This window comes from Parabacteroides sp. (assembly GCF_977054455.1).
Genome location: NZ_CDRTCT010000030.1, coordinates 1 through 57,671, shown reverse-complemented (window position 1 = coordinate 57,671; position 57,671 = coordinate 1). Strand labels below are relative to the sequence as shown.

At 48.5% G+C, this 57,671-nt stretch carries 43 protein-coding genes (1 of these 43 running past the window's edge); 21 read left to right on the top strand and 22 right to left on the bottom strand.

The features are described 5' to 3' along the window. From porQ to pfkA, 4 genes are all read left to right on the top strand, one after another. Positions 1-792, top strand: partial view of a type IX secretion system protein PorQ gene (gene porQ / locus ACW6QF_RS15045; protein ID WP_456088419.1) — the 3' portion only. It extends 201 nt beyond the left edge of the window; 792 of the gene's 993 nt are visible here — the last part of the coding sequence; its start codon lies off the left edge, out of view; it ends in the stop codon at positions 790-792. 962 nt (positions 793-1,754) lie between these two features. Further along, positions 1,755-2,453: a (d)CMP kinase gene (gene cmk, locus ACW6QF_RS15040; protein WP_298549657.1), complete on the top strand. Its 699-nt coding sequence runs from the start codon at positions 1,755-1,757 to the stop codon at positions 2,451-2,453. Then, positions 2,450-3,322 carry a 4-hydroxy-3-methylbut-2-enyl diphosphate reductase gene (locus ACW6QF_RS15035; RefSeq protein WP_456088418.1) on the top strand — a complete coding sequence of 291 codons (873 nt, stop codon included), beginning with the start codon at positions 2,450-2,452 and terminating at the stop codon, positions 3,320-3,322. Before cmk ends, ACW6QF_RS15035 begins: the two co-directional genes overlap by 4 nt. A gap of 96 nt (positions 3,323-3,418) precedes the next feature. Continuing rightward, positions 3,419-4,399, top strand: a complete 981-nt coding sequence (gene pfkA / locus ACW6QF_RS15030; protein ID WP_298549655.1) for a 6-phosphofructokinase — start codon at positions 3,419-3,421, stop codon at positions 4,397-4,399. A 69-nt stretch (positions 4,400-4,468) separates the two neighbouring features. On the opposite strand, the gene ACW6QF_RS15025 is transcribed toward pfkA, so the two are convergent. The 4 genes from ACW6QF_RS15025 to ACW6QF_RS15010 all read right to left on the bottom strand — a co-directional run bounded on the left by ACW6QF_RS15025 (position 4,469) and on the right by ACW6QF_RS15010 (position 9,601). Beyond that, complete coding sequence (locus ACW6QF_RS15025; protein ID WP_456088417.1) at positions 4,469-6,880, bottom strand: outer membrane protein assembly factor BamB family protein; 2,412 nt, start codon at positions 6,878-6,880, stop codon at positions 4,469-4,471. A gap of 85 nt (positions 6,881-6,965) precedes the next feature. Beyond that, complete coding sequence (gene meaB / locus ACW6QF_RS15020) at positions 6,966-8,066, bottom strand: methylmalonyl Co-A mutase-associated GTPase MeaB (RefSeq protein WP_456088431.1); 1,101 nt, start codon at positions 8,064-8,066, stop codon at positions 6,966-6,968. A gap of 16 nt (positions 8,067-8,082) precedes the next feature. Next, positions 8,083-9,198 carry a DUF1573 domain-containing protein gene (locus tag ACW6QF_RS15015; protein WP_456088416.1) on the bottom strand — a complete coding sequence of 372 codons (1,116 nt, stop codon included), beginning with the start codon at positions 9,196-9,198 and terminating at the stop codon, positions 8,083-8,085. Between the two features lie 25 nt (positions 9,199-9,223). Beyond that, positions 9,224-9,601 carry a DUF1573 domain-containing protein gene (locus ACW6QF_RS15010; protein ID WP_298549651.1) on the bottom strand — a complete coding sequence of 126 codons (378 nt, stop codon included), beginning with the start codon at positions 9,599-9,601 and terminating at the stop codon, positions 9,224-9,226. A gap of 114 nt (positions 9,602-9,715) precedes the next feature. Here ACW6QF_RS15010 and ACW6QF_RS15005 point away from each other — a divergent pair, with 114 nt between their 5' ends. Then, positions 9,716-9,952, top strand: a complete 237-nt coding sequence (locus ACW6QF_RS15005) for a hypothetical protein (RefSeq protein WP_456088415.1) — start codon at positions 9,716-9,718, stop codon at positions 9,950-9,952. Here ACW6QF_RS15005 and ACW6QF_RS15000 read toward each other — a convergent pair. The 3 genes from ACW6QF_RS15000 to ACW6QF_RS14990 form a co-directional block, all read right to left on the bottom strand. After that, positions 9,949-15,633: an alpha-2-macroglobulin family protein gene (locus ACW6QF_RS15000; RefSeq protein ID WP_456088414.1), complete on the bottom strand. Its 5,685-nt coding sequence runs from the start codon at positions 15,631-15,633 to the stop codon at positions 9,949-9,951. The genes ACW6QF_RS15005 and ACW6QF_RS15000 overlap by 4 nt on opposite strands. Before the next feature lie 140 nt (positions 15,634-15,773). Continuing rightward, on the bottom strand, positions 15,774-16,271 hold the full coding sequence (locus tag ACW6QF_RS14995) for a dihydrofolate reductase (RefSeq protein ID WP_298549646.1): 498 nt from the start codon (positions 16,269-16,271) through the stop codon (positions 15,774-15,776). A 48-nt stretch (positions 16,272-16,319) separates the two neighbouring features. Continuing rightward, positions 16,320-17,114, bottom strand: coding sequence for a thymidylate synthase (locus ACW6QF_RS14990; RefSeq protein WP_298549644.1), 795 nt, complete (start codon positions 17,112-17,114; stop codon positions 16,320-16,322). 137 nt (positions 17,115-17,251) lie between these two features. Between ACW6QF_RS14990 and ACW6QF_RS14985 the strand changes: the two genes are divergently transcribed. Both ACW6QF_RS14985 and ACW6QF_RS14980 read left to right on the top strand, forming a co-directional pair. After that, the gene (locus tag ACW6QF_RS14985) at positions 17,252-18,388 is read left to right on the top strand and encodes an aldose epimerase family protein (RefSeq protein ID WP_298549642.1); all 1,137 of its coding nucleotides are present in this window, start codon (positions 17,252-17,254) and stop codon (positions 18,386-18,388) included. 464 nt (positions 18,389-18,852) lie between these two features. After that, complete coding sequence (locus tag ACW6QF_RS14980) at positions 18,853-19,218, top strand: hypothetical protein (protein WP_298549640.1); 366 nt, start codon at positions 18,853-18,855, stop codon at positions 19,216-19,218. 207 nt (positions 19,219-19,425) lie between these two features. Here the strand turns inward: ACW6QF_RS14980 and ACW6QF_RS14975 are convergent, their stop codons facing one another. From ACW6QF_RS14975 to hemW, 4 genes are all read right to left on the bottom strand, one after another. Beyond that, entirely contained in the window at positions 19,426-21,672 is a 2,247-nt protein-coding gene (locus ACW6QF_RS14975; RefSeq protein WP_456088413.1) for an ATP-binding cassette domain-containing protein, read from the bottom strand. A gap of 125 nt (positions 21,673-21,797) precedes the next feature. Then, on the bottom strand, positions 21,798-21,968 hold the full coding sequence (locus tag ACW6QF_RS14970; protein WP_005637232.1) for a hypothetical protein: 171 nt from the start codon (positions 21,966-21,968) through the stop codon (positions 21,798-21,800). Then, positions 21,961-22,536, bottom strand: a complete 576-nt coding sequence (locus ACW6QF_RS14965) for a zeta toxin family protein (protein WP_008154394.1) — start codon at positions 22,534-22,536, stop codon at positions 21,961-21,963. Before ACW6QF_RS14965 ends, ACW6QF_RS14970 begins: the two co-directional genes overlap by 8 nt. A gap of 173 nt (positions 22,537-22,709) precedes the next feature. Continuing rightward, a complete protein-coding gene (hemW, locus tag ACW6QF_RS14960; RefSeq protein ID WP_456088412.1) occupies positions 22,710-23,837 on the bottom strand; it encodes a radical SAM family heme chaperone HemW in 1,128 nt (375 codons plus the stop codon). Positions 23,838-24,050: 213 nt separating this feature from the next. On the opposite strand from hemW, the gene ACW6QF_RS14955 reads away from it, so the two are divergent. Then, complete coding sequence (locus ACW6QF_RS14955; RefSeq protein WP_456088411.1) at positions 24,051-26,207, top strand: elongation factor G; 2,157 nt, start codon at positions 24,051-24,053, stop codon at positions 26,205-26,207. 106 nt (positions 26,208-26,313) lie between these two features. On the opposite strand, the gene ACW6QF_RS14950 is transcribed toward ACW6QF_RS14955, so the two are convergent. The 10 genes from ACW6QF_RS14950 to purT form a co-directional block, all read right to left on the bottom strand. Continuing rightward, positions 26,314-27,597, bottom strand: a complete 1,284-nt coding sequence (locus tag ACW6QF_RS14950) for an O-acetylhomoserine aminocarboxypropyltransferase/cysteine synthase family protein (RefSeq protein ID WP_456088410.1) — start codon at positions 27,595-27,597, stop codon at positions 26,314-26,316. Between the two features lie 63 nt (positions 27,598-27,660). Continuing rightward, entirely contained in the window at positions 27,661-28,989 is a 1,329-nt protein-coding gene (locus tag ACW6QF_RS14945) for an MATE family efflux transporter (protein ID WP_456088409.1), read from the bottom strand. Positions 28,990-29,077: 88 nt separating this feature from the next. Continuing rightward, positions 29,078-30,820, bottom strand: a complete 1,743-nt coding sequence (locus tag ACW6QF_RS14940) for a TonB-dependent receptor (RefSeq protein WP_298549683.1) — start codon at positions 30,818-30,820, stop codon at positions 29,078-29,080. A 9-nt stretch (positions 30,821-30,829) separates the two neighbouring features. Next, positions 30,830-33,829: a tetratricopeptide repeat protein gene (locus ACW6QF_RS14935; protein ID WP_456088408.1), complete on the bottom strand. Its 3,000-nt coding sequence runs from the start codon at positions 33,827-33,829 to the stop codon at positions 30,830-30,832. 80 nt (positions 33,830-33,909) lie between these two features. Then, positions 33,910-34,425, bottom strand: a complete 516-nt coding sequence (locus ACW6QF_RS14930; protein WP_456088407.1) for an NUDIX domain-containing protein — start codon at positions 34,423-34,425, stop codon at positions 33,910-33,912. Between the two features lie 103 nt (positions 34,426-34,528). Continuing rightward, positions 34,529-35,491, bottom strand: coding sequence for an ROK family protein (locus ACW6QF_RS14925; protein ID WP_298549622.1), 963 nt, complete (start codon positions 35,489-35,491; stop codon positions 34,529-34,531). A gap of 119 nt (positions 35,492-35,610) precedes the next feature. Further along, positions 35,611-35,988: a VOC family protein gene (locus ACW6QF_RS14920; protein ID WP_298549621.1), complete on the bottom strand. Its 378-nt coding sequence runs from the start codon at positions 35,986-35,988 to the stop codon at positions 35,611-35,613. Positions 35,989-36,029: 41 nt separating this feature from the next. Continuing rightward, positions 36,030-36,752 carry an MBL fold metallo-hydrolase gene (locus ACW6QF_RS14915; protein ID WP_456088406.1) on the bottom strand — a complete coding sequence of 241 codons (723 nt, stop codon included), beginning with the start codon at positions 36,750-36,752 and terminating at the stop codon, positions 36,030-36,032. Between the two features lie 79 nt (positions 36,753-36,831). Continuing rightward, positions 36,832-37,230, bottom strand: coding sequence for a helix-turn-helix domain-containing protein (locus ACW6QF_RS14910; protein WP_456088405.1), 399 nt, complete (start codon positions 37,228-37,230; stop codon positions 36,832-36,834). Between the two features lie 182 nt (positions 37,231-37,412). Continuing rightward, positions 37,413-38,594, bottom strand: coding sequence for a formate-dependent phosphoribosylglycinamide formyltransferase (gene purT, locus ACW6QF_RS14905; RefSeq protein ID WP_298549616.1), 1,182 nt, complete (start codon positions 38,592-38,594; stop codon positions 37,413-37,415). Positions 38,595-39,015: 421 nt separating this feature from the next. On the opposite strand from purT, the gene ACW6QF_RS14900 reads away from it, so the two are divergent. The 7 genes from ACW6QF_RS14900 (at position 39,016) to ACW6QF_RS14870 (ending at position 48,160) form a co-directional block, all read left to right on the top strand. Continuing rightward, positions 39,016-39,699: an ABC transporter ATP-binding protein gene (locus tag ACW6QF_RS14900; RefSeq protein ID WP_298549681.1), complete on the top strand. Its 684-nt coding sequence runs from the start codon at positions 39,016-39,018 to the stop codon at positions 39,697-39,699. Beyond that, positions 39,692-40,957 carry an ABC transporter permease gene (locus tag ACW6QF_RS14895; RefSeq protein WP_298549614.1) on the top strand — a complete coding sequence of 422 codons (1,266 nt, stop codon included), beginning with the start codon at positions 39,692-39,694 and terminating at the stop codon, positions 40,955-40,957. Before ACW6QF_RS14900 ends, ACW6QF_RS14895 begins: the two co-directional genes overlap by 8 nt. Before the next feature lie 111 nt (positions 40,958-41,068). Continuing rightward, positions 41,069-42,331, top strand: a complete 1,263-nt coding sequence (locus ACW6QF_RS14890; protein ID WP_456088404.1) for an ABC transporter permease — start codon at positions 41,069-41,071, stop codon at positions 42,329-42,331. Between the two features lie 46 nt (positions 42,332-42,377). Next, the gene (locus tag ACW6QF_RS14885; RefSeq protein ID WP_456088403.1) at positions 42,378-43,499 is read left to right on the top strand and encodes an efflux RND transporter periplasmic adaptor subunit; all 1,122 of its coding nucleotides are present in this window, start codon (positions 42,378-42,380) and stop codon (positions 43,497-43,499) included. 14 nt (positions 43,500-43,513) lie between these two features. Then, positions 43,514-44,866, top strand: a complete 1,353-nt coding sequence (locus tag ACW6QF_RS14880; RefSeq protein WP_456088402.1) for a TolC family protein — start codon at positions 43,514-43,516, stop codon at positions 44,864-44,866. A 167-nt stretch (positions 44,867-45,033) separates the two neighbouring features. After that, positions 45,034-47,028 carry a glycoside hydrolase family 97 catalytic domain-containing protein gene (locus tag ACW6QF_RS14875; protein ID WP_456088401.1) on the top strand — a complete coding sequence of 665 codons (1,995 nt, stop codon included), beginning with the start codon at positions 45,034-45,036 and terminating at the stop codon, positions 47,026-47,028. Continuing rightward, a complete protein-coding gene (locus tag ACW6QF_RS14870; protein WP_456088400.1) occupies positions 46,967-48,160 on the top strand; it encodes a glycoside hydrolase family 97 catalytic domain-containing protein in 1,194 nt (397 codons plus the stop codon). Before ACW6QF_RS14875 ends, ACW6QF_RS14870 begins: the two co-directional genes overlap by 62 nt. Before the next feature lie 58 nt (positions 48,161-48,218). On the opposite strand, the gene ACW6QF_RS14865 is transcribed toward ACW6QF_RS14870, so the two are convergent. Next, the gene (locus ACW6QF_RS14865; protein WP_456088399.1) at positions 48,219-49,112 is read right to left on the bottom strand and encodes an AraC family transcriptional regulator; all 894 of its coding nucleotides are present in this window, start codon (positions 49,110-49,112) and stop codon (positions 48,219-48,221) included. 95 nt (positions 49,113-49,207) lie between these two features. Here ACW6QF_RS14865 and ACW6QF_RS14860 point away from each other — a divergent pair, with 95 nt between their 5' ends. The 6 genes from ACW6QF_RS14860 to ACW6QF_RS14835 all read left to right on the top strand — a co-directional run bounded on the left by ACW6QF_RS14860 (position 49,208) and on the right by ACW6QF_RS14835 (position 57,562). Beyond that, positions 49,208-50,953 carry a class I mannose-6-phosphate isomerase gene (locus ACW6QF_RS14860; RefSeq protein WP_456088398.1) on the top strand — a complete coding sequence of 582 codons (1,746 nt, stop codon included), beginning with the start codon at positions 49,208-49,210 and terminating at the stop codon, positions 50,951-50,953. A gap of 7 nt (positions 50,954-50,960) precedes the next feature. After that, a complete protein-coding gene (locus ACW6QF_RS14855; RefSeq protein ID WP_456088397.1) occupies positions 50,961-52,061 on the top strand; it encodes an ROK family protein in 1,101 nt (366 codons plus the stop codon). 12 nt (positions 52,062-52,073) lie between these two features. Then, positions 52,074-53,216: an MFS transporter gene (locus ACW6QF_RS14850; protein ID WP_456088396.1), complete on the top strand. Its 1,143-nt coding sequence runs from the start codon at positions 52,074-52,076 to the stop codon at positions 53,214-53,216. Between the two features lie 189 nt (positions 53,217-53,405). Then, positions 53,406-53,867 (top strand): HU family DNA-binding protein, encoded by a 462-nt coding sequence (locus tag ACW6QF_RS14845; RefSeq protein ID WP_456088395.1) that lies wholly within the window; start codon positions 53,406-53,408, stop codon positions 53,865-53,867. Between the two features lie 172 nt (positions 53,868-54,039). Continuing rightward, positions 54,040-57,078 (top strand): SusC/RagA family TonB-linked outer membrane protein, encoded by a 3,039-nt coding sequence (locus ACW6QF_RS14840; RefSeq protein WP_456088394.1) that lies wholly within the window; start codon positions 54,040-54,042, stop codon positions 57,076-57,078. Positions 57,079-57,103: 25 nt separating this feature from the next. Beyond that, positions 57,104-57,562 carry a hypothetical protein gene (locus ACW6QF_RS14835; protein ID WP_456088393.1) on the top strand — a complete coding sequence of 153 codons (459 nt, stop codon included), beginning with the start codon at positions 57,104-57,106 and terminating at the stop codon, positions 57,560-57,562. Positions 57,563-57,671 lie beyond the last annotated feature (109 nt).

The following is a 57,671-nucleotide window of genomic DNA, read 5'->3' as shown; positions in this document are numbered from 1 at the left end:
AAGATGGTCAATCTGAATTACCTGAATTACATATCGGATATCAATGTCGGCAGTGCCCTCTTTACCAAGGCATACAAAGAAAAAGGCGCCTGGGGTGTGGGAGCTTCGTTTTTCAGCCAGGGAAAGATACGGGGAATGTCGGAGGAAGGCCTTCCGACGGGAGATTTTACGGCAAAGGACATCAGTGTGAACGGTTTCTTCTCGTATGACCTTTCCGAGCGATGGCGGGGCGGGGCTTCGTTGAAGTTTCTGTATTCGGGTATCGGCGATTATACCTCGATCGGCCTGGCTGTCGATGCCGGCTTGAGCTATTATGATTCTGAGAAAGGATTTTCTTTCGGCTTTGCTTTCAAGAATATCGGGGCGCAATTGAAGGCCTACGAGGACGAACGCCAGAAAATGCCATGGGATATCCAGATGGGGATCACCAAACAGATGGCGCATGCGCCGATCCGCTTGTCGCTTACTGCGCAGTACCTGACGAAGTGGAAGGTCGACTATGTGGACGATTACGACAAGGAATATACGGGGGATAATTTTTTCAAATCCTTTGTAAAGCATCTGGTGATCGGTGTCGATTATGTCCCTTCCGACAACTTTTGGTTGGGCATAGGATATAATCCTAAAACGGCATTGGACATGAAATTGCAGGGGGGGAACGCCCTTGCCGGTTTCTCGGGTGGAGCCGGTGTGCGGATCAAGATGTTCGATGTAGGCGTTTCCGTAGCCAAATATCATCCATCGGCTCTTTCCATGATGCTGAGCATTTCCACTACGATCAGCGATTTCTGAATAAATCCGGCTTTTTGACCTTACGTTTTTCCCATTCCATCTGTCACTGTGTCACTTATTCCTCTTTACCTGTTGATATTCAGCTTGTTCTGTTAGTGATACATGCCTGTTTTCTCTATCACTACAGTGTCACTACCCTATCACAGGTAATTGGGTGGGGAAACATATATTTTGTTTGTAAATACTTGTATATGAGTGTATTGTAAATAACACAAACAACAAGCGCCCTATTCTCACTCCTGCAAATCATTCGATTATTATATGTAAAAACGACTATAAAATATGTAAAACCAAGTAGTTCTCATGGCCCGGAAAGGTGCTTTAGTTGCCGGACATCCCCCTGTTGCCCCTTTTTACACCCGGGTGTAGAGAGCCGGCACACCCGGGTGTAAAGGGTGGCGACATGGGGGTGTTTACGGGATTATGTGCTTGTCCTTTGCTAAAAAAGAGATGGCTTTTGTGGAATGAAGAACCGTATTCAGCCAATTTAACACCTATTGTATTCGTTTTTACATTTGTTTATTTGATTATTTGATATGCTTTTTCAAAAGCGAAAGAGGACAATGTGCTGTTTTTCAATTATATGATAGAAATACCATGTTTTAGGAGTGATAGATGAGTGATAGATGAAAACGTCATGTATCATTGCTACTAACGTTTGAATATCAACGGATACAATCTTCATAGTGATAGAGTGACAGATGATTTGCAGAAAACTTCGTATGAAGATCACAGCCTTGGAAAATTTTGATGCGGTTACTCTTGTTATAATTTATTGGATTATATCGAACTCACCTTACATTAGCATCTTTGCCATAACTTATAGATCGTTCGCCGGCAAGCGGACGGTTAATGAATTATGTGGAAAACAATAAAATATAAGGATGAATAGGATAATTTATAAAGGGAAGGAAAATAATCTGTTGTATATTTGCAACTCCTTTACATTAATATATATGGCAATGAAAAAGATTATTATAGCGATAGACGGTGTCTCTTCTACCGGGAAGAGCACGATGGCAAAAGATTTGGCAAAGGAGTTGGGATATACTTATATTGATACGGGAGCGATGTATCGGGCGGTTACGTTGTACAGCCTGCAACATGGATTCTTTGCGGACGGGGGAATCGATGAAAAGAAGTTGCAGGATTCGATGGGCGACATCGATATCTCTTTTCGTTTTAACCCGGAAACCGGACGTCCCGATACCTATCTGAACGGTGTGAAAGTGGAAAAAGAGATCCGGGGCATGGAAGTCGCCAACCGGGTAAGCCCGATTGCCGCTTTAGGTTTTGTACGCCGTGCGATGGTTGCCAAGCAGCAGGAGATGGGAAAAGCGAAGGGGATCGTGATGGACGGCCGGGATATCGGTACGGTTGTGTTCCCGGATGCAGAACTGAAGATTTACGTGACAGCCAGTCCGGAAGTGCGTGCCCAACGCCGTCTGGACGAACTGAAAGCCAAAGGGGAGGCGGCTTCTTTTGAAGAAGTCCTCGAAAATGTCAAGACGCGTGACCATATCGATATGACGCGTGCCGAAAGCCCGCTCCGTAAGGCGGACGATGCGCTGGAGCTGGATAACTCGCATCTGACGATTGCCGAACAGAAGGCCTGGCTGTTGGAACAGTATGAAAAAGTAGTGGAGACGGATTCATTATGATAGAAGTCGAGATAGATAAAGGTTCCGGCTTTTGCTTCGGGGTGGTGACGGCTATCGAAAGCGCCGAACGTGAACTGAAAAATACGGACCGGTTGTATTGCCTCGGAGATATCGTGCACAACAGCCTGGAAGTGGAACGGTTGGAGGAGTCAGGGCTGCGGACGATCGAGCACGATGAGTTTACCCGCCTGAAAGGTGAAAAGGTGTTGCTTCGGGCGCATGGAGAACCGCCGTCGACTTACGAGATTGCCCGGCGGAACAATATAACGATCGTAGATGCGACCTGTCCGGTGGTGCTTCAATTGCAGCGTAAGATACATAAATGTTATGTGGCTACGCGCGACACCCATACGCAGGTTGTGATCTATGGAAAGAAAGGGCATGCCGAGGTAAACGGCCTGGTCGGACAGACGGAAGGTACTGCTGTCGTTATCGAGAAGGTGGAGGATCTCGACCGGCTGGATTTTAACCGGAATATCTGCCTCTTCTCACAGACGACCAAGTCGCTGGACGGGTTCCGTGAAGTGGTGGCCGAGATCCGGCGCCGTATTGCGGAGGGAGTTCGGTTCGAGTATTTCGATACGATCTGCCGCCAGGTGGCGAACCGGTTGCCGAACATCAAGACGTTTGCTTCCAGGCATGATTGGGTGTATTTTGTTGCCGGAAAGAAAAGTTCCAATGGCAAGATGCTGTTGGAAGAATGCAGGAAGGCGAACCCGAACACGGTCTTTATCTCCGAAGCGAAGGAAATTACCGAGCCGTTGCCGGAAGGTGTGAACAGCGTGGGGGTGTGCGGAGCCACGTCTACCCCGAAATGGTTGATGGAAGAAGTAGCTGTGCGCATCCGTGAGTTGAATGCCAACCGCTGACCTTTCGGGTTAAGATTTGATGAAGTTTTGGAAAATAGACAGCTTTTTGGCAAATAATTATTACTTTTGCCGCGAACATATAAAATATAAGACGCTATGTCTGCAGTTAAGTGTATTGGCATTTTAACGTCCGGAGGTGATGCTCCCGGAATGAACGCTGCTATTCGTGCAGTGACACGTTCCGCTATTTACAACGGAATGTCCGTTAAAGGTATCTATCGTGGATACAAGGGCTTGATAACCGACGAAATTGAAAATTTCAAGACTCAGAATGTAAGTAATATTATTCAGCGCGGCGGTACTATCCTGAAGACGGCCCGTTGTGCAGAGTTCAAGACACCGGAAGGCCGTAAGCAGGCTTACGACAAACTGATGGAGCACGGCATCGATGCTTTGGTTGCCATCGGGGGGGACGGGACGTTGACCGGCGCCCGCATCTTTGCACAGGAATTTAATTATCCGATTGTCGGCCTGCCCGGTACGATCGATAATGACCTGTATGGTACGGATATCACGATCGGCTATGATACGGCTTTGAATACAATCATGGAATGTGTCGATAAAATCCGTGACACGGCAACTTCCCATGACCGTCTGTTCTTTATCGAAGTGATGGGGCGTGATGCCGGATTCCTGGCTTTGAACGGTGCGATTGCGTCGGGTGCGGAAGCGGCTATCATTCCGGAGATATCGGTGGAGAAAGACCAGTTGGCCGAGATGATCGAAACCGGTTTCCGTAAGTCGAAGAACAGCAGTATCGTTCTTGTTGCGGAAAGTGAAGTGACCGGTGGTGCTATGGGCGTTGCCGAACGTGTGAAGAAGGAATATCCGCAGTTCGACGTGCGCGTTTCGATTTTGGGACACTTGCAACGTGGTGGTTCGCCGACAGCGCAGGACCGTATTTTGGCTACCCGCATGGGAGTTGCCGCAGTCGATGCATTGCTGGACGACCAGCGTAATGTGATGATGGGAATTCAAAACGATGAAATCGTGTATGTTCCTTTCTCGAAAGCAATCAAGAATGACAAACCGATCAATCGTGATCTGTTGAATACGTTGCGTATTTCTTCCATTTGATTTGTTCTTGACAAGGATATAAAAAGCCCTGCGGAAGAGTTTCGCGGGGCTTTTTATATCCTTGTCCGACTATAATGATCCGTTACACCTGAATGCATAAACATTGCCTCCGAAGTCGGTAGCGAAGATCATGCGTCCGTCTGTTGCCAATGTCGAGAACAGAGGTGCGCCCGTTTTGTGTTTCCAGACCGTTTGCCCGTTTTCCGGATTGACTCCATAGATAATGCCGTCGGATGCACCGAAATAAACCGTTCCTCCGACAAACAGGGGACTTGTTTCGATCGTAGCGGCGGGATGGCGGGAGTAAGGAGCAGTATAAACCAGGGCCGGTGAAGTTTGAGCTTTCCATTTGACTTCAAATGTTTCACGATCGAGTGCTACCAGACCGTCCGTTTGTGTACCGAACATAATCAGGTTGTCCGTTACTAACGGAGTGGAGTTGACCTGTACATTGAATGGCAACTCTTTGCGGACCACCACTTTCCCCGAACGGCTGTCGATGATAAATAAAGACTGGCGCGAAGCGACATAAAGCAGGTTGCCGACATAGGCCGGTGTTGCGCCTCTGTCCGTGATCCCGTCTTTATCGAGTTTCCAAAGCAGTTCTCCCGTTTGTGCATCGTTGCCGTAGAAGCCTCGCCAGTTTGCACCTGAAACAACAACTCCGTTTATCAGCAGGGGAGTCGATGTCGTGGCTTCTCCTTGCGGCCAGCCTTTGTTCAGCCAGACAGCTTCGCCCGTTTTCCCGTTATAGGCCCCGAATGCCTTTCCGCTTCCGACATAGACGATGCCATTGGCGGCTGTCAGTCCGTCTACAAGGACAGGGAGGCCGGCGACATTCATCTTTATATCCCATTTCAGTTTGCCCGTCTGTGCGTCGATGGCGTATAAGTAACCTTCCGCATCTTGTGCGAAGACGGTCCCTTCGTCAACGGCAATCGTGTTTTTGATGGAGTTGCGTACCGGATACTTCCATTGTAATTCACCAGTCTTTGCATCCAGAGCAAATATCGCGCCTTCTCCCTTCAAATCCTCATCGAGAGAAGCGACATACACGTTGCCACCGGCAACGACCGGAGATGAAAAGTAAAGGTTGGCATTTACATTCCGGATCCACGCCAGTTGAGGAGTTTCGCCAATCTCTTCCGGCTGGTACAAAAATGAGGAACAGCTGACTGTTATTTCTCCATTGTCGAACAACGCTTTTGCTGTTATGAAAACCCGTTTGCCTTTACAATCTGCCGGGAGATTGGCCTTTCCGGACCAGTTCCAATCTGTATTTTGAGTAAGCTGTGTTTCCGGCTGGACAATCTTGCCGTCCACGGCACAACTATAAGTGACACGCACGGCAGGAGCAACCGCATTGTATGTGTTGACCGATACGGGAACCTTTCCGTCTGCCGTCATTGCACATGCCTCATTCGCGATCGAGGCGATTTCAATGGACTTATTTATATATGTATAGCGAAGGGAGGTCCGGATATCTCCTTTCCGGTCTACGTCCACCACGCGGAAGGCGGAAGTCGAGTGGTCGATTCCTCCTTTGTCAAGCGTTGCTGTCGATATCGTTAATACTTCTCCTTGTTTGCGAACGAAATGGTTATGCCAATGCCCGTATAACCAGGCTTTCAGGTTATGTTCGTTCAGGTTGATCTGTTCGTTTCCGTCGATACCGAAAACAAACTCGTTCCCGGAAGTCAGCAAATCGTGATTAAACACCATGATTGGTTTTCCGGCCGGAACCTGTGCCAGGTCGTTCTTCAGCCAGCGGTAAACGTCTTCTTTTGTATAGCCGGGCTGATGATCGCCTCCTGCCATCGGGGTAACGACATAGTGGACATTTCCGAAGTCGAAGGAGTAATAGACCGGGCCGTAAACATTTTCAAAAACTTCTTCCCCGTATTTCCCTTTTACAAGATCATGATTGCCGATACAGTAGAACATCGGGCAATCCATGTTCGACGTGTTCATCAGATGGATATGATTCTTCAATCCGTTTTCATAGCAGATATCGCCGGTATGGATGATAAATGCGATGTTCTCATTGGCTGCATAATCCCGGACGTTATTCGCCCAGTCTTCCTGGTTCTCCGTGTTGAATATCTCGGTGTCGGAAATATGGATGAACTTGTGGCTGCCATCCGGCCTGATGCGTCCTTTCCAGGTTTGCAGGCCGAAATCGTATGTTTGCCCTGTGCCGTTGATCCGCCGGTAATATTGATTGTCTGTCCTGTAGCCGGAAGGAGTGGTGATGATGATAAACCGTTCCCGTTCGTGTCCGGGAAGTGTGTAAAGACCTTCGGCATTCGTTTTGACAACGTTTAATCCGTCGGAAACCCGGATGTCTTTTAAGACTTTCTCTCCTTTGTCGTAGATTCCGTTCCGGTTGGAGTCTACATACACGCGGCCTTGGTAGGCTGCATGAGCCTCCGTGATTACCGCACAACTTAGCAATAGCAGTATAAGTTTTTTCTTTTCCATGATAATTCAGATAAAAAACGAGTGCCTCAAAATGAGCCTTTGAGACACTCGTGAACCGGATAAGACCGGTATTGTGTGTTTATATTTATTTCTTTGCAGACAGATTCTCCAAGAACAGATCCATCATCCGTTTGGCGGCAACGAATGAGCTGATCTCGTTATTCAATACCTGTTGCTCCGTGAAGTTCAACATGTTTTCTACCGCCGGATTGTGGTAGAACGTTTCGCGGAGCGTGTCGTTGATACTTTCGTACATCCAATACTTGGCCTGTTCGTTGCGCTTGTAATCGAAGTAATCGTTCTTTCGGGTGAATTCCATATATTCTCCGACCATGTCCCAGATTTCTTTAATCCCCAGGTTGTAGTAACCCGAATAGGTCAATACTTTCGGGAACCAGCCTGATTCGGGAGCCGGGAAGAGATGCAAGGCGTTACGGAACTGCGCGGCTGCCAGTTTCGCTTTTTCCAGGTTGTCGCCATCCGCCTTGTTGATGATGATCCCGTCCGCCATCTCCATGATGCCGCGCTTGATGCCTTGCAGTTCGTCTCCGGTACCGGCAAGCTGGATCAACAGGAAGAAATCGACCATCGAGTGGACAGCCGTTTCGCTTTGTCCGACACCGACTGTCTCGACAAATACCGTGTCGAACCCGGCGGCTTCGCAGAGCACGATCGTTTCGCGTGTTTTACGGGCAACGCCACCTAAAGAACCCGCCGATGGCGAAGGGCGGATGAAAGCGTTCTTTTCACGGGACAAGGCTTCCATTCGGGTTTTATCGCCGAGGATGCTGCCTTTCGAGCGCTCGCTGCTGGGGTCGATCGCCAGCACGGCCAGTTTACGTCCTTCCCCTATCAGATGCATACCGAACGCATCGATCGAGGTACTTTTACCGGCGCCCGGCACGCCGGTGATACCGATGCGGACCGACTTTCCTGCATGTGGCAAGCATTTTTCGATAATCTCTTGTGCTACTTGCTGGTGTTCGTATTTGGAGCTTTCCACCAGCGTCACTGCCTGGCTGAGGATCGTAATGTTCCCCTTCAGTATGCCTTCCACAAATTCGGCGGGCGTATATTCTTTACGTTGAATCCTTCTTTTCAGATAAGGATTTACCGTCGGCACATCGGCTACGCCTTTGTTCACCTTTAATCCTCTGTACAGATCGTCGTTTTCGGGATGTTCCATCATTTTAGACAATTGGTTATTTATTGGCGGTTACCTTCACAAGCCGTACCGGACCGTTCGGGTCGTTGCATACGAAATTGATGAGGGCTTCCAGTTTTGTTTTTATCTCTTTCGGGCGTACTGTCACTTTGAAAGTGGCTGTCGTGCCCGGTTTGATTTCTCTTTTGCCGCCGGAAACAGCGACACGTTCGTCATCGCAGGTCGCGCTATAGATGACAAGCGGCGATTTCCCGGAGTTGGTGATTTCGATCGTCCCGCTCACCCTTCCGCCGACCAACGGGATAAAGCTGCTTTTATCGGGCAGTTTGCCGAAGTCGAGCAAGGTGCCCGATAGCTGGGCTACCGGAGCTTTCGCCTTCTCAGAGGCAGTCAGTTTGCTGAAGTCGTCTATGATATTGGCTGCAACATGCAGTTTGCCTTCTGTTCCTTTCTTCTGACCGATACTTTCGACCGTTACCGGAATTTCGGCTGTCATGCGGCCTTTTCGTTTTGCCTCTTTCGCATTCATGAGGATGGATATTTCGCCTGTTTCACCCGGAGCCAGTTTTGTAGGATTGGCTACGACGTTCAGATAATGAGGCGTTTTTCCTAAATGGATGTTCAGGGATGTTTTTCCTTCATTGATCAGGTTGATCTTTTCTCCCAATGTTTCTTCGGGGCGGATCGTGCTGTAAAGAATATTTTTTGTTTGCAGTTTCAGGTCGCCGATGCTATACGGATAAATCAGTATGGGTTGAGCTTCTTTAGGGGTTACGTTTCCTTTGATACCTAAGGAGAAACTGCCTTTTTTTCCGTTACTGTAGATCGCTATAGTTTTGTAAAAAGGGCCGGGACGTCCTTTCGGGTTGTAGGTTACTTTTACTTCTCCGGTCTTTCCCGGAGCGATGGGCTCTTTGGTCCATTCGGGCTGCGTACAGCCGCAGGATGCCGTGATCCGCGTGATGACAAGCGGGCCGTTACCTGTGTTTTTGATCGTAAATACGTGACTTGCCAATCCATCGGATTCCCCTATCGTTCCGAAGTTATGGATCAGCTCGTCTGCACTGATTTGGGCGTTATTTTGTGCCGATATACTGTTTATTGCAAACAGTATACCGGCGAGAATAAAGACCAGTTTGTTTCTGTTCAACATTCTTTATCGTTCAGTTTTCCTGTTATTATTCTACTTCTCCCCGGATTGTCAGGATAAAACTACCGGTTTTACCGTTGCTGTATACGGAAATAGTCTTGACAAAAGGGCCGGGACGGTCTTTCGGGTTGTAAGTGATTTTAATATCGCCTGTTTTACCCGGGGCAATCGGTTCTTTGGTCCATTCCGGTGTCGTGCAGCCGCAAGAGGCGATGACACGTGTCAGGACCAACGGTGCTTCGCCTGTATTCTTTATTTTAAAAGTGTGCGACACATTGCCGTTCGCTTCCTTGATCGTTCCGAAATCGAAAGAGGTTTCATCTGCCGAGATTACAGCCTTGTTCTGAGCTGATGCCATTCCTGTTGCCAACAGGATCGCCATGAAAATAAAAATAATCTGTTTCATCTTCTCTTTTTATTTAGCTATTGTTTAGAATGCAAAGATAATGTTTACTACTGAATTAGTTTCTTTAAAAAATAAAATTCTGCTTCCGCCGCGAGCCGGGGAGGCCGGATTCACGTGCAGCTACCGTCGCCGGGAGCCGGCAGAGCCGGATTCACATGCAGCTGGTTCTGCCGGGAGCCGGCGGAGGCAGATTCACGTGCAGCCGGCTTTACCGGGAGCCAGCGGAGGCAGATTCACATGCAGCCGGCTTTGCCGAGAGCCAGCAGGACCGGATTCACGTGCAGCTATCTTCGCCGGGAGCCGGCGGGGCTGGCTGCACATGCGTTGTCTTCTGCCGGGAGCTTCGCTTAATCCACCTTGACGATGTTTCCTTCCGTATGCGAGACGAATTCCGGTGCATAGAGGCATTGGATCGTACTGATACCGCCTGCATATTCACCGGTGCGTGACACGTATACGGCATATTCCAGTACAAAAGTCCCCTGGGGCAGGCGGTCGAAGAAGAAATTCTCCGAAACATCTGTCGGCGACTGGTAATACCCGACTCCGTCCCTGTAGACAGAACCGGAAAGTTGGGCCGCCGGTTCAAAGCAACCGGCACGGAGGTCTTTCAGAAAGACATAGTCCATTTCGCGATCGGTGCGGACCACAAGGCGGACGATCACTTTGTCGCCGATACGAAGCGGTTCATCCGGGGTGACGGGACGAAGTTGTTGTTCCGTTCCGTTATTCGTTTCTACGAATAGCTTCTTTTCTACGTTCAGGATACCTTTCTGCTTTTTCACATCGTTGATATTCTGGAAATATTGCTCGTAGACAGCTCCCCACGCAGGCGCCGCTCCTTCCTTCCGGATGGAGATGGTATTTCCTTCGGATGCAATCCTTTTTTCATCCGATACGGTTACTTTCAGGTAGCCGGTGGCCGATTCTCCGGTTGTGGTGCTGTATGTTTGCTTGCCCCACTTGGCGGTACAGGTGTTGTTGGCGTCCAGCCAGTCGCTACCTGTCAGGAGTAAAGCATAAATTGCGTTGACCGTAGCCGGGACGGATTCCCAGTTCTGTGTCTGTTTCTGGCTGAGCAACCATTGTTTCATCCGGTCCGTTTTTTGTTTGTCGGGCGAAACTTCATTAAAGAGAGCCATCAGCAGGCAATGGGTGTCGATCGGGGAGACAAAGAAGTTTTCCCCTCTCCGGTTGTTTGCCCAGTACATGCCTTTGTCTGCTGAAGTGGATGCTGTTTTACGCAACCAGACAAGGATGTCACCGGCGGTTTCTTTCTTCCCGTTGCGCCACATGAGCCACGCTATTTCTCCTTTCCCATAGATGGATTGTTTGCTCCATTGTTTTTCTGCCAGGTTCGTGTAGTAGCGGATCGCTTCACGTGCCGAACCTAACTCAGGGATGTCGCGGTACTGGCTGCGGACAAACAGGTATTCGATTTCCAATGGAGAAATTTCATTTTTCTGCCAGTTCTTGATCTTTTGTAATGCCTCATAATCGGACTGGATTTGTTTGTCCACGAATGTCAGGGCTTTTATCTGCATCTCTTTTTCCTGCTGGTTATATTCGACAGCATTCAACTCGGTCAGTTGGTTCATCCCTTTCAAAATATAAAGCGTGATCTCCTGGCTCGGATACATGCCTTTGAACCATCCCCAGCCTCCATCCGGCGTTTGCAGGTCGAGAAGATGGCGGAGGGCGATCTCCCGTTGTCCGGCTGCCCGGTTCAGATCGAAAAGGAGCGACAAACGCTGTTTTTGTTCCGTTTCATTGTCCGCTTCCAATACCCAGGGTGTTTCCTGTAGAAGGATGTTTTTCAGTTCTGCATTCTTTTCCAGGTTGGAATAGAGCGTAGAGGCGTTTCCGCCTTGTGCTTTCCATTGGCTGATGACCTGCTGGATGCGGGGGTGGGCGGTGGCGATGTAGCTTGCCAACGTATTGCTGTAATAAGAGGCGAACCAGGAAATGACGTTGTCGTTTTCCGGTTGGGTGAGAGTCGGCAGCGCCTGTACGGCATACCAGATCGGGTTGGCGGTCAGCTCCAGTGTCGTGCGGAACGGACGGATACCTTTGTTGTCTTTCAGGCGGATCACTTCTTCGCTCTTGTCGAACAGGTAGAACGGGGTGCTTTCCGTCACTAATATCTCGTTCGAAAGAACCGGGATTAAATGCTGTTCGCCGTCACTTCCTTTATCCGAATCGGCCACGATACGGCAACCGATGACACCCGCCGCAGAGGCCGGAACCTTGAATGACCAACTGACAGTCGTGGTGCTGTCGGCCCCCAAGGTGAAAGGTTTCTGCGATTTGGTGAGGCAGATCACCGGCTGGTCGTTGTCCGGATCGAATAGTTCCAGGCTGGCGCGTCCGTTCATAGTGGCGGAGGATTGGTTGCTGATTTGCGTCGTGATGGTCACTTCATCGCCCTGACGCAGGAAACGCGGTAGGTTGGGAGTTACCATCAACGGCTTATTGGTGATGATCTCGCGGGACAGGTAGCCGTATTTCAGGTCTTCCGTCTGTGCTAACAGTTGCAGTTTCCAGGTCGTGTTGCTTTCGGGCATTGTGAAGCTGAACGCTACATCGCCTGCTTCGTCGGTCACTAATGCCGGATAGAAGAAGGCGGTTTCGGCGAAGTTTTCACGAAGTTCGACCGAGTTATTCGGGAAGAAAGGTTTTCCGCTTTCTTCCACCTCTTCTTCTGCAATGATATTAGCGACACCTTGGTCCGCTTTTATTGCCGATTCTTCCAACGGCGCACTGTCGTCGGTGATGCTGAGAACTTCGGCTACAGCCGGGGCGGCTGCCGATTTCATGACGGCTCCGGTTGCAAAGACCTGGTTGCTGCGTCCGTAGCGATATCCCAACGACAAAACGCCTTGCCAGTCGAGGCGGTCGTATTGGTATTGCGGGACGTTCAATCCTTTCCGGTCTCCTGTTTCGTACCGGCTACTGTTTGTGAATGCGGTTCCTTCCGAGAAGCGCGGTGCATGTAGGTAAATATCTCTTTTAGGAGAAAACGACCACTTGAAAGGCAACAGCTTATCCAATGAGGCATCGTACATGCTCGCCAATACCTCTGCTGAGACGGAGGCTGAATCTGCATCCGTAATACGGAATTTCCAGTTTTCCTTGCTCCCCGGCAATAAATGATCGCGGAATGTCTCGGTTTGGATCGTCAATCTCCGGTCCGGCTGGCGGCGGTAGACCGGGACTTGCGTCACATACGCCTTGCCGTCTTTGACAAAAGTGAAGGATACTGTGAAACCTTCCCCGTCCGTTTCCTTGAACGGAATGCGGAATGTCCGGTTTTCATCGCTCAACCGGATCTGTTTACGCTCTATACATTTGTTGGTAGCTGAATATACTTCATATACTATATGGGTGTCTTTGTCGGAGGTGCCGAATATGAACGCAGCCTCTTCTCCCGGAGCGCAGGTAGTCTTTTCCTCGATCAGCCAGGTGTGCATAAATACGGGCGGCCGTTTGTCCCGTCGGTTGTACAGGATGAAGTCTTGATTGGCGGAAACTTCTTTCCCGTTGGAGTCGGTCGATTTCACTTCCAGACGATAGCGTCCGGCGGGAAGTTCGCGGAATACGGCAGGTGATATTTCGTCTCCCGTTATGAAAGTTCCCACAGCTACCAGTTTATTGATTTTGTACCGGTCTGTACCGAACATATCCTTTTCCGGCTTTTCGTCCGACAGTGAATAGATCGTGTAACTTCCTTCCGCAGATGCTTTCTGCCTGTTCACCGTATAGGCCGTTATCACTGCTTTGGCGGAATCGCTTTCCATTTCCTGTCCGGGCATTTGGATATCCAATAGGATACCTGTATCGCCGACGGAGAATGTATAGCTTGCTTCTTGTGTCTCTCCTTTGCTGTCGGTCAGGGTTGCCGTTACTTCGTAGCTCTGGAAGGCAGGGCGCATATCCGAAGTTCCCGGCCGTTCGGGTACGAAGGAAATCGTGAAATTGCCTTTGTTGTCAATCTTTGCCGTTCCGTTAGCCACTTGTTTGTATGTGAAGTCGAACGGGTCCGGCATATAAAAACGTGCCCAGAACGGCCGGCGGGTGATTGTCCAGTTTACCTCGCCGGTCTGGAGGTCGATACCGGAGAAAGTCTGCGCTTCACCTGTGATCTTCACAGGATGGCCGAAGGAGACTTCTTCCTGGATTGGCAGGAAGCTGACTTTGAAAGTCGGGCGTTTATATTCTTCTACCCGGATGTTTGTGCGGGTCCGCTCCGAAACAAGCGTGAAGTTTCCGCTCAAGGTCTGTGCCGGGATGGTAAATTCTCCGTTGAAGGAACCGAACCGGTCTGTCTTGAATTCTTTGCTGGCCACTTCTTTGTAGTTGGCATCCCGCAAGGTGACGGTATAGGTTCGTCCGGCCACCACATGCGGGTTGTCCGTATCTTTTACATAAGCGATTCCTTTGAAGAATACGTTTTGTCCCGGCCGGTAGATGCCCCGGTCGGTGAAGAGCGACAAATCGACTCTTTCTTTTTTCTGGTCGGAGCGGGAAGTTCCGTACGGATATATATTTGTGATGATGGAAGAGGTGTCTTCGCGGAATACCGGACGTATGTGTTCGATCTTCTTTTGGGCGGGAAGGACGGCGATCCCTAACCGGTCTGTCTTGACTTCTCCTTGACGCTGGATTGTTCCGTTCATCATATTGGTTTTGTAATAGATGACGGTCGCCCCTTCGATCGGTTTGCCGCTTTCGAGGTCGGTGACAAGTACTTCCGAATTGTTTGTCTGGCTACGGGTAAGGGCTGCCAGACGGCTGACGCTGAAACGGTTGGAAACGGACAGTTGTCTACCGGGAACCGTAATCACATATTCGTACAATCCCAATTGGTCCATCGGAATGGTCAGCGTGGAATCGGCTTCGGTGTATGAATTGGCGAGATCCATCTTGAATGTGACCTCTTTTACCAGCTTTCCCCGCATGCTTTTACTGTTCTTGTAGTAATTCCGCCAGGCATCTTCCGGCTGGCGAAGGCTTTTGTAGATGCGCACAACTAATTGAGGCGTGTTGACATACTTGATTTGCAACGTGAGATCCTTGCCCGGATACACATTGTTGTCGGATTGGATATTCAAGACCGGCGTTTCCATTTCGTTCAGTTGGTTCTTGAAAATGTTGATCCGGTCATATTGGGGATATTGTGCAATGCTTTCTTTGCAAAGCGTATAAATGAGCGCCTGGATGGAATCCTGATGAGCCTTGTTGCCTTGATAGCGTTCCCGTTGGAGGAGATTCATACTGGCGATCCGTATTTCGGCGGCAAACGGTTCTTTTTCATATACCTTATATAGGCTGTCCAACGCGTTTCGGTAGTCGGTCGTATTTGCTGCCTGGTTGTCGTATTTATATTGCCAGTAGTCCAGTTCGTCCAGTAATAACGCTTTCTTATCCGGTTGTGTCCGACGGAAAGCAATCAGATCCTTGTACCATATTGCAGACGGTTGTATGTCGATCGCCCGGAAAGCAAGGAAATCATATAGGGTAGGACGAAGTTGAGGCATGTCTTTTCCTTTCTTCAGGATCAGGTTATACTGGCTGACCGGTGTTTGTTGCAGTAACTGCGCCGGTTGGAGAGATAGTCTCAGTTCCTGTTTGATCTTTTCCTTGAAGAGGTTGGAAGTCCATTCCCGGATATCATCGGGGACATAGCCTGCCAGTTCGGTCCGCTGGTTGATGTTCCAACGGTTTTGCATATAATAGTTGTTATACATCTCCGCAATCATGGAGTGGAGTACGGCCACGGATGCGGAGTCGGGGCATGTGCCGGCATAAGTCTCGATCTCTTTGATCAGTTCGGGGAATGTGTCGGCGTCTTTCTCCAGTTGGTTTTTCATCCGGGTGATAAGCGACTGGATCAATGCCGGGGTATTTTTTGTCTGGATGGCTTCTATGATAGCCTTTTCGTTGGTGGATACCCGATTTGCCTTCACGTAGGAGATAGCAGATACTATTCCGCATGCGATCAGGGTTAAAACAATAATTGCTCTTATCTTCATATCTTTCAGATTTATGATTCCAGATTTATGATTTATGAAGTAGGACTGGTAAGTCGAAAATCATAAATCCGAACCCGTTTCTTATATAGATACAAAGAAAGAGCAAAAAGTTGCAAAATTACCGTTAATTAGGAGTAATTTTATTTTTTACGAACGTAAGTCAGGAATGTGTAGGGGTACGGATTTTTCTCGTCGGCAGGAAATTCCTGTCGTTCCACCTCTTCCCACAGATCCCAGTTGACAACAGGGAAAAATGCATCTGCATCCGGAAACTCTCCATGAATGCGGGTCAGGTACATCTTGTCGGCAATCCCTAATCCTTGTCTGTAAACCAGAGAACCTCCGATGATGAAGATGTTTTCTTCTTTTTCACAGATATCCAGTGCGTCATGCATGGATTCGCAGGCAAAGCAATTGATGAAACCTGCTTCCGGCATGGTCGTCAGCACGACATTTTTACGGTTGGGCAATGGGCCTTTTGGTAAAGACTCGAAAGTTTTACGTCCCATTATTACGGCGTGGCCTGTTGTCAGGTCTTTAAAACGCTTCATGTCTGCCGGCATGTGCCAGAGCAGACCCAGATTCTTCCCAATCGCATTATTGTCGGAAATAGCTGCTACAATTGAAATAGTACTCATTGCCATTTATGATTTATAATTTATGATTTATCATTTATCATAGATCTCTTATACGGCCACTTCACCTTTGATATGAGGATGAGGGTCGTATCCCGTCAGGTTGAAATCTTCGTACCGGAAACCGAATATGTCTTTCACTTCCGGGTTGATTTCCATCCGGGGAAGAGGGCGCGGATCACGCGTCAATTGCAACTTCACCTGTTCAAGATGGTTGGTATAAACATGTGCATCGCCAAGCGTATGGACAAAATCTCCGGCTTTCAGTCCGGTTACCTGTGCCATCATTTGTAATAACAATGCATACGAGGCAATGTTAAAAGGTACACCCAAGAAAATATCGGCACTGCGCTGGTACATTTGCAGGCTCAGGCGGCCGTTTGCCACATAAAACTGGAAGAAAGCGTGGCAGGGAGGCAGATTCATATTGTCCAGATCCCCCACATTCCAAGCGCTGACGATGATACGGCGTGAATCCGGATTATGCTTGATTGTCTCTACCGCCTCACTGATCTGATCGATGCTTCCGCCTTTATAGTCCGGCCATGAACGCCATTGGAAACCGTAGATATGTCCTAAATTGCCATCAGGGTCGGCCCATTCGTTCCAGATCCTCACTCCATGTTCCTGCAAGTATTTTGCATTTGTATCGCCTTGAAGAAACCAAAGTAATTCATATATAATGGATTTCAAATGCAGTTTCTTTGTTGTGAGCAGGGGAAAGCCGTCTTCAAGATTGAAGCGCATCTGATGTCCGAATACACTGTATGTACCGGTTCCTGTCCGATCTTCTTTCTTAACTCCTTCACGGAGGACACGATCGAGTAATTCTAAATACTGTTTCATTTTTCTTTATTATGACAGACAAAAGTACGAAAGTGATTTGTATTAAACAACATTATCCTACAGCATCGTTTGTTTTTGACAATAATAGCGTATATTTGCTGCCTATCTAACAAACATTTAATTTATTAGTATCGAAAATGAAGAGACTATGTATGGCTGTCATGGCAATGTGTGTTTTGTTGTCATGTACTGAGAAAAAAGAGGAAGCCACTCTTTCTGGACTGATGAAATCAGATTTCGTATCAGAAGTGCAGGGGAAACCGACTGCATTATATGTGTTGAAGAACCAGAATGGTGCGGAAGCCTGTGTGACGAACTGGGGCGGGCGCCTGGTGTCGGTCATGGTTCCCGACAAGGATGGCAAAATGACGGATGTCGTCTTGGGATACGATAATGTCCAACAGTATGTGGACAATCCGAACAATAACTACGGCGGGTTGATCGGTCGTTACGGAAACCGTATCGCAAATGGCAAGTTCTCGTTGGACGGTGCCGAATACCAGCTACCGCAGAATAACAACGGACACTGCCTGCATGGTGGTCCGGAAGGTTATCATACGGTTGTTTGGGATGCCAAACAGGTAAATGACCAGAGTGTGGAACTGACGTATCTCTCCAAAGACGGTGAAGCCGGTTTCCCCGGAAATCTGAACCTCAAGGTTACATATACATTAACAAACGACAATGCCGTCGATATCAAATACGAGGCTACAACGGACAAACCGACTGTCGTGAACCTGACGAACCATAGCTATTTCAACCTTTCCGGTGTCCCGGGTTCGCAGATACTGGATCATTCGATTATGATTGCGGCAGACACCTATGTCCCGGTTGATGAAACGTTGATCCCGACCGGTACGCTTGATCCGGTAGAAGGAACTCCGATGGATTTGCGTACGGCTGTTGCCGTAGGCGCACATATCGATGATCCGTTCGATCAGCTGGTGAGAGGCAAAGGCTACGATCATAACTGGGTGTTGAATAACAATTGCGACATCAATGTCCTGGCTGCAAAAGTTGTTTCTGCAAAAAGCGGTATCGGTCTCGAAGTGTACACAAACGAGCCGGGTATCCAGTTCTATGCCGGAAATGCAATGACGAAGGATGGCGATAAAGGAAAGTTAGGCGTGATCTATCCGCATCGCGGTGCTTTGTGCCTTGAAACACAGCATTATCCCGATTCTCCCAACCAGCCGGGCTTCCCAAGCGTAGTGCTGCGTCCGGGCGAAAAGTATTTCAGCGAGTGTCTTTATAAATTCACGGTTGAAAAGTAAGATACGTATTATTTTTAGGGGGACTTTCCGACAATCGGAATGATGGGAAGGGGCGGCTGTAAGAGGCCGCCCTTTTTATTGTCAAAAATCTTTGATTTATATCTGTTAATGTTTCTTTGTAAACAATATAGTTTGCCGTTTTTGTATATCTTTGCGATTGACATAGGGTTGCCGGAACTTTGACTTTTCGGCTGTCCTGTCGATGGATAACGTTAAGCGTTTAAGATATTATCTTTGGAACTGAAAATCGCCAACTTTCAAGTCGGACAAAGATAATAGACAACTGGACGCTCACGCTTGTTATATATACCCGTGTATATAGAATAGAGCGTGGGCTGTTGTTTATTATTTGTCCGATGGGTGTTTGGCGATACCTCAGTTTCAAATAGTAAATTAACAGTTCCCACGCTTTTTATTATATAGATGCCAAACATCGGGGAGCAGGGCGGCACCATAATTTGAGTATGAGCTCAGGAGAATCGGAAAGAATTGCAATCTGTTGTGTATTATTGGATATAGTGGAAGCTATGGGTACAAGTGCCGATATAAAGAGCTGCCGCCACTATCAATCGTTGAGAGATAAAACGGATATTACCGATTCTGACTTTGAAGGGGCACGTTCCGTGTCTGTATTGTCCAGTCTGGTAACTTTGAAGGGAATGCATTACAACAAAAAGATGTTGCTGGCATTGACCGTATGTGATCTTTATTCCGGGCACACGCCTGTCTCCCTTAGTTTAAGGATTGCATTCGAAACATTGATGAATGCCATCGAATGGCCGATCTCGTTTTCCGAAATATTGACGATCAGCCGGACGGAGCAAAGGTGATTTAATTACAATTTGTTAGTATGAAAAGACTCTGTGCATCCGGGTGTAGCCGTCCCGAACATCCGGATGTAGGAAGCGGCAACATCCGGGTGTAGGAAGCCGGAAGATGGGCGTGTTTCTGAACATTTCTGCTTGCTTTCCGCTCTTTTCCTGCTTGCTTTCTTCCACTTTGGGAACTTAAACCTCGTTTGTCTTAGGGAACATCGGTTAAGGCAATTCTTTCTTTAGATATTCCGCCGTAACGGACTGTCCGCATACAAGCATGTCTGCCGGAGTTCCGGAAAAGAGCAGTTCGCCACCCATTTGTCCACCGCCCGGACCCAGTTCGATCACATAATCGGCCGCTTTCAGAACATCCAGGTTATGCTCTATCAGGAAGACGGAGTTGCCCTGGTCTACCATCGAATCGAAAAGATGGATGATTTGATGTATGTCTTTGACATGAAGCCCGTCGGTCGGTTCGTCCAAGATAAAGATTTTACCCTTGTTGTCGAGGTAGGAGGCCAGTTTGACGCGTTGCAGTTCGCCACCGGAAAGGGTGGAAAGAGCCTGGTTGAGGTGCAGGTAACCCAATCCGACTTTCATCAGGGGCTGCAACTTCTTTTCTATCTCTGTTCCGGCAAAACGGAGCGATGCTTTCCGTACGGTCAGGTCCATCACTTCTGCGATATTCAGTCCGTCGACGGTATATTGCAGCGCTTCTTGTGAATAGCGTAATCCGCCGCAGGCTTCACAGACGGTTTCGATCGAATCCATAAAGGCCATGTCCGACACGATCACGCCTTTTCCACCGCATACCGGGCAGCCGCCTTTTCCGTTAAAGGTGAACATGCTCAATCCGGCTTTGCTATTCCGGGCAAAGAGTTTGCGTATATCGTCCGCTACCCCGATATAAGTGGCGGGGGTGGAGCGCAGGCTGATACCGATATTTTTCTGGCTGATGTAAATCACATCTTCTCCACAGGCTTGACGGAAGCATTCCATCAAGGAGCTTTTTCCCGAACCGGCAACTCCCGCGATCACCGTAAACAGGCCGAGCGGAAAGCGGACTGTCAGATCCTTCAGGTTATGCTCCCTCGCATGTTCGAGTGTAAACCAGTCGGACGCCCTACGGATTTCCGTTTTCAGTGGCGATTTCTCTGCGATCATCGATCCGGTTTGCGTGCCGCTTTCCAATAACCCCTTATAGCAGCCTTCATACAGGATATTGCCGCCGTTCATGCCGGAGCCGGGACCCATGTCGACGATATGGTCTGCGATCTGGATCATTTCCTTGTGATGCTCCACTAAGAGAACCGTGTTGCCGTGGTCGCGCAACTTCCGTACGGATGCTTTGAGCAGGCGGATGTCGTGGCTGTGCAGCCCGACACTGGGCTCATCGAGCACATACAGCATGTCGGACAGGGCTGAATTAATATATTTGGCAATCTTGCAACGTTGCGCTTCGCCTCCGGAAAGCGTTCCCATATTACGGTCGAGTGTCAGGTATCCCAACCCGATCTCTTCGAGGGCGGACAGGCGGTTTCCGATAGCCTGCTTCAGGTCATCCGCCAAAGGATCGTCGATATCCTGCAGCCAGTCAAGGATATCGGGAATGGCGAGGCGGGTGACTTCGGCAATGTTTTTCCCTCCGATCCGGCAGGAAAGGACGGTCCGGTTGAGTCGCGAGCCTCCGCAATCGGGACAAACGCCCATCGTTACCATCGGTTCCAGTAACTTCTGATGCAATTTCCCCTCTTCCGAATTGATGATGCTGCGGTACATACGGGTTACCAATCCTTCGTACTTGGCGGTCCGGGGCCAGTCGGCCGGCGGGTTCTTGAGCCGTATCTGGGGGGAATAGAGAAATAGCTCCAACTCTTCCGGCGTATAGTCTTTAATCTTTTTGTCCAGATCGAACAGACCGCTGCAAGCATACCGTATCCATCGCCATCCGCCCCGGTGGAAAGCGACGTAATGGATCGTGTCTTCATCATTCAATGATTTGTTGAAGTCGACCAGTTTGTGGACATCCAATTCGCGCACTTCTCCCAATCCGTCGCAGCGAGGGCATCTTCCTTGCGGATGGTTGAAAGAGAATGTGTCGGAATAGCCGACAAAGGGTTGCCCGACACGTGAGAACAGTAGCCGGAGCAGGGAATAGATGTCCGTGTAGGTTCCCACGGTAGAGCGGGCGTTGGGCGCCGGTTTCTTTTGGTCTATCACGATGGCAACCGGGAGATGCTCGATCTTGTCTACATGCGGGCGACCGTATTTCGGCAGATATTGTTGGACGAAACTGGGAAAAGTCTCATTCAGTTCACGCCGGGAACTGGCGGCGATGGTGTCCAGCACCAGAGACGATTTACCGGAACCGGAAACTCCGGTGAAGATAGTGATCCGTTTCTTGGGAATCTCCAGTGAGATATGCTTGAGGTTATTCTCGTAAGCACCTGTTACTTTGATATTTTCCATATTTCTAATTCTTCCTTTTGGGCAGAGTCAAAAGTAATCATATAATTCGGAAGGGGAAACGTCCGGATACAAAAAAGGCTGATGAATCTGATTCACCAGCCCCTTTCGTATATCCAATATGATAGTTAAAACATTCCTTTTTCTAAATCAGCAGCTTTTACGCGGAAGATGTATCCGTTGCGCGAGAAGACTAATTCACCGTCTTCTTTCTTTTTCTGGTTGACTAATCGCTGGAAAGCGATATTGGCACCTTTAACTATATTCTCTTCAAATTCTCTAACTTCTTGTTCACTCATGATGCTCAAGTTTTGTATAAATATCCGAATTATATATCTCTTTTTTATCACTCCTGAAGCCTTTGGCGATTACTTCCATCGGCGACATAGAGTTGTCTGCAATCATCCAATAATCACAAATGGGGATATATAGTTCAAAGAGATTGTGAATACCTGCCTCGTAACGACGGCGGATAGTACTTTCCGGAATGTTATGTCCTCCGGCGGCCACTCTCATCTTAACTCGTTCCACTGCCAAATCCGGTGTATTCAACCAAAAATATAACAATGTCACATAATATCCTTCCCTTTGTGCTTCCCGGATCAGGTTTGCACCTGAACGGGTGGCCAGTGTAGTCTCCATTGCGAACGTTTCGCCCGAAGCGATCAGCTCTTTGATGCGTTTATACATAATACGACTGGCTTCAACGGCTACCGCGATACTATCAGAATTAAAAGGGGAAAGCCCCTTAGCAATCTCGTCGGAATTAACAAACTCTTTACATTTCAACATCTCTGGAAGAATTGTAAAGGAAGCTGTCGTTTTCCCTGCCCCGTTGCATCCCGATATTATGTATAGATATGGCACTACTTACTGTCTTTTGTTGGGGCAAATATAGAGAATAGTTTAATACGTTGGTTAATTTTATTCTCAAAAATAGTAAAAATGTGCAGAAAATGTACGGATAACCCCTCGGTTCGTTGTGAAAACAGGCTGTTTGGTGTAATTTAATGGCTTTGTCAAACGTCTGCAACATACCTTTATATCCATAAAAGGTCGCTCATTATGCCGTCGGAGATGAAAATGCCTTCCTTCGAGAGCCTTAAAGTGTCGTTTTCACGGATAAGCAACCCTTGATGTAGATAAGCGGCGGCCTGCCGTTCGAGATAGGCTTGCTTTTCTTCTCCGAACCGCTCCCGGATGTCGGTTGTCCGGATTCCCCACATCGTGCGTAGTCCGGTGATAATAAAGTCGTTGTATTTTGTGTTGATATCCAATTCTTCTCTCTCTATATCGGGAATGCCAGCCCTGATCCCTTGTAAGTAGCGGGGAAGGGAAGAAATGTTCCATTGCCGGCTCTCTCCATCATAAGAATGGGCGGAAGGTCCGATGCCCAGATATTTCTTACCGGTCCAATAGGAACTGTTGTGCCGGGATAGGTGGCCGGGGCGGGCGAAATTGGAAATCTCGTAATGGAGATATCCGGCTTCGTTCAGCTTATAGATTAATGTAGAGAAAAGGGCGACGCTCAACTCTTCTTCAACAGGTGTGACTTTTCCGGTTTCCATCAATTTATATAGGGTTGTCCCTTCTTCATATATCAAATGGTAGGCGGAGATATGGGGAATATCCAGGCGGATCGCGTCATCCAGATTCTCTTGCCACTCTTCCAAGGTCTGTCCGGGCAACCCGTATATCAAGTCGATGCTGATGTCTTGGATGCCGTTTTCTTTGCAAAGCCCGACTGCACGCAAAGCCTGTTTGCGGTCATGGCGCCGGTTCAGGAAACGGAGGTCTTTTTCTTTGAAGCTTTGTACCCCCATGCTGACCCGGTTGAAAGGCAGGTTGCGGAGGGAGGCTACATATTCCGGCGTCATATCGTCGGGATTGGCCTCGAGCGTGATCTCCCTGCAGTCACTTGTGTCGAATAAACGGTTTGCCGCCTCGAATATCCGTTCGAAGTCCCCGGCTTGTAATTGCGAAGGTGTGCCGCCTCCGAAGTAGATCGTTTTGACCGGCTCCTTTCCTATATATTCCTGTCGCAATTCCATTTCCCGGATAATCGCATTGATATACGGCTCCTTGAACTTCATCTCCGTATTGGAAAAGAAGTCGCAATACAGGCACCGTTTGGCGCAAAAGGGGATGTGGATGTATAAGCCTGCCACTTTGTTCTGCTTTTTATGGAGACAAAGATAGCAACATTTTATCTCTATCTCTCTTTCTTTCCGCTCTTTATCTTTGAACTGTTAAATAACATAGTTCTCAAACACTGGGCTTGAAATTGCTTTTCTCCTTTACAATCTCTAATTTGCGGTCCCGTGAATAAAGGGTTTGCGGGGCGATCTTTATTGTTAAACACAAATTAATACCTTGATATCATGAAAGTATACCAAACAAACGAAATCAAGAACATCTCTATCTTGGGAAGTTCGGGCTCTGGGAAAACCACTCTCGCTGAAGCGATGCTTTACGAGGGTGGAGTTATAAAACGTCGCGGAAGTGTGGAATCCGGAAACACTGTGAGCGATTATTTCCCGGTTGAGAAGGAGTATGGTTACTCGGTATTCTCGACCGTTTTCAGTGTAGAATGGCAGGACAGAAAGTTGAATTTCATTGATTGCCCGGGTTCAGACGATTTTATTGGCGGGGCGGTTTCTGCTCTGAACGTGACAGACACGGCGCTGATGGTACTGAATGCGCAGTATGGCGTGGAAGTCGGTACGATCAACCAGTTCCGGTATACAGAACAATTTCATAAGCCGGTTATTTTTGTCGTAAACCAACTGGATAACGACAAGGCTGATTATGACGGGACAATTGCCCAACTGCGTGACCAGTGGGGAGGTAAGATCGTTCCCATCCAATATCCGGTTTCTACAGGTGCGTCTTTCAACGCGGTTGTCGATGTGTTGAAGATGAAAATGTATCGTTGGAAGCCTGAAGGCGGTGTCCCCGAAGTATTGGAAATTCCGACGGAAGAAATGGATAAGGCGATGGAGCTTCACAAAGCGTTGGTGGAATCGGCAGCCGAACATGACGATATGCTGATGGAAAAATTCTTTGAAGAAGGTACATTGAGTGAAGACGATATGCGTGCCGGTATTCGTGCCGGTCTGGTTATCCGGGGAATGTTCCCGGTATTCTGTGTATGCGCAGGCCGTGACATGTGCGTCCGCCGTACGCTTGAATTCTTAGGCAATGTCGTCCCTTGTACGGATAAGATGCCGCGCCCGGTTACAACAGAAGGGGTGGAAGTGACTCCCGACTCCAACGGACCGACCAGTTTGTTCTTCTTCAAGACGACTGTAGAACCGCATATCGGTCAGGTTTCTTATTTTAAAGTGATATCAGGTAAGGTAAAAGAAGGTGACGATTTGCTGAATGCCGATCGTGGTTCGAAGGAGCGTATTGCCCAGTTGTTCTCCGTTGCCGGACAAACTCGTAATCCTGTGACCGAGATGGTTGCCGGTGATATCGGTGCCACCGTTAAGCTGAAAGATGTTCGTCGTGGTAATACATTGAACGGTAAAGGATGCGATTATCGTTTCGACTTTATCAAATATCCGGACCCGAAATATCGCCGTGCCGTGAAGCCGGTCAATGAAGCAGACGCTGAGAAGATGATGGAAATCCTGATGCGTATGCGTGAAGAAGACCCGACATGGATGATCGAACAATCCAAAGAATTGAAACAGACAATCGTTTCAGGCCAGGGAGAATTCCATCTCCGTACATTGAAATGGAGAATCGAGAACAATGATAAATTGCCGATCGAGTTCTACGAACCGAAGATCCCGTATCGTGAAACGATCACGAAGGCTTCCCGTGCGGACTACCGTCATAAAAAACAGTCCGGTGGTGCAGGGCAGTTCGGCGAAGTTCATCTGATTGTCGAACCGTATTACGAAGGTATGCCGGCACCGGATACATATCGTTTTGGCGGACAAGAATATAAGATCAGCGTACGTGATACGCAGACTATAGATCTGGACTGGGGTGGAAAGTTGGTATTTATTAACAGTATCGTGGGGGGAGCCATCGATGCCCGTTTCCTTCCGGCTATCCTGAAAGGTATTATGGCTCGTATGGAGCAGGGACCGTTGACCGGTTCGTATGCCCGTGACGTGCGCATCATCGTCTATGACGGAAAGATGCACCCGGTAGACAGTAATGAAATTTCTTTCATGCTGGCAGGCCGTAATGCTTTCAGTACCGCCTTTAAAGAAGCCGGTCCTAAGATCCTGGAACCTGTTTATGATGTGGAAGTATCGGTTCCGGCTGATTATCTGGGCGACGTGATGAGTGACCTGCAGGGACGTCGCGCCATCATTATGGGTATGAATAGTGAAAAAGGCTACGAAAAGCTATTGGCTAAAGTGCCTTTGAAGGAGATGTCTTCGTACTCGACATCTTTGAGTTCCATCACAGGTGGACGCGCTTCATTTACCATGAAGTTCTCCAGCTATGAACTGGTTCCGTCGGATGTCCAGGATAAGTTGTTGAAAGCTTACGAGGCAACTCAGGCAGAAGATTGATTTGGATTTTCTATAAATTGAATGAAGGCTGCCCCTGTGAAGGAGTGGCCTTCATTATTTTCGATGCGGCTACGGCAAAATGAGCCGGTTGGCGGTGATTTATCCGTTACTTTTCTTTCAACGCCTGCTCGATATCCGCAATAATGTCGCCTGCATTTTCGATGCCGACAGACAAGCGGATCAGGTCGGGAGCTACGCCTGCTTCGATCAGCTGTTCGTCCGTCAACTGGCGGTGCGTATGGCTGGCAGGGTGGAGGACGCAGGTACGGGCATCGGCTACGTGGGTCACGATGCAGATCATCTTCAGGTTATCCATAAAGCGGATCGCATCTTCACGGGATCCTTTCAGGCCGAAAGCGATTACGCCGCAAGTCCCGCCCGGCATATATTTCCGGGCCAGTTCATAATACTTATTGCTCTTCAAGCCGGGGAAGTTCACCCAGGCGACCTGCTCGTTTGCTTCGAGCCATTCGGCAACCTGTTGGGCGTTCTTGCAATGTTGCGGCATACGCAGGTGCAAGGTTTCAAGCCCTAAATTCAAGAGGAAGGCGTTCATCGGAGCCTGGATAGAACCCAGGTCGCGCATCAACTGTGCCGTTGCCTTTGTCATATAAGCCATCTTGCCGAAAGCCTTTGTATAGGTCAGGCCGTGATACGATTCGTCCGGAGTGGTCAGGCCGGGGAATTTGTCGGCATGCGCGTCCCAGTCGAAGTTGCCGCTGTCCACGACCGCACCGCCTACGCTTGTCGCATGACCGTCCATGTACTTGGTTGTTGAATGCGTCACGATATCGGCTCCCCATTCGAACGGGCGGCAGTTGATCGGCGTCGCGAATGTGTTATCCACGATCAGAGGCACGCCATGACTGTGGGCGATATGGGCAAACTTCTCGATATCGAGTACGCTCATGCCCGGATTGGACAAGGTTTCGCCGAACAAAGCCTTTGTGTTCGGACGGAAAGCGGCCGATATTTCTTCTTCCGAAGCATCCGGATCGACGAATGTCACTTCGATGCCCAACTTCTTCATCGTCACGCCAAACAGGTTGAACGTCCCGCCGTAGATCGTGGACGAGCAGACCATATGGTCGCCGGCCTGGCAGATATTGAATACGGCATAGAAATTGGCTGCCTGACCGGAGGAAGTCAGCATCGCGCCTACGCCCCCTTCCAAAGCGGCGATCTTGGCTGCGACAGCATCGTTTGTCGGATTTTGCAGGCGGGTGTAGAAATATCCGCTCTCTTCCAGGTCGAACAGCTTGGCCATCTGTTCGCTGGTGTCATACTTGAATGTCGTACTCTGATAGATGGGCAGGACGCGCGGTTCTCCCTTTTTCGGTTGCCAGCCTCCCTGCACGCAGAGGGTTTCCGGCTTTAATGAATTGTTCATTATGATAATGTTTTACTATGTATTTGTTATTATCCGGCAAAAATAAGGAATAGTTTGTTTGTATCACAATATCTTCTTCTGTAAAATACGGAACCAGACGAATGCAACGATTCCTTTCAGCATACTGGAGATACTGATCGCCCACCAGACGCCGGCCACGCCCAGCCCCATTGCCGTCAGTCCGATCGCCATCGGGATGCGCAGGCTGTTGAACGTGATGCTGATGATGGCGGGCGGAACCGTGCGGCCCGTACCGTAGAACAACCCCTGCATCGTGATTTCCAGCATCATGAACAACATGGAGTAGCCGTCGATGCGAAGGAAAACGCCTCCTGCCTCATAAGCCTCCTTTTCGGGTATGATCAGTGAGAACACTTCGCTGCCGAAGAACACGAAAAGCAGTGTACAGAAGACTCCGAACAGGGCGGTCATCTTCAGTGTCGTATGGTAGGCGCCTAAGACGCGTTCTTTTTTCCGGGCGGCATAGTTCTGCGCCACAAACGTGCTTAGAGCCGTGCTGAATCCTTGCGAGGTGTTCCAGGCGATCGCTTCGATCTGTCCGCCGGCCGTCATCGTCATCAGCCCGATATGCCCCCCATAGGTGGATGCCGTGCGGGCCATCATCAGGTTGATAACGGCAAACAGGCTGTTCAACAACGCTACGGGAAGTCCTAACTGGAAGATCCGTTTGCTATAGCGTCTTTTCAACCGGACGAGGAACGGGAATCCTCCGAACAGCCGGTTTTTCTTTTTCAGGTAGTAGATAAAAATGGCCAGCACAGTCGCTTCCGACAGCCAGGTCGCACAGGCCGCCCCGTCCGTCCCCATCCCGAACCCGAATATAAACAGCGGGTCGAGCGCCATATTCATAATCAATCCGCTTCCACTGACGTAGAACGGGATTTTGCTTAATCCCGCCGCATTATAAATACCTGTGCAGGCAGCCGACAGGAAAATGAGCGGAAAACCTGTCGCCACAATCCTGAGATAAGACACTGCTTGGGTGGAAATCTCCGTGTCGAGCTTGAAGAAACCGATGACAGGATGTGCCAGGACGAACAGCAACAAGCCCCAGCAGATGGAGATAATCAAGGCTATCGTCAGATTGTGGGAGGCAAAAGCACGCGCTTCTTCTTCCTCACGGGCCCCGATGCTTTGCCCTACGCTGACTTCCGAACCTACTTTATTCAGATAGGAGATCGAAGTCGTCATCCAGGTCAGGATCCCGACTGCCCCGATAGCGGCTACCGCTTCGCTGCCTAAGCGTCCCACCCAGGCCATGTCGGTGATGCTGTAGGCCATTTGGATAAAAGAGGTTCCCATGATGGGAAGCGCCAGGTTGAACAGTTGCTTTTTTATAGGCCCTTCCGTCAGATTTTTTGTCCCTTGCATATTCATTTGTTTTATCGGGGACAAAGATACGATAAATAAAAACAGCCTGTCGCGGGGGCGGCAGGCTGTTCAATTGAAAAAAGTAGTATCAGAAATTGATGTTCACTCCGATCATCGCGCTGAAACTCTGCAGCGGATAGCCGTAGTAGAGTTCGTATTTCTGGAACAGGACGTTGTTCAGCTTCAGATACAGCCCGAAAGTGTCGTTCAGGGTGTAAGTCCCGGTCAGGTTGAGTTCGTTGATGTTTTTCATCTTTTCACCCTCCGGTTTCCCTAAGAAAGTCTTGCGCCCGGTTGCTAAATAATAATCCAAGGAAGCGGTAATCTGGCTGATCGGGCGGACGGTGACACCGGCTGTCAATTCCATTTCGGGTTTGCCGTAAGCATCTCCGATATCATCGACGTTCCAATTATTGTAAACGCCTTTCAGGTTGATGTCGAATAATTGCTGGTAGCTATATTTCAGATTGACACCGCCGAACGCATGTTTCGCGTTTGCTTGCAAAGCCAGACTGGTGTTGGCAAAAGAACCATCTTTCTCTGCAATGGTCGGGACGAAGAAAACTTCATCGTTCGTGATCTTATAACCTCCGAATACATCGAACCAGAAACCGGGAGCGATACCGCTTCTGATGCCAACCGTTCCATCCAGGTAGTTACGGGAAGGAAGCAGTTCCATCGTCGGGTTGATATAGCGGTTGACCTGCGAAATATCGTACATGCTGTTTGAGTAGAGCTTGCCGCCGGCAACCAGGTAGAGTTCCGTTTTATCGGCAACTTCCACGTCAGCCGTAATATTCGGGGAAGCCATAAACTTGCTGTTATCGCCGGTCACGAACATGATGTTTGCGCCTAACTTCAAATTCCAGTTGTCTCCCGATACCTTGTAATAAGGCGAAAGGGTTGCTTCGGCATGGTTTTCAAATTCCAGATATTCCTGTCCGCCCATTGTCGGCAGGCTGTAATTGAAGTATTCCACGTTACCCCCTAATCCGATGCGTTGCTCACCGCCGAAACGGGCGTTCAAATCGAACTTGACATCGAACGTATGTTCCGTAGGCCCATCCTGTTCCTTGCTTAACGCATATTTATGGGAGAAGTTGGTATATCCGAGATCCAGGAGATAGCCGACAGGAGCATCTTCTTTCGATTCGACTCCGATCTTTGCCTGGATAGCCTGGTTCACCTGATTGGTCTCACGGTCGAAATTGTGCATTCTCATTTCTATCAGTCCATCTGTATCTAAGTAAGGCAATCCGTAGTAGTTGAACGCAGAGTATCCGTATTTGATCCCCATATCCAGCGACAGCTTTTCAAACGCATGTTTGAAGTTGAGGCCACCTAAGTTGTCGTTCAATTTGGCCTTAACCTTTTTGAAGTCCGTATCGATATATTTCACCTTCCCGTTCGTCGAACGATGGGAGAACCAGATATTCAGCTTATCCTTGTCCGTGCTCAGGATATGGTAACCCAAGTCGCCGTTCAGGTTCAGATACGTGCCGCCGCCGAAGTTGAAATAACCGCGGCGTTTATTGTACTGGATATCCGTCATGATATTGCCTGAAGGCAGGAGGCTGATCTCCTTCTCCGGATCGGCCGGGACGGTGAAAGTCGCATAGTCGATCGGCATCTTCTTGACAACCGGTTCTTTGATGACCGGAAGCGTGTTCACTTTGCTGGCATCCTGTACGGTCGGGTCATATTCGCGTTCGAGCGTCATTTCCCGGTTCAGGTCTTTTTCCTTCGTTTTGTCTTCCTGTGCGCTGACGGTTGCGACGCTCCCCAACAGGGCCATCACACACAATGCTTTGATGTTGTATATTGTCTTCATCACTTCTTCTTAGTTCTTAAGTTTACCCAATCTATTTTCTATCATACCGGCGATATCGTCATCCCCCTTATAATTGTTCTGCAGGCTGGTGAGGTACTGGCGAGCCTGGAAGTCGTCACCTTGGCGGATATAGACATCGGCCAGCAGGATAAATCCGCGAGCCAGCCAGTATTGGTGAGGCGTACCGTTCTCGATGAAGTTCATCAGCACCTTTTCGGCATTCTTGTCATCGTTGGTGTCGTAATACAGTTGGGCCAACAGATATTTGGCTTCCGCGCCGTGTACCGTACGGGTGTCTTTGCTCAACTCTTTCAGGTCGGCAAGCGCCTTGTTCGCCTGTTTCTGGTCGATATAGGCTTTAGCGCGTACGTAACGGGCTTCGGCTTCCAGTTCGGGAGACAGCTTCGGTTCTTTCAGCAACTCGTCTGCCGCCAAGAGGGCCTCCTTCTGCTGTCCCGTCTGCAAGGCGCAACGCATGATTCCTAAACGGGCGGCCTGTTTGTTCTCCGGATTCTCGGCTACGATCTGCAAGCGTTTGAAGCTTTCCAATGCTGCCGGGTAATCTTTGCCCAGGTATTCGATTTCGGCCGTGCGGGCAACCGATTCTTCGAGGAACTTGGTGTCGCCACTGGCAATGACCGATTTGAACCGTTGGATGGCTTCGTCGAACTCTTTCTTGGCGAAAGCGATGCTACCTAAGTAGAAGTTGGCATTCGAACTGAACGCTCCTTCGGGGAATGTTTGCAGGTAGCCCGCCAGACTGCGGCGAGCACCGTCGTTGTCGCCACGCATAAAGAGCTTTTCGGCCGCGATATAGGTCAGCGAATCCTGTTCGCCCACTTCCAGACGGATGTTGCCGCCTATGGAGTTCACGTAGTTGGCATAAGCATTGATATCGTTGAGGTCGATATAGACGGATTTCAAATCCTGCAAAGCGATTTTAGCCTCTTCGCTGCCCGGATAATTGCTGATCACCTGCTTGTAGGCGGCGAGCGCCTTTTCCGGTTGGTTGTCATTGTAATAAAGCAGACCGAGCTGGATGCCGGCTTTACGTGCCAGGCTGCTCTGAGGAAATTCGCGGATCAGCTTTTCGAATGCCTGTGCGGCGGAAGAGCTGTTTTCGAGCAAGACATAGGAGCGCCCTTTCTCGAACAACGCATCGTCTACATATTGCGATTCCGGATATTCGCTGATCAGGCGGTCCATTGCGCTGATCTTGCCTCTGTAGTCTTTCTGCAACCCTAACAGGAATCCCTTCTGGTAGATCGAGTAATCGCCTGCGGAAGGAGACAACTGCGCTGCGCGTGAATAGTTTTCTTCGGCCAAGCTGAACTGGCGGTTCTGATACAGGCAGTCGCCGATACGGTTATAAGCGTCTGCCAGAGAAGCGGCCTGCCGGTTGCTTTCCAGGTCGGCATACTGGCGGAAGCGGTTCAGGGCCGCACTGTAGTCCCGCAGTTTGAAATAGCTGTAACCCAAGTTATAATAAGCCAGGGCATACATGTCCGTATTGCGTTGGCGCGTATTGTTCAGATAGGTGCGATAGTCCGATATCGCGTTTTCATATTCTCCCATGCGGTAGTACGACTCGCCACGCCAGAAATAGGCGTCGTTGCGAGCTTCCATATTATAGGAACCGAGCTGGATTGCCTGGCTGAACAGGCTGACGGCTTCGTCGAGCTTGACATTGGCAAAGGCCTGTGTTCCGAGTTGGAAAAGGATGTCCTGTTTGGCTTCCAGTATCTTGGTGCTCGGATGTTTGATCTTGTTGATCGATTTCAAGGCGGCTTCGTAGTTCTTGGTGGTCAGGTAGACTTCGACCAGGTAGTCGTTCACCTTGTCCGCATATTGCGAATTGGGGAAGTCGTTCAGGAAGTCTTCGAAGATCGTCACCGACTCGCCGAATCCCGTAAAGGCTGTTTCGTGGATCAGCAATGCGTAGTTGTACATGGCGACTTCCTTTATCTGCTTGTCGAAAGAAGAGGTGGCGGCTGCCTCGAATGCCATGCGGGCATTGTTTTTGTCGCCTAACTTCAGGTAAGACTGTCCGAGGTAGAGATAGGCGTTCTGCGTCAGCTCGTCGTTCTGGCGAACGGTCCGGCTCAGGGCGTTGACCGCACTGCTGTAATTCCCTTTATTGAAGTAGCATACACCTAAGATGTACAAATCGCTGCGGAGCGGATTTTCCGTAGATGAAACATATTTGCTCAACATCCGGATCGCTTTCTCCTGGTCGCCCAAATGGTAATATGAATCACCGACAATCCGGTACATCTCGCTGTTGTTCTTGCTATCGGGATAGAGGGAGAGAAGTTCTTCACCTTCTTTCACCACCTTTTCGTATTTGCTCTGGATAAAATAAATCTGTGCGATGTAATATTGCGACTGTTCGCGGTATTTCGGGCTCTCTTTCAGGCGGGAGAACTCGATCAGGGCATTGTTGTAATTTCCCATCGCATAGTCGATGTAGGCGACATAATAGGTTGAGGCTTCCTTGTATTTGTCTCCGATCTGTTCGATCCGTGCGAAGTAGCCGCGGGCCTTTTCCATATCGCCGGTCTGCAACAGCGAATAAGCCAGGCGGAAAGAATAAGCTTCCTGCTGTTCGGGACTCAATACGTCGATGTCGGCTTCGTTGAACCAGAAGATCGCTTTTTCATATTCTCCGCGTTCGAAATGCACGGAACCGATCATATAATCGATCTCGTCGCTATGGCGGGAAGCCGGATATTCTTCCAGATAGTCCTTTAGCAACTCGTCTGCATTGGGACGTCCCTGTTCATAAGCGGCATAGACCAGCATATAGTCTGCCTCCTGGATCAGGTCGGCATCCGTGGAATGCTGCTTGTAAGCCTCCAACTTGTCGATGCAACCGGCATAATTTTTTAAACTAAACAACTCTTTTCCTTCTACAAATAGGCGATCCGGTGCATCAAACTGGTACGACCGTTGCCCGTATGCGACATGACTCCCTACCACTATGCACAGTGGAATAAGTATTCTTTTCATCACTCCTTAGCTTTTATGATACAGATATATGTAAATATAACTGTATATGTTGGTTCTAAGTTGCAAATATAAGAAATATATTACTTTATATAGCGCCCTACTGCTTTTTTGATAGATTGCAATCCGAAATCGTCCGGATTTAGTTGGTTAGCTGGCAGGATAATGATCTCGGCGGCATCGTCTTCCGCTTTGGCTCCGTTGAAGGATCCGGCGAGGCATTCGAAAAACATATCGACGGTGTGGACATCGAAGCCGCAATAAGGATAGATGTTGGGAATGGAGAAAAGGTAGCGGCAATCCGTCAATTCAAGGCCGGTTTCTTCCTTCACTTCCCTGTGGGCGGCTTCTTCGGCCGATTCATGCATGTCGACAAAACCGCCGGGCAGGTCGAGCGTCCCTTTGGCCGGTTCTTTGGCACGGCGTACCAGCAATAGTTCTCCTTCAGGGTTACGGATAAAACAGGCAACGGCCGAGGATGGATTGAAATAATAGACGAACCCGCAGGTAGTGCATTGTTTCGCTTTCTCGTTGCGCTCCACAAATGTCCTGGCTCCGCATTTCGGACAATACGTAAATTGATGTAAAGGATGGGACATGATATTTTATATTTAATAGTCAGGCACGGATTACACGGATTTCACTGTTCTAACAAACCGTGTAATCCGCGAAATCCGTGCCTGAAATAGCTTTGTGTCTTTATTATTTCACTTCCCAGCCCAGTGCGCTTGCGCCCAATACGGCGGCATCGCTTTCTTTCAATTGGGAGAATAACAGTTTTGTCTTGCCTTCGAACACTTTCAACATGTTCTTTTCCATTGAACGTTTGATCGGATTCATGATCAGATCGCCGGATTTGGTCAGGCCACCGAACAGGATGATCGCTTCAGGACTTGAGAAAGCAACGAAATCAGCGAATGCTTCACCTAAGATGTTACCAGTGAATTCGAAGATTTCCAAAGCCAACTTATCGTTCTTCATTGCTGCGTCATACACATCTTTTGAAGTGATTTCGTCCGGGTCCAATTCGCGAAGCAAGCTGTCATCCTTACGGATTTCCAGAAATTCGCGTGCCGTACGGGCAACACCTGTAGCAGAAGCATACGCTTCGAGGCAACCTTGACGACCGCAACCGCAAGGACGTCCGTTGTTACGACGCATGATCACGTGACCTAATTCGCCTGCAAATCCGTCATGTCCGTAAACCAGGTTACCGCCGATCACGATACCGCTACCTACACCAGTACCCAGTGTGATCACGATAAAGTCTTTCATACCGCGTGCAGCGCCGTACGTCATCTCACCGATAGCAGCCGCATTCGCATCGTTTGTCAATGCTACGGGCACGCCATCCAGCTTTTCACTGATCAGTTGGGCCAAAGGAATTTTGCCTTTCCAGGGAAGGTTCGGAGCAAATTCGATACAACCGTTAAAGAAATTCCCGTTAGGAGCTCCCACGCCTATACCTTTTATTTTGTCCACGCCACCGGCCTGGTCGATCACTAATTTCAAGCCATTGGCAAGTTCGCTGACATAATCGTCGACGTCAGTGTACTTTCCGGTTTTAATTGAACTACTGTACAAGATTGTTCCTCTTGCATCTACTACGCCAAAAACAGTATTGGTACCACCTATATCGATACCTACTACATAAGGCTTCTCCATGATTTTATATTTTAGATTAATAATGCTTTTCTGGAAAGCAAATATAAGAGGAATCTGGTAAGGCGCAATGATTTTATTCAAAAAAAACCGAAATAGGCGTGAATATGTTACCCGATATGTTATTTAGCAGGTAAAATCTCGATCCAATAATCGTCCGGGTCATTGATGAAGTACAATCCCATCTCGTTATTTTCGAAACAGATATACCCGAGTTCACGGTGATATTCGCGTACCTCATCGTAATTGCCGGCTACACGGAAACAGAGATGACTTTCATTGTCTCCCAATTCGTATGCTTCTTTCCGGTCACGTAGCCAGGTCAGTTCCAGCAGGAACCCTGTCTCGTTGTCTGTCAGGTAAACCAGAATGAATGAACCGTCTGCCGCTTCCTTGCGGTGATGCTCTTTCAAGCCAAGCGCTTTTCCATAAAACGCAATACTTCTGTCCAGATCCAGGACATTGATATTAAAATGATCAAATCTACTCTTTATCTCCATCCCTCTTTATTTTTTAATTTTTAATTCTTAATTTTTAATTCTCAAATCTCCGTCCCCTCTCCCGGAACGGAAATCAACACGTACCGGCAACCGCGCGACTCAGCGTAAGGCCCGAAAGCCGCCGCCTCGGCCGGGTGATCCCAGAAATGCATCGGCACAAAGATATTGGTTTTGATGCGGTCTACAAACTGTTGTGCACCGCGCATGAAATCGGTCCCGATACGCGGATCGACCGGGAACATGGCGACATCCAGTTTGTCGGTCACCTTTACCAGGTCGTCTAATTCTTTCAGATAATTCTTTTCCGCTTCTGCGACTTCCTCTGGGGTCGATTCGTCTTTCCAGTGCCAGTTGTTCAGGTCGCCGGCATGGAAAAGGCGTTTCCCTTCGGCTTCGATCAGGAAGGATATGCCGGAGTCCGTCGATCCGAATGCCTCGATCCGCAGGTTATGATCCTCGTAGGTATCTCCTTTCTTGAGATAGATCGCGTCTTCTTTCTTTGCCCGGTTCCTTTTCAAAATATCTTTGCCGAAAAGATAGACGATATCTTTTTTGTATGCTTTCCACCTCAAAACCTCCGGATTGAAATGATCCGGATGGAAATGGGAGGCCAATACATATAATGTACCCGCGCGATTCAACAGTTCCTCATGCACGAATCCCTTCTCCGGCGACTTACCCGTGTCTTTGTAATAATCGATCAAAATGGCAAATCCGTCTGCCTCGATCGCAAAACCGCTATGATAGATATACGTCAGTCTCATTTCTATTATCCTTTCTTTTTATAAACAAAACACGGAAGGCGGCATTCTTGTTGTGCAAAAGTTTTATCTATGGCCCATGCTATTTCTGATCCTGTATTGTTTCCTGTAGGATGGCGACTTTCTCTTGTTCCGATTTTAACAGGCGCTCGTAAAGCTCGATAACTTTTTCTAAAGGATTGATATTGGCTATATAGGTTATATAGCCAGAAGCATAAGCATTATCTTTCCACGTGCCGGAAAAAATATTAATGGAAGTGCCGTCATTCAATTCTGTAATAGCTTCCACTGGAATATCTAATGCATTAGCAACTTTCTCTAATATTTCAGGTTCCAGTTTGTCTCTTTTCTCGTATCCGGAAAGGGTCGCTTGTGACACGCCGATCTTTTCAGCCAATACATCCTGATTGATGTTTCGCCATTCCCGCCAACGTTTTACGTTTGCACCATGATTGCTCCTTCTTACTGCTGTTGTTTCCATAAGACTTTATTATTTTAGTTTCTTTGAAGCAAAAATAAGCAATAATATCCGATTACTGATTATTCCACAGAGAAATATCAAGACATAGCATTTGCTGATATTATCAAAGCCCATTATAACGATGGCGATGATGTCTCTATCGCTTCACCTGCATCGGTGTCGGGCTAAAACCGCCCTGAATATTATAACTTTATCTCCAACCGCTCCATCATCACCCCGGTTTTCCGGCGTGCATCGGCCACATCCAGTCCGCGAGCCAGCAGCACGGCCATACGGCGATGTCCGTGGACTTCCGGTTTGCCGAAGAAGCGCATTTGGGTGTCCGGCTGTTCCAGTACCTTATCGAGGTTGCCTAACGCGAGTCGGTTGCTGTCCCCTTCGACCACGACGGCACGCGAAGCGCCTGCACCGTGGAAGGCGATGTTCGGGATCGGCAAGCCCAATACGGCACGGGCATGCAAGGCGAACTGCGAAAGATCCTGCGTGATCATCGTGACCATTCCTGTGTCGTGCGGACGGGGAGAGACTTCGCTGAAAATGACATCTTCGCCCTTGACAAACAATTCGACCCCGAAGATACCGCGGCCGCCAAGCGCCTCCGTGATCTTGCCTGCGATCTCGCGTGCCTTTTCTTTGGCAACCGGACTCATCGCCTGCGGCTGCCAGGATTCGCGATAGTCGCCGTCGACCTGTACGTGTCCGACCGGTTCCAGGAATGATGTGCCTCCGATATGACGGACGGTCAACTGGGTGATTTCGTAGTCGAAATCGACAAACCCCTCGACGATCACCTTCCCGGCGCCGGCACGTCCGCCTTCCTGCGCATACTGCCACGAGCGGTCGATGTCTTCCTCTTTGCGGATGACGCTCTGTCCGTGTCCGCTCGAACTCATGATCGGCTTGACGACACACGGCATCCCGATCGCTTTGACGGCCTCGATAAACTCTTCTTCCGTCTCGGCAAAGCGATAAGGAGAGGTCGGCAAACCCAATTCCTCGGCGGCCAGACGGCGGATGCCTTCGCGGTTCATCGTCAGCCAGGTGGCACGGGCGGTCGGGATGACATGGAATCCTTCTTTTTCCAGCTCCATCAACGTCCGGGTCGCGATGGCCTCCACTTCGGGAACGATATAATCCGGCTTTTCTTTTTCTACAATCTCGCGCAAGGCATCTCCGTCCAACATCGATACGACATACGAACGGTGGGCGACCTGCATGGCCGGAGCATCTGCATATTTGTCCAAAGCGATCACTTCCACTCCGTAACGTTGCAATTCGATTACAAACTCTTTGCCTAATTCGCCGGAACCGCAGAGCAAAACCTTCGTTGCGGTAGCCGACTTCGGTGTTCCTATTGTTACCATATTTGTCGAATGTATTATATTTTCTTTGTTTGCAGGCGCAAAGGTACAGGAATATTGGCAATTGACCAATGGTTCCCGATGGGGGATTTCCGAATAGATGCAAGTGTAATTTGTTTTCGGCATTGTCGAGAATATAATTGAGGTTGTCAAGAATATACACGACATTGTCGAAAACATATACGGTATTGCAGAGAATAAAATAGATGCAAGTCTGATCAAACTTCCGTGCAGATGTAAAGATCGTTTTCTGCAAAGGAATATAAACTTTTGTGAGGTTAATTTGGGTTAAATATAAGTACCTTGTGATACAAGGTATTTTGGTAAAGCATATATTTGTGGCAGTTAATGACAAAATATTTTACTATTTGTGTAACGATTTGGCAAAATGTTCGTCTAATAGATAAAAGCAACAATAAATATGATGATTCATCTGGAAGGAATTAACAAAACGTATTTCAACGGTGCGCCGTTGCACGTTTTGAAAGGCATAGACTTGGACATAGAGAAGGGAGAGATGGTCTCTATTATGGGTGCGTCGGGATCAGGAAAATCCACATTATTGAATATTTTGGGAATACTGGATACATACGATACGGGCACTTATACCCTGAACGGGCAGTTGATCCGCAATCTGAGCGAAACACGCGCGGCGGAACTGCGTAACCGCATGATCGGATTCATCTTCCAGTCCTTTAACTTGATTTCATTCAAAAATGCGATGGAGAACGTGGCGTTGCCCCTCTACTATCAAGGCATAGGCCGTAAGAAGCGCAACGCTATGGCGCTGGAGTATTTAGACATGGTCGGGTTGAAAGACTGGGCGGAACACATGCCGAACGAAATGTCCGGCGGACAGAAGCAGCGTGTCGCCATTGCCCGTGCCCTGATTGCCAAGCCGCAGGTGATCCTGGCGGATGAACCGACCGGAGCGTTGGACAGCAAGACGACGGTCGAGGTGATGGAACTGCTCCGCAATGTGAACCTCGAAGGGCTGACGATGGTGATCGTGACGCACGAACCTTCCGTGGCCGAGGCGACCGACCGTATTATCCGCGTGAAGGACGGTCTGATAGAAACAATAGAAAAAGGATTGGGACATGTTTGACTTTGATAATTTCCGAGAAATATGGAGTACGATCCAAAAGAATAAACTCCGTACCTTCCTGACCGGCTTCTCCGTGGCATGGGGGATCTTCATGTTGATTGTCCTCTTGGGGGCAGGCAACGGGATGAAGAACGGGATCATGTCGAACTTCCGCAATTTCAGCCTGAACCGGGTGGAGACATGGCCGCGCTACACGAGCAAGCCGTATAAGGGGATGCAGATGAACCGCAGGATCGAATACAAGGATGAAGACCTGATCGCCATCCCGCGTGAAAATCCCGAAGTAGACTTGATTACGGCAAGTATCAGCCGGAGCGATACGCTTTCCTACGGAGACGAATATAACGCCTATTCCCTGAACGGCGTGCATCCGTCGAAGGCGGTGATCGACAATATCGAAATGACGGTCGGGAACGGCCGTTTTATCAATGATATAGATGTGAAGGAAAAAAGAAAGGTGATTGTCCTGAGCCCTCGTATGAAAGAAGTACTTTTCAAAGGGGCGGACCCGCTGGGCAAATATGTGAATGCCGGAAGTGTCGCCTACCAGGTAATCGGCGTCTATAAGGCGGAGGACAACGACAACAATGCGCCCGCCTATATCCCTTTCAGCACGGCGCAGACCTTGTATAACGCCGGCTACGGGCTGGACGAGATCGTCTTTACGGTGAAAGGTATTTCCACACAGGAAGAATTTGACGCTTTCGAGAAGCGTTTCCGCCAGCAGATGGGAATGCGGCATAAGTTCGATCCCGAAGACCTGCGGGCGATCGGTATGTGGAGCACGCTCGAAAATTTCATGATGTTGAACGGGATGATGAACGGTATCGCCCTCTTTATCTGGGTGATCGGTATCGGGACACTGACTGCCGGCATTGTCGGCGTGAGCAACATCATGCTGATAACGGTACGTGAGCGGACGAGGGAGTTCGGCATCCGGAAGGCGATAGGGGCGACTCCGTTCTCCATCCTGAAACTGATCATTGTCGAATCGATCCTGATCACGGCGGTATTCGGCTATTTGGGCATGATCTTAGGTATCGGGCTGACGGAAGGAATCAATTCGGTCATGGAGATGATGAATGCCGGAAAGGATGTTTCGCAGGATGACATGAGCATCTTCCTGAATCCGACGGTGAACCTCAGTGTGGCGCTGTCCGCTACGGCCCTGATCATCGGGGCAGGCGTGCTGGCCGGCTATTTCCCTGCCCGCAAGGCGGTCAAGATCACGGCGATCGAGGCCATGCGCAATGAATGAAAAATTGAGAATTGAAAATTAAAAAATGATGGTGGCAGTCGCAATTTTAGTATTTAATTCTCAATGTATTATTTTTCAACTTTCAATTTCTAATTTTTAATTTGAAAAAAGATGTTTGATATAGATCGTTGGGTGGAGATATGGGTGACGATCACCCGTAATAAAACCCGTAGCCTGCTGACCGGCTTCGGAGTGTTCTGGGGCATCCTGATGCTCGTGATCCTGTTGGGCTCCGGCAACGGGTTTAAGAATGGCGTGTTGAAGAACGTCGACGGTTTTTCGACGAACTCTGCCTTCTTCTTTTCCGAACGGACGGGCGAGCCCTACAAGGGGTATAAGAAAGGACGCTACTGGCAGATGCGCAACCGTGACTTGGAGACGATCCGCCAGCGTGTGAAAGGCGTACGTTTTCTTTCGCCGATGATCATGCAATGGGGCGGACAGAACAATGTGGTGAGAGGACAGAAAGCGGGTACGTATAACGTGCGTGGCGTCTATTCCGAATATTTCAATATCGAAACGCAGCATATCCTGGCGGGACGTCTGTTGAATGAAATCGACATGATCGAAAAGCGTAAGGTGTGCCTGATCGGTAATATCGTGCGCGAAGTCCTTTTTGCTCCGGATGAAGATCCGATCGGGCAGTACATACGGGTGAACGGCATCTATTACCAGGTAGTGGGTGTGATCAAGCCGAAGCCGCGTGCCCAGATCGGCGGGCGTACGGAAGAGAGCGTGATGATCCCGTTCAAGACGCTCCAGCAGGCTTCCAACCAGGGAGATAAGTTCTGGTTCCTCTGCGCGACGGCCGACGACGGTTACTCTTGCGACAAGATGGTGGAAGACATAAAGACGGTCCTGCGTTCGCAGAACGAGATTTCCCCGACGGACGAACATGCCATCAGCAGCTTTACGATAGCCAAGCAGTTCGAAACATTCAACATGCTGTTCACCGGTATCAATATTCTGGTCTGGCTGGTCGGTATCGGCACTCTGCTGGCCGGCATCATCGGGGTGAGTAATATTATGATGGTGACGGTGCGGGAGCGGACACGCGAGATCGGTGTGCGTCGTGCGATCGGCGCGAAGCCTTTCGATATTATTTCGCAGATCATGAGCGAGAGCCTGCTGCTGACCTCCCTTGCCGGGTTGATCGGGCTTAGCGCAGGGGTGTTCCTGCTCGATGTGGTGAACAATGCGATGGCAAGTGGCGGAGCTTCGTCTGACGAAACGTTCTTCTCCAATCCCGAAATCCATATCGGGACAGCGGTCTCCGCTACCGTAATCCTGCTGTTCAGCGGTCTCCTCGCCGGGTTGATCCCCGCCTGGCGTGCAATGCAGATCAAAGCGATCGACGCGATCAGGGAAGAATAGGGAGAATTGAAAATAGAGAATTGAAAATTAAAAATTAGATATAGTTATGAAGAATCGTATCGTAAAAAAAGTCCTGCGGATCATCTTTTTGGTATTAGTGGGAGCTGCTGTTGTCGGCACTTTCTATTTCTTATGGAAGAAAGCGCAACCCGTCATTACCGTCTATGAGTTGGTTACTCCTGCACGTGACACGATTGAGACGAAGACCGTGGCGACCGGAAAGGTCGAACCCCGCGACGAAGTCCTTATCAAACCGCAGATGTCGGGGATTATCTCCGAATTGTTGAAAGAAGCCGGACAGATGGTGAAAGAAGGGGAGATCATTGCCCGTATCAAGGTCATCCCTGAAATGGTTCAGTTGAACAGCGCCGAATCGCGTGTCCGGGTGGCGAAGATCAGCCTCGAACAGATCAGCGCCACGTTCAAACGGGATGAAGAATTGCACAAGCAGGGGGTTATCTCCAAAGAAGACTATGAGACTTCTCTTGCCAACTATAAGAAGGCGCAGGAAGAGGCCGAGAATGCTCAGGATGCTCTTGAGATCATCCGCGAAGGTATCTCCAAACGGTCTGCCGCTTCCAGTACGACACAGGTCCGTTCCACGATCACCGGCATGATCCTGGATGTGCCTATCAAGGTCGGTAACTCGGTGATCCAGTCGAACACGTTCAACGACGGTACGACGATCGCGACCGTTGCCGATATGAACAATATGATCTTTAAGGGGAAAGTGGACGAGACGGAAGTCGGCCGTATCCACGAAGGGATGCCGATCAAACTGACGGTCGGCGCTATGGAAAGCCGCACGTTCGATGCCGAACTGGAGTATGTGGCTCCTAAGGGAGTGGAAGAGAACGGAGCCGTCCTGTTTGAGGTGAAGGCGGCCGTACACATGCCCGGCGATGCCTTTATCCGTGCCGGCTACAGTGCCAATGCCGAGATCGTGTTGAAGCGTGCCGAAGATGTTTTGTCCGTACCCGAAAGCTGCGTCGAGTTTAGCGGCGATTCGACCTTCGTGCAGGTGGTAAAAGCGGAAAAGCCGGAACAGCAGTTTGAAAAGCGTGCCGTTAAGGTTGGCTTGTCCGATGGTATCAAGATCGAGATCAAGGAAGGCCTGTCCGAAAACGAAAAGGTACGCGGGGCGATTGTCGATCCGAATAAGAAATAATTGTAAACAGTAAAATGATGAGACACCAATTAATAATCGCTACGACTTTGTTTCTTTCCGGTTCTTTGGCTTGGGGGCAGGAACCCGCCAGACAATGGTCCCTGGAAGAATGTATCCGCTATGCAATCGAGCATAACATCGATCTGAAGCAGAGGGAGCAGGACCAGGAAAGCCGGAAAGTGGAATTGAACACCAGCAAATTCAGTTGGTTGCCCGACCTGAATGCCAATGTCGGACAGAACTTCGATTTCGGACGCTCTCCTTCCAAATCGGGGGTGATTGTGGATCAGAACTCGGCCAATACCTCGGCGTCCGTCTCTTTGAGTATGCCGATATTCGACGGTTTGCGTATTCCGAACGATATCGCTGCCCGCAAGCTGGACTTGAAAGCGGCTGTCGAAACGTTGAATAAAGCGAAGGAAGACTTGTCGATCAATGTCGCTTCCTACTATTTGCAGGTTTTGTATAATAAGGAAGTCCAGAAGATCGCCGAGTTGCAGGTCGCGCTGAGCAATGAACAGGTCGTGAAAACCGAAGCTTTGGTAAAGAACGGGAAAGTTCCCCTTTCCCAGTTATACGATATGAAAGCGCAGCTGGCGAAGGACGAAGTCTCGCTGACCGAAGCACGCAACAATGTGAAACTGGCATTGCTCGACCTGACGCAAAGCCTCGAACTGGAGCGCGACGGTGAAAACTTCGATATCGTAGTCCCTGAAATCGAGGATGCTGTCGAAGAGTATATGAGCAGCATTCTCCCACCGGACAATGTCTATGATCATGCCGTTGCTTTCAAGCCGCAGGTCAAGGAGCAGGAGTATTTGTTGGAAAGTCAGAAGAAGATGCTGAAAGTGGCGCAGGCTGGCTATTATCCGAAACTGAATTTCGGCGCCAGCTACAGCAACGGCTATTACCATTATTCCGGCGATGGCGACTATACGAACCTTCCTTTCAGCGACCAGTTGAAGAATAACGGGCGTAAGACGATCGGCTTCAGCCTGAGCATCCCTTTGTTCAACCGTTTCCAGACGCGCAACAATGTCCGCTCCGCCCGTATCAATATCCGCAACCGCGAGTTGATGATGGAGAATACGAAGAAAGTGTTGTATAAGGAAATCCAGCAAGCCTATTACAATGCGACCGCCGCCCAGGATAAATATACCGCATCCGATAAATCGGTCATAGCCAGCAAAGAAGCTTTCTCTTATGCCGAAGACCGTTATGCCGCCGGCAAGAGCACGGTCTTCGAATACAGCGAAGCCAAAACGAAGTATGCCCAGAGCTTGTCCGAGCAGGCACAAGCCAAGTATGACTTCATCTTCCGTACCAAAATCCTGGACTTCTATAACGGCACACCAATAACACTATAACATATTTAAGTTAGACACATTTGTTTAAGAAAAAGAAGGTCTCTGTGATGGAAACCTTCTTTTTGTTCTTATATTTGTCCGATAGATTATGATTTACAATTCAAGGACCATGAAAGTATAATCGTTTAATGGAAAGGATCTACTATTAATACCTACAAAAACATATTATGAATACAAGATTTGTGACATTAGTTTTGCTGCTGTTCGTTTGGCTGGAGGGGGGCAGCGTTTGGGCTCAATCCGAACTTTATCAGGTTTTCTCTCCCGACAAAAAGTTGGTGATGGCTATTCAGCGACATGACGACGGTTTGTTGACCTACACTTTTGCAGCCGATAGAGAAATATTGATCAAAGAATCTCCGCTGGGTTTCAAATTGGAATCACAGGAGACGGTTCCTTCTTCCGGTTGGAAAATAGAGAAAGTATCCGACCGGAAAGTACGGGATGAATGGAAACCGCTCTGGGGAAAACGGGCTGTGGTTGAAGATCATTTCAATGAATTGGTGATCGGTTTGGTGAATCCGGCCGGGCAACCGGAGCGGATGCAGTTGGTTGTCCGTGGATATAATGACGGCTTTGCGTTCTGTTATAAAATACCGGATGGCGAAGGACCGCATGTAAATGTGCAGTCCGAATTGACGGCCTATCACTTTGCCGGAGATTATACGGCATGGTTCTATAATGGCGAGAATCATAATATAGGACCCGAAAAGTTGACGGAAACAGATGGAACCCGTTTACCGGTGATGACGGTGAAGGCGGGTGATAGACATTATATGGCGATCCATGAAGCCTGCCTGGAAACGGGAGCGCCTCTTGTCTTACAATCCAAAGGGGGAGAATCGCTCTTCTCGGTCGCATCCAAGCCGGCCGGTCTGTCGCCGGGATATACTTCAGCCTGGCGCGTCGTTATGTATGGGGCGACGCCTGGCGCGTTGACTGATTCCCATTTGTTGGAGTTGCTGAATCCGGACCCCGATCCCCGCTATGACTTTTCGTGGGTAAAACCGGGATTGGCTGTCTGGGACTGGCGTATCAACGGGGCTGTGTGGGATGGATTTACATATGGAATGTCATATCCTTCTTGGGTGCGGATGGTCGATTTTGCCGCCGAGCAAGGTTTTAAATACCTGGTGCTGGATGCCAATTGGTACGGGCCGGAATTCGAATCGGATTCCGATCCGGTAGAAGGGGAAAAAGCGCAGGATGTGCAACGGCTGTTGAAATATGGAAAAGAGAAAGGTGTCGGAATCTGGCTTTATCTGAATGATGTCGGAGGCCGGAAATATCCGATAGAAAAGACCTTGAATCAGTATGGCGATTGGGGAGCAGCCGGGGTTAAATACGGTTTTATGAGCGGAACGCAGGAAGAAAAGAACCAATGGACGAAAAAGATCACGGAGCTTTGCGCTCAAAATCACTTGTTGGTCGATTTCCATGACGGTCCGGTTCATCCATACGGACAGATGCGTACCTGGCCGAACGCCGTGACACGCGAATATTGCCATGCTCAATTGGACGGACATCATGTGTTCGAGCCTAAAACATTTGTGACGACCGTTTTCGTCAATATGGTTGCCGGTCCGGTCGATATGAACAACGGGATGTTCGACCTTCGCCAAGGGCATACGACACGTGTGGACGAGAGCCAGCCGGTTCCTTCCACACTGGTGTCGGAAGCTGCCCGTACGCTGATTGCTTTTTCTGGCGTGACTATTTTGCCGGATATTCCGGAATACTACCGGAAGTACCCGGCTTTGTTGAACTTCCTGTCTGCCCAGAAGATGCCGTGGAAAGAGAGCCGTACCCTGGCCGGTGAAATCGGGGAGTATATCGTGATGATGCGTGAAACGGAGGATGCCTACTTAGTCGGTGCGGCCACGAATGAGTCCGGAAGGACGATAGATCTGCCTCTTTCTTTCCTGGAAAAAGGGAAATATACTGTTGAAGTCATCGAAGACGGCGACGATGCCCACTATCTGACAAACCGGGAAAGCTTGAAAGTTACGACTCGGCAACTGACAAACAATGATAAACAGGCATTGAAGTTGGCTCCGGGCGGTGGCGCGTGTCTTGTTATTAAGAAAACTCCGTCCATGCGTGTTGGTGAGCAAGCGGCTTTTCCGCTTGTCAGCCCTTCCGGGAAAATTGGTCGAAAATAATTACTTCGTCCTTAACCTGAATGAACCTAATCAGATAGCGAATACCAGCTGGATCAAGCCCGGACAGGTGATTCGTGAAGTTACGTTGACAACGGCAGGCAGTATGGCTTGTGTTGATTTTGCAGCAGAAAACAATATTGCTTATGTGCTGTTTGATGCCGGTTGGTATGGGGCGGAGGAGGATGTAAAGTCGGACGCGACCACTGTTACGGTCGATCCGGCCCGTTCAAAAGGTCCGCTCGATCTGCTTGAGGTAATAGAATATGCCAATTCAAAAGGAGTTGGCATACTGGTCTATGTGAATAAAAAAGCGTTGCATCAGCAATTGGATGAAATCCTGCCTTTATATAAGAAATGGGGGATCAAAGGTGTAAAATATGGTTTTGTGAATGTGGGCGACCAGTACGCTACGGCGTGGTTGCATCAGGCAGTGCGCAAAGCGGCCAAATATGAATTGATGGTGGATATCCACGACGAGTATCGTCCGACGGGCTATTCACGTACGTATCCGAATTTACTGACTCAGGAAGGTATCCGCGGTGACGAAGAAAGTCCGTCGCTGGATCAGGCTGTCTATACATTCTATAATCGCATGATCTGCGGAGCGGGTGATTATACCAACTGTTATTTTGCGGAAAGAGTCACGGAAAAGATGGGGGGACGTGCTGCCCAATTGGCTAAATTGGTCGCTATTTACAGTCCCTGGCAGTTTGTTTATTGGTATGACCGTCCCGAAAAATCACCGAGACGGGCCGGTGGTGCAGGTTCTGTCGAATCAGTGATTAAAACAGATGCGGCAACCCGTTTTTATAATTCTATTCCGACCGTATGGGACGAAACCCGTTTTCTGGAGGGAGAAATGGGGAAATACGCTGTGGTCGCCCGCCGTTCAGGTTCCGATTGGTACGTAAGCATGTTGAATGCCGGAGACAAGAAGCAGGTCTCCTTACCTCTTGATTTTCTGAAAAACAAGAAGGATTATACCGCCACACTTTATTACCAGGCTTCCGAGAAGAAAAAGGATGTCGTCGATATCAAGAAGATCAAGTTGGACAATCGAAATGAGATAACCATCGACCTGATCGGGAATAGCGGATGTGTGCTGCATTTTTCGATTTTTAATATTCAATAGGTATTTCAAATCACGTGGAAAGCCGGAGGTGGATGTTCCTTCTCCAGCTTTCTTTTATTTATCTGCTATCGGTTTCTTTTTTTCGGTAAGCGGAAGGAGATATTCCCATGACTTTGGTAAAGACACGGGAAAAATAGGCTTGCTCTTCGAATCCGAGCCGCATCGCAATCTCGTTTAGTTTCATATTCGTAAGTTCGATATACTGGCAGGCTTTCTGTATTTTGAGACGCGTAAAGTAATTGATGGGAGAAGTTCCTGTCTCTTTTTGGAATAAGGTGGAAAAATGGGATTCCGAGTATTTGAAATATTCCGCTAAATCTTTTAAGGTCAAATTGGCTTCCACATGTTCCTGTAAGTAATAGATAACCCGCATAGAAAAAGAAATTTCATTGTGAGTTGGAGCTCCGATGTGTCGAAATTGTTCCTGAAAAATGAATGTGGATAAGAATGTATACAAGCACATGGAGGAATAGGATAAATATTCTTTGATATATCCCATTGCAAAACTATTATATGTTTCTTCAAACAAACTTATACGGACTTGCTGTCTCGAACGTTCATCCGATTGGATTATTTGAGGAGATGGATTGGGAAAAAGAAAGGAATCAACTAATTTACCTCGAAAATGAATCCAGTAGATGGTCCATGGGTCGTTTACATCGGCTTCAAATCCATAAGGGACATAAGGGGGAATAATAATATATTGATTTTTTTCAATTTGATATGTTTTACCGTGAATATGATATAGACCTTTTCCATCTGTACAATAAATAAGCATGGCATAATCCACTCCATTCTCTTTTTGCACGTAATGGAACTTAACCTTTGGAAAGAAACCTATTTTACGCACGTAAAGGTTGCCAATAAGAGGATCCTTACTATATTCTTTTAATGACTCTTCAGGTAGATAGACAAAGCGTTCTCCTTTAAATCCTTCTTTCATTTTAATCATAACAGAAGATCATAAGATTGTATAAGAAAATCGAAACAAATGTACTTAAAAACAAATAGGAAGTAAAATATCTTTGCAAAAAATAATTTAGAACGATGAGAAAAAGTAATTATGATAAACAACCGTCGACCCTTGTTGAAGGGAAGATATGGATAGGATGGAGCCAAATATTAGATCAGGTGGGTACTGTTGGCTTTGTAGATAAACCTCGAGAGGTCGTTGTTGTAGAATGTTATCAAGGAGTGTACAAGCAGGAATTCTTATCTCATTTTGAAGAACTGTCTCCGGCTTTGCTGATTGATACCGACTGTTTGTTCAAATCTCCGGAAGAAATAGAACAGATGACAGCATCTTATATGACTAACGATTTCTTGTTTGGATATAGTTCCCATTTCTCTTATACGGATTTTTTGGATATGGACAAAGTCATGGTATGCCGTAGGCAGATAGAGAATACGGAAGGGCTTGTCGTCCTGTGTGGGCATGGAGCGGTCGAGGTTTTTGGCTGTCCGGATATACTGATCTATGCGGATATGGCACGCTGGGAAATCCAACAACGTTTTAGGCGGAAAGAGGTGAATGGCTTAGGGGTAGAAGACCGTTGCGTAGTTCCTTCCATCCATTATAAACGAGGTTACTTCATAGACTGGATCGTATGCGACAATCTGAAGAAGCAATTGTTGGACAGGGTGGATTATTGGTTGGACACGCATATCAAGGAAGTTCCTAAAATGATAGGAGGGGCGACCTGGAAAACCGGTTTGGAGAAAACGGCTCACAGACCTTTCCGTGTTGTCCCGTTTTTTGATCCGGCGCCTTGGGGAGGCCAATGGATGAAAGAAGTTTGTGATCTTGATAAAGACCGGGATAATTTCGGTTGGTGTTTCGACTGCGTTCCCGAAGAAAACAGTCTTTATCTGAATGTCTCCGGAACGCTTTTCGAGATGCCGTCCAATAACCTCATTTTTTATCGGACCCGTGACGTTTTGGGAGGACCGGTGGAGGCTCGTTTCGGACAGAGTTTCCCAATACGTTTTGATTTTCTCGATACGATGGGAGGTGGCAATTTGAGTCTTCAAGTACATCCGACAACTCAATATATTCGGGATACTTTCGGCATGCCCTATACGCAAGATGAAAGCTATTATCTCTTGGACGCCGAAAGAGAGGCAACCGTATTTTTAGGTGTGAAAACCGGAGTCGATCCGGGCGAGATGATCGCAGCTTTGCAGGAAGCCCAGGAAACGGGCGAACCGTTTGACGCCGGTAAATATGTGAACCAATGGCCGGCGAAGAAGCATGACCATTTTTTGATCCCCGCTGGGACGATCCATTGTTCTGGTGCAGGTGCGATGGTTCTGGAAATTAGCGCGACTCCCAGTCTCTTTACATTCAAACTATGGGACTGGGGACGTTTGGGCTTGGATGGCCTGCCTCGCCCGATCAACATTGGACATGGCTCGCACGTGATCCAATGGGAGCGGCAGACCGAGTATGCATGTCGATATCTGGTCAATCGAGTAGAGCGAGTTGCTGAAGGAGACGGCTGGTGGGAAGAACGTACCGGCTTGCATGAAAATGAATTCATAGAAACGCGCCGCCATTGGTTTATCGGTACGGTGCTCCACCATACGGGAAATGGGGTGAACGTTTTGAATGTCATAGAAGGAGATGAGTTGGTTGTGGAAAGTCCGGACGGGAAGTTTGAGCCATTTGTGGTCCATTATGCCGAGACGTTTATTGTCCCGGCTTCCGTAGGACAATATACGATATCGCCGAGTGGCATATCCAAGGGAAAAAAATGTGGGACGATCAAGGCTTATGTTCGATTCAAACAATAATAGAGCGATGGATTACAAAAAGGAAAAACGCATTGTCATGACATTGGATGCCGGTGGAACCAATTTTGTCTTTTCGGCCATTGCCGGAGGAGAAGAAATCGTAGAGTCGTTCACTTTGCCATCTGCACCGGCTCATATAGACCGTTGTCTAAATAACTTGGCGGAAGGGTTCAGGCATATATACGATTTGCTGCCGGATCCCCCGGTGGCCATCAGTTTCGCCTTTCCCGGTCCCGCCGATTACGAGGCTGGTATCATCGGCGATTTGCCTAATTTCCCGGCTTTCAGGGGAGGGGTAGCCTTGGGGGCTTATTTGCAGGAACAATTTGGGATACCGGTGTTTATTAATAATGACGGTAACTTGTTTGCATACGGAGAGGCGTTGACCGGCATACTTCCTGAAATAAACAGCCGGTTGGAGAAGGCCGGTTGCACAAAGCGGTATCGGAATCTGATCGGGGTCACGTTGGGGACCGGGTTCGGTGCCGGTGTCGTGACGGATGGTTGCCTATTGTCCGGCGACAATGGGACGGGCGGCGACCTGTGGTGTCTGCGGAATCTGAAATATCCCCGGTTTATCGTGGAAGAAAGTGTCAGCATACGGGCGGTCAAACGGGTCTACGCAGAACGTTCCGGACGGTCGGACGAACTGACCCCCAAAGATATTTACCGGATTGCGGAAGGTCGGCTTCCGGGAGACCGGAACGCTGCGCAAAAGGCTTTTGCCGAGTTGGGGGAGATGGCGGCCGAGGCGTTGTCCGCCGCTTTGACCTTGATAGATGGGATTGTCGTTGTCGGAGGCGGATTGTCCGGGGCTTCCAAATATATATTGCCGGCCATGCTCGATGTCCTGAACGGCTCGATAGGCATGATGGACGGAAGCACTTTCGGCCGTTTGCAGATGAAAGTGTTTAATCTGGAGGATGAAAACGAATTTGCCTCTTTTGCCGGTTGCCGGTCCCGGCAGATCTCTGTCCCCGGTTCCGGCCGCAAGGTCTCGTATGATCCTTTCAAAAGGACCGGCATTGCAGTGACCCACCAAGGAACCAGCCGTTCTGTCTCGTTGGGAGCTTATGTCTATGCGCTCAACCGATTAGATAACAGATAAATTATATATGCCATGAATACACGACATGAAAATCGTATCCTCTTCCCCATCCTGTTCGGCTTCTTCGTCATGGGGTTTGTCGACCTGGTCGGCATTGCGACCAATTATATAAAAGAAGATTTTGCCCTATCCGATACATCGGCCAACCTGCTTCCGATGATGGTATTCCTTTGGTTTGCCCTGTTTTCCATACCGACCGGTGTCTTGATGGGAAAAATCGGAAAGAAATATACGGTTGTCACGGCATTGGGCATCACCTCTGTTGCGATGTTGATGCCGGTTCTCTCTTATTCATTCCTGAATCTGCTGTTTGCCTTTGCCCTGTTGGGCATCGGCAATACGATTCTTCAGGTGTCCTTGAACCCAATGCTTGCCGGCGTCGTACCGGCCGGCAAGGTCGCCGGCATATTGACGCTCGGCCAGTTTATCAAGTCAATCTCTTCTTTTTCAGGTCCTGTTGTTGCGGGTGCAGCAGCTGCTTTTTGGGGAAACTGGAAGCTGGCATTTGGGTTGTATGCCGTGATTTCGGTTCTTTCCACTTTTTGGGTATGTTATAGTATTCCGCAGGACAAGCGCGGCGGGGAGTCCCGGACCGGGTTTTCATCGACCTTGTCAATGCTTAAAGATAAAAGGATCCGGTTGCTTTTTTTAGGTATTCTTTTTATCGTGGGGATGGATGTTGGATTAAACACGGCCATTCCTAATTATTTGATTGTACGGACAGATATGCCATTAAGTATGGCCGGTTTGGGTTCCAGCCTCTATTTCGTTTTCCGTACGGCGGGTACTTTTTCCGGGGCTTTGTTGTTGGCACGTGTGAAGCCTCGGACTTATTTTCAGGTAAGTATGTGGGTTGCAATTCTTGCATTTTTCTTCTTGCTGTTCGTCCATGTTTCTTGGGGGCTTTTTGCTGCGATTGCGGTCATAGGTTTTGCCTGTTCCAGTGTGTTTTCTATCTTGTTTTCGTATGCTTTGCAGCATAAACCGGACAGGAGCAATGAAATTTCAGCCTTGATGATTATGGGAGTTTCGGGAGGTGCCTTGGTTACGCCTGTGATGGGGATGGTTTCGGACGGTTTTGGAGTAACGGCCGGTCTGTCTTTATTGTTGTTTTGTTTGTTGTATTTGGCGGCTTTGTCGATGATGATTACATGAGAAAAAATAGATAAACAATGAGAAAGATGATGAAGTTGTAGAATCGTAAAATTGTATAAACAAATAGATGTTTTGTGTAATGAAACGATTGTGAATAATCTGTTAGTTTGTAAAACGAAAATCAACAGAATAATCAGGTCCCGGTGATACGCCGGAAACGTAAATTTAATACCATTAAAAACATTTATTATGGCATTCTTTAAGAAAGTAAAAAAGAAAGTGAACGGGCTTTGGTACCCGCAGTCCGTTACAGTAGGGAAGCCGATTACGACAGACGAAATCGCAGATCGATTGGCAAAAATCTCAACCGTGAGCCGTGCGGATACGTATGCGGTATTGAAGGAACTGGGAGGCGTGATGGCCGATTACATGGCGCAAGGACGTACCGTGAAACTGGAAGGCTTGGGTACGTACTATTATACTGCCAACGCTTCCAAGAACGGGGTCGACGATCCGAAAAAGGTCGATGCTTCGTTGATTTCGGATGTTCGGGTACGTTTTATTCCTGAAATTACCCGGACTGCTTCCGGGCGTGTCGCTTCGCGTTCATTGGTCAGCGATAATATTTTCTGGATGGAACTTCCGGATGGGGTTGAATCATCTGCTCCGGATGAAGGGGGTGGGGATGAAGAACGCCCCGGTGAACTGTAATCACGGAAAGGAAGAATAATCTTTGTTTTTCATGAAAAACATGATGTAGGATCAGTAAGGGCCTGATCCTACATCAGTCGTAATCTGATCCTATATCAGGTACGGACTGATCCTGCATTATGTTTTTGATAGAATTTTCACACACTATATCTAATATCAAAATTTTGCAGGAATGAACATCTTTTTAAGTAAATGGCCGGACAAGCAGATCCGGCTTTTCGGGACTTCGTTGGTGTGTCTTTTGGGTGCACAAGCAGGTTTTGCTGATAATCAGACGATAAGCTCGGCTGAGAACATGCTGCAACCGACCGTTGCCGTTTCGCAACAGCAAGGCCAAGTGAGAATTACCGGTACGGTCAGCGACAACATGGGGCCGATCGCCGGGGTGAACGTGGTTGAAAAAGGAACAACCAACGGCGTCATCACGGATATGGACGGGAACTTTACGTTGACGGTGGCTAAAGGATCTGTTTTACAAGTTTCTTATATCGGTTTTGTGACACAAGAAGTCAAAGTCGGCAATCAGACGAATATCAGCGTGAAGCTGATCGAAGACACGCAGGCGTTGGACGAAGTCGTGGTGGTCGGCTATGGCGTGCAGAAGAAAAAGGACGTGACGGGCGCCGTCATGTCGTTGAACAATGAGACCTTGACGCAGCAGAACGCTGTCAACCCGACATTAGCGTTGAAAGGACAGGTGGCAGGTTTGAGCGTTCAGCAGAACAACGGCCGTGCCGGTGGTGAATCGACCGTTATCCTCCGTGGGCAGAGCGCGATCGGCAAGACGGTGCAGCCGTTGGTCGTCATTGACGGGATGCCTGCCGATTGGGGGTACTTCAACCAGATGTCTGCCGAAGATATCGAACGTGTGGATGTCTTGAAGGATGCTTCCTCGACGGCAATCTACGGTTCCCGTGCATCCGGCGGTGTCGTTATCGTGACGACTCGCGACGGACGCGAACAGAAGAACAAACTGACCTACAACGGAAGCGTGGGCTTCAAGAAACAGACTCGTGCGCCGGAAATGATGAACGCGAAACAATACTACCAGTTCTATCAGGACGGCGTGGATTTCCGTGGCATACCGGAAGATTCGAAAATCAATTCGGATGAATTGCAATATATAGAAGAGGGTATCGATACCGATTGGGTGGACTTCATCACCCGCAACGGTTTCCAGACCAACCACAATGTTTCCTTGGCGGGCGGAAACAAGAACGAGACGCACTTCTTGTCTATGGGATATATGAAAGAAGACGGTCTGCTGAAATCGGAAGGTTACGAACGCTATACGATGAACGCAAAGATGACCGGCAAGATGTGGGAAAAAGTGACGATCGGCGGCTCCATGCTTGCCTCCTATGCCGTCTACGACCAAGGTTCCAAGGGAATGCTGAATACGGCTTACCGCCTTCGCCCGTGGGGGAATCCATACGAAGAGGATGGTTCTTACCGCTTTTTCCCGACGTATGGAGAGACTGGGTCGACCAACCCGATCTTTGATTTGGAAAACCAGACATGGGAAAGGAAACAGTTCCGTGTGAGGGGGAATGCTTTTGTGGAGTATAAGCCGATCGATGGTCTTGCCATCAAGACTAACTTCATGCCTCGCTTTTCCTATCGCCGGACTGGTGAGTATATCGGAGAAATGACGCAGTCGAATAAAGGAAATGCTTCGGATGCTTCTTCGGAATCATTGTGGGGACTTGGTTATCTGTGGGAAAATACTGTTACCTACAATACGCGGATAGCCGAAGACCATAGTTTGACTTTCACCGGTTTGTTCAGTGCCGAAAATAATTTCGATGAAACTTATAAGGGAGGTGTGGAAGATTTGACATACGAAGATGAATATTGGTACAATTTCGCTGCTTCGACGAAAGTGACTTCGTTGACAAGTAAATATACCAATACGGCCATGCTGTCCTATATGGCCCGTATCAACTACGGTTTCAAAGATAAGTATCTGTTGACATTGACCGGTCGCTGGGACGGTTCTTCCAAGTTGGCAAGAGGGAACCAGTGGGGGTTCTTCCCCTCGGCAGCTGTGGCTTGGAGAGCGAGCGAAGAAGAGTTCATCAAGAACCTGAACCTGTTCTCCAACTTGAAACTCCGTTTGAGCTATGGCGTGGCAGGCAACAATGCGGTAGACCCCTATTCCTCTTTTTCAACGCTCTCTTCTACCTTATACGTTTGGGATGATGTGCCTGCCAAAGGTTCGGCTGCCAAGATGTCCAACAGGGCGTTGGGATGGGAAAAAAGTTATGAGTATAACTTAGGTATCGATATGGGATTCCTCGACGAACGGATCAACGGTTCGGTCGAATTGTATCACAAGACAACAAAAGACTTGATTTTGGATAGAAAAATCCCGTCTCACCAAGGTGTCACCATTTTGGAACAGAATGTGGGGTCGGTCAGAAATAAGGGTATCGAGGTCACGATCAACTCATTGAACATAAAGACGAAAGATTTCAGTTGGAGCACCAGCCTGAACTTTTCGGTCAATAAGAACGAAATCTTGGAATTGTACGGAGATAAAGTCGATGATATAGGTAATGCTTTGTTTATCGGCAAGCCGGTAAAAGTTTCATACGATTACATATTCGACGGTATCTGGCAGTTGGGTGAAGAAAAAGAGGCGTTGCGTTATGGTGCGAAGCCCGGATATGTGAAGATCAGAGACTTGGATGGCGACGGCAAGATTACGCCGGAGAAAGATAAGGCGATCTTGGGTAATCCGTTCCCTGCTTGGACAGGCGGTATGACAAACATGTTCACCTATAAAGGCTTTGACCTTTCCTTCTTTATCTATACTCGCCAAGGTGTATTCATGAAGAGCGCATACCATAGTGAGTTGGTCAGCGACTTCAAGGGAACTCGTTATAATGTTGCTAATGTGCCTTATTGGACACCGAACCGTCCGTCCAACCAGTATCCGGCGGCTGGTAGCCCGAATAATAATGCCGACAAGGCTTATTACAAAGATTGTTCTTTCTGGCGTGTAGGGCATATCACGTTAGGGTATGATTTTAGCCGGTTGACGGCAAAATCGGTCGGAATATCCAACCTGCGTGCTTATTTGCAAGTGAACAATCCGTTCGTCTTTACCAAATACGATGGTTGGGATCCGGAATGGGCGGATAAAGGATGTGGAGATACACCACTTAACGGTGTGACCTATACCCTGGGTGTGAATATGTCATTTTAATCAATAATCATAATAAACTATCACGATGAAACTGAAATATATATCGATATTGTTACTCTCCTTGTTGGGACTGTCTTATACAAGTTGTTCCGACTTTTTAGAGGAGGATCCTTCCAGCATAGGGACTGGAGAAACCTATTTTCCGACCAAGAAAGGATTTGACGGGGCTTTGAATGCTTGTTACTCGATGTTGCGAACTTTGCATCAAAGCCGCCAGTTGTGGATGTGGGGAACGGACCAGTTTATGCAGACCAATGGCTATCCGACATATGAGAATCCGGGAACCTATACGAATCTGGATGTCTACAGCAATCAGTCATTGAACTCGGAGAACGGAAATATCAAAAGTCTGTGGGAAAATGGTTATATCGGAGTCGACCGATGCAACCGTGTCATCCAATTGTCCGAAACTGCAGAACTTCCGGAAGCCGAAAGAGCGGTAAAAGTGGCGGAGGCTCTTTCGTTGAGTGTAGATAATAACTGAAAAGTACTCCACTAAAATAATTGAAAAGTATCCCACCCGTTGGATAGAACTTTAGGGCTATCGCATATAAAAGTCTGAGTTTTATCTACACTAATTAACATTATAAATT

Coding starts and splice junctions, on each gene's coding strand:
- cmk (WP_298549657.1), top strand. CDS start 1,755: ATGAAAAAGATTATTATAGCGATAGACGGTGTCTCTTCTACCGGGAAG.
- ACW6QF_RS15035 (WP_456088418.1), top strand. CDS start 2,450: ATGATAGAAGTCGAGATAGATAAAGGTTCCGGCTTTTGCTTCGGGGTG.
- pfkA (WP_298549655.1), top strand. CDS start 3,419: ATGTCTGCAGTTAAGTGTATTGGCATTTTAACGTCCGGAGGTGATGCT.
- ACW6QF_RS15025 (WP_456088417.1), bottom strand. CDS start 6,880: ATGGAAAAGAAAAAACTTATACTGCTATTGCTAAGTTGTGCGGTAATC.
- meaB (WP_456088431.1), bottom strand. CDS start 8,066: ATGGAACATCCCGAAAACGACGATCTGTACAGAGGATTAAAGGTGAAC.
- ACW6QF_RS15015 (WP_456088416.1), bottom strand. CDS start 9,198: ATGTTGAACAGAAACAAACTGGTCTTTATTCTCGCCGGTATACTGTTT.
- ACW6QF_RS15010 (WP_298549651.1), bottom strand. CDS start 9,601: ATGAAACAGATTATTTTTATTTTCATGGCGATCCTGTTGGCAACAGGA.
- ACW6QF_RS15000 (WP_456088414.1), bottom strand. CDS start 15,633: ATGAAGATAAGAGCAATTATTGTTTTAACCCTGATCGCATGCGGAATA.
- ACW6QF_RS14995 (WP_298549646.1), bottom strand. CDS start 16,271: ATGAGTACTATTTCAATTGTAGCAGCTATTTCCGACAATAATGCGATT.
- ACW6QF_RS14990 (WP_298549644.1), bottom strand. CDS start 17,114: ATGAAACAGTATTTAGAATTACTCGATCGTGTCCTCCGTGAAGGAGTT.
- ACW6QF_RS14985 (WP_298549642.1), top strand. CDS start 17,252: ATGAAGAGACTATGTATGGCTGTCATGGCAATGTGTGTTTTGTTGTCA.
- ACW6QF_RS14980 (WP_298549640.1), top strand. CDS start 18,853: ATGAGCTCAGGAGAATCGGAAAGAATTGCAATCTGTTGTGTATTATTG.
- ACW6QF_RS14975 (WP_456088413.1), bottom strand. CDS start 21,672: ATGGAAAATATCAAAGTAACAGGTGCTTACGAGAATAACCTCAAGCAT.
- ACW6QF_RS14970 (WP_005637232.1), bottom strand. CDS start 21,968: ATGAGTGAACAAGAAGTTAGAGAATTTGAAGAGAATATAGTTAAAGGT.
- ACW6QF_RS14955 (WP_456088411.1), top strand. CDS start 24,051: ATGAAAGTATACCAAACAAACGAAATCAAGAACATCTCTATCTTGGGA.
- ACW6QF_RS14950 (WP_456088410.1), bottom strand. CDS start 27,597: ATGAACAATTCATTAAAGCCGGAAACCCTCTGCGTGCAGGGAGGCTGG.
- ACW6QF_RS14945 (WP_456088409.1), bottom strand. CDS start 28,989: ATGCAAGGGACAAAAAATCTGACGGAAGGGCCTATAAAAAAGCAACTG.
- ACW6QF_RS14940 (WP_298549683.1), bottom strand. CDS start 30,820: ATGAAGACAATATACAACATCAAAGCATTGTGTGTGATGGCCCTGTTG.
- ACW6QF_RS14935 (WP_456088408.1), bottom strand. CDS start 33,829: ATGAAAAGAATACTTATTCCACTGTGCATAGTGGTAGGGAGTCATGTC.
- ACW6QF_RS14930 (WP_456088407.1), bottom strand. CDS start 34,425: ATGTCCCATCCTTTACATCAATTTACGTATTGTCCGAAATGCGGAGCC.
- ACW6QF_RS14925 (WP_298549622.1), bottom strand. CDS start 35,491: ATGGAGAAGCCTTATGTAGTAGGTATCGATATAGGTGGTACCAATACT.
- ACW6QF_RS14920 (WP_298549621.1), bottom strand. CDS start 35,988: ATGGAGATAAAGAGTAGATTTGATCATTTTAATATCAATGTCCTGGAT.
- ACW6QF_RS14915 (WP_456088406.1), bottom strand. CDS start 36,752: ATGAGACTGACGTATATCTATCATAGCGGTTTTGCGATCGAGGCAGAC.
- ACW6QF_RS14910 (WP_456088405.1), bottom strand. CDS start 37,230: ATGGAAACAACAGCAGTAAGAAGGAGCAATCATGGTGCAAACGTAAAA.
- purT (WP_298549616.1), bottom strand. CDS start 38,594: ATGGTAACAATAGGAACACCGAAGTCGGCTACCGCAACGAAGGTTTTG.
- ACW6QF_RS14900 (WP_298549681.1), top strand. CDS start 39,016: ATGATTCATCTGGAAGGAATTAACAAAACGTATTTCAACGGTGCGCCG.
- ACW6QF_RS14895 (WP_298549614.1), top strand. CDS start 39,692: ATGTTTGACTTTGATAATTTCCGAGAAATATGGAGTACGATCCAAAAG.
- ACW6QF_RS14890 (WP_456088404.1), top strand. CDS start 41,069: ATGTTTGATATAGATCGTTGGGTGGAGATATGGGTGACGATCACCCGT.
- ACW6QF_RS14885 (WP_456088403.1), top strand. CDS start 42,378: ATGAAGAATCGTATCGTAAAAAAAGTCCTGCGGATCATCTTTTTGGTA.
- ACW6QF_RS14880 (WP_456088402.1), top strand. CDS start 43,514: ATGATGAGACACCAATTAATAATCGCTACGACTTTGTTTCTTTCCGGT.
- ACW6QF_RS14875 (WP_456088401.1), top strand. CDS start 45,034: ATGAATACAAGATTTGTGACATTAGTTTTGCTGCTGTTCGTTTGGCTG.
- ACW6QF_RS14865 (WP_456088399.1), bottom strand. CDS start 49,112: ATGATTAAAATGAAAGAAGGATTTAAAGGAGAACGCTTTGTCTATCTA.
- ACW6QF_RS14860 (WP_456088398.1), top strand. CDS start 49,208: ATGAGAAAAAGTAATTATGATAAACAACCGTCGACCCTTGTTGAAGGG.
- ACW6QF_RS14855 (WP_456088397.1), top strand. CDS start 50,961: ATGGATTACAAAAAGGAAAAACGCATTGTCATGACATTGGATGCCGGT.
- ACW6QF_RS14850 (WP_456088396.1), top strand. CDS start 52,074: ATGAATACACGACATGAAAATCGTATCCTCTTCCCCATCCTGTTCGGC.
- ACW6QF_RS14845 (WP_456088395.1), top strand. CDS start 53,406: ATGGCATTCTTTAAGAAAGTAAAAAAGAAAGTGAACGGGCTTTGGTAC.
- ACW6QF_RS14840 (WP_456088394.1), top strand. CDS start 54,040: ATGAACATCTTTTTAAGTAAATGGCCGGACAAGCAGATCCGGCTTTTC.
- ACW6QF_RS14835 (WP_456088393.1), top strand. CDS start 57,104: ATGAAACTGAAATATATATCGATATTGTTACTCTCCTTGTTGGGACTG.